Genomic DNA, 53328 nt, shown 5'->3' on the forward strand with positions numbered 1-53328 from the left:
CGGACAAGGACGTTCGCCGCTACTATGTCGACTGGTTCAAGACCTTTGCTGATATCACGGCTGAGCTCGGCGGACATTCCGTCGGCACGCAATTCGCGATCTTCACCTACAAGGACTATGACGATCCTACTCGGCGCGAGGAGCTCATCCAGATCGCGATCGATTGCTGGGGCGAGGTGGCAGAACATGCCCGCGCTGCCGGTCTCTCCTATATCTTTTGGGAGCCGATGAGCATCGGCCGCGAGTTCGGCGAGACGATCGAGGCCTGTCTTTCCCTGCAGAAGCGGTTGACGAAGGCGCCATTTGCCATACCAATGTGGATGATGGCCGACATCGACCACGGAGACGTTACGTCCGCAAACCCGGACGATTTTGATCCCTACGCGTGGGCGCGTGCTGTCCCGAAGGTTTCGCCGATCATTCACATCAAGCAGAGCCTTATGGATAAGGGTGGGCACCGCCCTTTTACTGCGGAATTCAACGCCAAGGGCCGTATCCAGCCTGCGCCGCTTCTCGAGGCCTTCGCTCAAGGTGGCGCCGTAGATAACGAGATCTGCCTTGAACTGTCCTTCAAGGAGCGTGAGCCGAACGATCGGCAGGTTATCTCGCAGATCGCCGAAAGCGTCGCCTTCTGGGCTCCTCATATCGACACGGGCGTCGGTGACTTGCATATCTAACCGCAGAGGTAATCGAGTTCCGATTCTCCAGGCAAATCAGCGATGCGCGATGCCTCAGGAAAGCAATCGGGACCCCAAGAATAAGCAGGCGGAACCATATGCGTGACATGATGAAGAGGAACGGTCGATGACGGATGCTGATGCTTCGCTCGCCGTGCGGGCGGCCTGGCTGCACTATGCCGGCGGGTTGACACAGTCTGAGGTGGCAAAGCGCCTCGGCGTTCCCTCGGTCAAGGCACACCGATTGATCGCGCGTGCCGTCGCCGAGGGTGTCGTGAAAGTGACGATCGACGGCGACATCGTCGAATGCGTTGAGCTGGAAACCGAGCTGTCGGCGCGGTTCGGCCTGCAATATTGCGAGGTCGCTCCAGACCTCGGTGAGGATGGTTTTGAGTTTCGCGCGCTCGGCCAAGCTGGCGCCGGCTTCCTCCGCCGGGAGATCGAGAGCGGCAGCAACAAGGTCATCGGCCTCGGCCATGGCCGCACGCTGTCGTCGGCCGTTCATCATCTGGCACGGGTCAATGCCAAGGATTTGCGCTTCGTGTCGCTGCTCGGTGGTTTGACCAGAAACTATGCCGCCAATCCCTATGACGTTATGCACCGCATCGCTGAAAAGACCGGTATGCAGGCGCATGTGATGCCGGTGCCGTTCTTTGCCAATACGCGCGAGGATCGCGACGTTCTTCTGGCGCAGCGCGGTGTCAGGGAAGTCTTCGATCTTGCCAACGGCGCCGAGCTGAAACTTGTCGGTCTCGGCACCGTCGATACGGAAGCACAGCTCGTCCTGTCCGGCATGGTCGAGCCGCGCGAGATCAAGGAAGTCACCGCAGCCGGCGGCGTCGGCGAAATCCTCGGCCATTTCTTCGACGCGGAAGGCAATATCCTCGAAACGACGCTGACGGCGCGCACGCTTTCAGCATCGCTGCCGCGTTCGAAAGAGGAACGACTGGTTGCGCTCTCCGGTGGTCTGCCGAAGGTCGAGGCCATCCGGGCCGTGCTGAAAAGCCGCTGTCTCTACGGTTTGATTACCGATGAACGAACAGCGCGGGCTTTGTTGAAAGTGTAGTCGACGCAGTTTGTAACGTGATTTCGCATCAATATCACAATTGAAATGTTGAATTGTGATATTGATATGTTATATTTCTCCCAATTCCACTCGGGCAATGGCCGGAGGGTAGGGTGAAGCGAGAAGAGCGCCAGCAATCGATCATCAATCTGCTCGTCGAGCACAAGACCGTCGACCTCGACGATCTGGCCGATCGCTTCGTCGTGTCCAAGATGACCATTCATCGCGATCTGGATGATCTCGAGCAGGCGGGCGTGCTGCGCAAGGTTCGCGGCGGCGCGACGATCGATGCCGGCACGCAGTTCGAGAGCGATTTCCGCTTTCGCGAGCGTCAGGGCCATGAGGAAAAGCTCGCCATGGCGCGCCGTGCGCTGGAGCTGGTCGAGCCGGGCATGACTGTGATGGTCAATGACGGATCGATGGCGGCCGTTCTCGGCGAGATGTTGCTGGAAAAACGACCGCTGACGTTGATCACCAACAATGCTGCCATCATTGACAGGATGAGGAATGAAAGCGGCATAACGCTCATCGCGCTTGGCGGGGTTTATTCCGCCAAGTTCAACGCCTTTCTGGGCGTCGTCACCGAGGAGGCCCTATCGCGATTGCGAGCCGACATCGCCTTCCTGTCGACACCGGCCATCTCCGGTAGGCTTGCCTATCATATGGACGACAATGTCGTGCGCGCGAAACGCGCGATGATCGCATCGGCCGCCAAGAGTTGCCTGCTCGTCAATCACCAGCGCATAGGGCACACGGCCCTGCATGTGATGGCCGATCTCGCCGATTTCGATGCAATCATCACAGATCGTGCGCCGGACGCGGAAACGCTCGAACGGTTCCGCCGTGACGATATCGCCCTTACCATCGCTTCTACTCAGGATATGACATGACAGAGACGCCCCGCTATTGGATCGGCACCAGCTGGAAGATGAACAAGACGCTCGCCGAAGCGCGCGCCTTCGCCGAGGCCCTGCGTGTCGCCGATGGTCTGCGCGATGCCCGCATCCAACGCTTCATCATCCCGCCGTTCACCGCGGTACGCGAAGTCAAATCGATCCTGTCGGAAAGCTCCGTCAAGGTTGGTGCCCAGAATATGCATTGGGCCGATCAGGGAGCATGGACCGGAGAGATCTCTCCACTGATGCTCAGGGATTGCAATCTCGACATCGTCGAGCTCGGCCATTCGGAGCGTCGCGAATTCTTCGGCGAAACCAATGAGACCGTCGGTCTGAAGACCGAGGCGGCCGTTCGTCATGGTCTGATCCCGCTCATCTGCATCGGCGAGACGCTGAGCGATCGTGAAAGCGGCCGCGCGACAGAAATCCTGAGTGAACAGGTAGTCGGCGCGCTCTCGAAGCTTTCTGAACAGCAGAAGCAGGCGGAAATCCTGCTGGCCTATGAGCCGGTATGGGCGATTGGCGAAAAAGGGATTCCGGCCGAACCATCCTATGCCGATGCACGCCAGGCCGAGATCATCGCGGTCGCGCAAAGGGCGCTTGGCCGAAAGATTCCATGCCTCTACGGCGGATCGGTCAATCCGCAAAACTGCGAGGAGCTCATTTCCTGCCCGAACGTCGACGGGCTTTTCATCGGGCGCTCCGCCTGGAACGTCGAGGGCTATCTCGACATCCTCGCCAAGTGCGCCGGCAAACTCTGAAGGAGATCATCATGAAACTTGCTATTGCTGGAGACAGCGCCGGCGAAGGCCTCGCCAAGGTTCTCGCCGATCATCTGAAGGATCGTTTCGAAGTGAGCGAGGTTTCGCGCACCCAGGAAGGTCCGGATGCGTTCTATGCCAATCTCGCCGACCGCGTCGCCTCCGGCGTCATCGATGGCACCTATGACAAGGCCATCCTCGTCTGCGGCACCGGCATCGGCGTCTGCATCTCTGCCAACAAGGTGCCGGGCATCCGTGCGGCCCTGACGCATGACACCTATTCGGCGGAGCGCGCCGCGCTATCGAACAACGCCCAGATCATCACCATGGGCGCTCGCGTCATCGGCACGGAGCTTGCCAAGGCTATCGCCGACGCCTTCCTGGCGCAGACCTTCGACGAGAAGGGCCGTTCGGCCGGCAACGTTAACGCCATCAACGAAGTCGACGCGAAGTACAACGCTCGCTAAGACCAGTCTCCCAAGACGCAGCAAGCCCGGCGATCCACACGATCGACCGGGCTTGTCTGTTTTTAGGGCCAAGAAAAGGGTGGCGGGATTTATGCCGGCTTGCGGCTCGAAAGCCATCGCTTGAACTCGACATTGGTGTCCGTCTGGATGGCGCCGACGCCCGCTTCGATGAGTGCGCCCCAAACGCCCTCGGGATCATTGACGGCCCGGCTGTCGTTGAAATCGAGATTGTGGGAAACGTCGAGGGTATTGATCCAGAGCCGGATGTTCTGGCGCTCTAATTCTTCTCGGCCGGCTGCGAGGTCGGCGATATCGGTGAACTTTACCTCTGCCATCGGTGCGCGCAGCGCCTCGATGAGCCTGAGATCGACGGCAAATTTGCCCGACCTGACAGGGAACATTGGCATGTGCGGAATGGAGCCAAACCAGTCGGCGGCGAGCACGGGAAAGTCACCGCTCTCGGGCACAACATCCGACTTGATGATCACGTGATCTTCCGCACCTAGCCGTCGGACCGCGGCGATTACCAGCGGCAATTCATGCGGAAACTTCGTATCGATATTGACGAACAACCGCCCGCGAGCTTCCTCGAGAGCTTCCTCCAAAGTCGGCACTCGTTCATCAGTGAGTGCGGCTGCCTCTCCGCCTGCGCCGTCGCGAAGGCGGAGATCGCGAACGGCGGAGAAGCTGCTTGCTCCAACTATGCCGCTACCGGACGTCGTCCGGTCGAGGGCCTTGTCATGGATGACGACGAGATGCCCATCGACGGTTGTTTGCGTGTCGATTTCGACGAACTCGACGCCGAGTTCGGCGGCAGCACGGATTGCGGCAAGCGAATTCTCAGGTGCCGCCGACCACACCCCGCGGTGAGCTATGGTGATGATTTCTCGATTGGAGCGCGACAGGAGATCGTAAATTTCGGAGGAACGGGACGAGATGGAGGCGGCGGCAGCGGTCGAGCCGGACATGGGCAGACTTTCTTCGGCGGGAATTTCCTGGTGGGTGAGAGACACAAGAAGCCCTTGTGTCGACCCGTCGACCTCAGGCGGCGACGGTGGTTCGTCTATTAATGCACAGAGGGTGTAATCCTTATGACAAAGGCTTGAAATCTGAGCAGCCAGGCCCCGCTAAAGCGTTGTGAGAAGAGTAAGGCCGGTCGCGGTGGAGGTTACGATTGGCTGTGTGGTGCCCGATCGCCTGCGCGTCATGTCGGTGGCAAGTGTTTCGTCCACAATTGAGTCTCGCAGGCGGCAATTGAGTCCAAAATTTGGGGGGGCAAAGGAGGCTCCCAAGAGCCGTGATGCCTTTAGAATGCCGTCATTATCATGTCAGTTCTGTGGACAAAGCACGCGCGGTTGCTATTGAAATCCCAGCGAGCCTGCGAGGTTTCGGCTGGTGCCACACCGGTTAAAGTTCGTTTACGTTTTGTAACATTGCGGCCTTATTCGCCGCACATTTGGGTGGGCAATGTGGCGCCGACCCCGCTGAAGTGTGAAGGGGCGGACCAGCTACCTCTCAAAACTGCCCCCGTTGGGAGAGGAAACCAGAGCAAGGTTTCGCTTCATCATCAGTTCAGCGCATTGTCAGATGGCGCTGATAACTCAGCACCGGAATTTGCTGGACAACCGTAATTGGCGCGCAAGACTGCTTTTATCGTCGGCAATGGAAGCCTGGAGAACGATCTCTCCGGGGCTATAGACAGCGCTGATTTCGTCATGCGCTTCAACGAGCCCAACCTGGCGGACGACAAGAGCGGCACGCGAACGGACATGCTCATGCTGGCTGCCTCCAGTAAAGCCCTGCATCTGCGGATGGCTGATCCGGCATTTCTGGAAAATGCGGCGCTTAAATCCGCAAAGATCCTGATGCTTGCCTATCACCCGGAGGTGATCCGCAAATATCATCCCCGGCCCAATCTCTTCCAGCGTCTGAGTGGGCGCAGGGCCGATTGGACCACGCAGGCGATCGAACTCATGGGGCATGCCGGCAAAGAGATCCGAATCATGCCGCCGCAATTCTACGCCGACGGTTGCGCCGAACTCGGCATCACGGCAAACCGGATGCGCAAAGTCTTCCCTAGCACCGGCTTCCTCGGCATCTGCTACGCTCTCGCCAACTTCCCGGCCTCCGAGTGGCAGATCAGCCTGTGCGGTTTCGGTTGGCAGGGATGGAAGCGCCACGACTGGCAGAACGAGCGCGTCTGGGTCGAAAGCAAGATCGCAAGCGGTCTCATTGGAATTGCAGCCTGAGACAGGCAATGCCATTCACTCGTGGATGCCGAAATGCAAAGCTCGACTATTTCTGCCCGAGCAGGCCACGCAATTCCGGCAGCCTGTCATTCACCAGCCAGCCATAGTAGTTCTCTTCCGGCAGCTTCTTGCCGCCTGAAGCATCTGCGGCTTGCCGCAGAGCAATCGCGCGCCGCCGCGGCTGCCCGACATTGTAGAGCGTGGCCGTCAGACCCGGATTCTCGCTGATGTCGTAACCCTGGGCGCGATAGACATCCATGGCGTCCCGGACGATGGCAGCGATATAGATCACGCTGCGATCGGGATCCATGATGTCGCGATAGATCGCCTGCGGATCATCGGCCGACAGCTTCGAGAGCCCGCTTGTCGCATGCACCAGGTCGGTGGCCTCAAGAGCTGTGAGCGGGCTGATCTGGCCAAGGCCGAAGGTTTGTCCGGCAAAGAAGGGCTGGAAGAAGGCGCGCTGGAACGTCATGTTCTCATAGGTGACGCCATCGATCACCTTGCCGCGAAAGCTCTTGTCCCAGGTCTCGTCGCGGCATTCCCACAATTCGGCGCTGCCGGTGAAGGCGTCACAATGGGCGAATTCCGGCTTCTTGACGAAGGACTGGACGTTCATGTCCTTGTAGCTGAACTTGAAATCCGCCTGTGAATAGGCCAGTGCCTTGACGTAGTAGGATTTTACCCTGTTGACGATCGTGATGTTGTAGGTGTGTTCGCCGACAAGCGCGCCGACGATATGGATCGGGTCGATCTTATAGGCTTGTGCGGCCTTCTTGATCGAAGCCATCAGATCCTTGTCTTCGCGAAGCACACCGACGATCTTCTGGTATTTTTCGTCGTAGGTCGTGTTGAAGGCTTTCGCCCGCAATGCCGACGTGTTCGGAACCGGCGGCTGCGTGCTATTGCGATTGCCGGGCGGCACGCGCACCAGTTCGTGACCAAAGCTGGCGCTCGTCAAGGTAAGGACGACAAGAAGACTGAGTGCCGGAATTCTCGACAGGCTTGTAAGCATACGCAAGTTGACTTTCAAAAATTTTCCCCGGCACGGGGATGATCTTCATAGTCGATCAACCTGCAAAGGCAAGGGCGGTCGCTTCTTCTGCCCGGCGAATCACAATAAACTTTGCCTCAGGCAGCCTCAGGCAGCCTCAGGCAGCCTCAGGCAGCCTCTGGCTGCAGTCGTGGATGTCAATACTGCCAAGGCGAGTTTCGGACTTGCCACCCTGTTTTTCGAGGGGGCATGGTTTTCGAGGGAATTGCGTTGAAACATCTCGTAATGGCAGGCAGCATCCTGCTTGCAGCGGCGCCAGGTGAAGCCCTGCCGACGATGGCCGACGTTCCGGCACTCGCAAAGGCAGCGGTTGCGCGGCGTCTCGACGTCTCGCCATCAGCCGTTCATATACTGACCGCCAAGCCGAGCGAGCGAATGCCGGGCTTTGTCGTTTGCGGCCGCGTTGAAACATCGTCCGGCGCGGATGACGGCGAACGCTTTTTCGTGATCATACCGGGCAATTTCGCCATCCTCGACCAGGATGGCAAAGGTCTTGTCGATACCTACTGGTCAGCCAATCACTGCGAGTGACCGGCCAACGCCTTGCTGATCATGGCGAGCTGTTCCGGCGTGCGGCCGGATTCAAGACGAACCCAATTGTTCGGATTGTCAGCGGACTGGCGCTTGATGAAGGTGTAGCCCGTCCCTTCCCAGGTTTTGACCGTGTCGGTGAGATTGTCGAGGACGAGGTCGCCATCGTTCGTGCGGGCCATCAACACGAGATGGCCCTCGTTGTTCTTGTCGAGAACGACCGTCAGCAGCAGTGCCGAGCGCGACCATCCGGCTTCCACAAGCAGCTTCTTTTTCAATAGAACATAGTCGTTGCAGTTGCCGGCGCCATCGTCTGGGTAGGTCCACCAGTTGATGATGCCGAGCTTGTAGATGCCGTAATGGTCGTTGTCGCCGACTCCCTGGATCTCATGGTTTACGAGAGTGTTGATTTGCTGCAACTGCGCCCAGCGCTCCTTGCCAAGCGTGATGAACTCATCGGATTTTTCCGCCGCCGTGCATTCCGCAGGCTGTGCCGAACAGAAGCCGGCCCAGCCGACTGGCGCGTTCGCCTCCGTGACCACGCGGGCGAATTGGCGGGTTGGCGCGTCCAAGGCTTTGGTCACCGGCTTTGCGGTGGTTACCGTCGAAAACGATAGGCCGGCAACGAGGATAAAGCTTGCAGCGATGAGGAATGAACGCATACTCGGCTCCATGAATTGCGCTCATGAAATCCAATGCGGTCAAATTTATTCGGAAAAAGATCGTTCGCATTTTAGCGAAGTCGAGCTTTGGCGGCGACCCGCACGGATACCGGTGCCGCATCGACGCTTTCGCCTGGCAAAAATGGGCGCATCCGCACGGGCAATCGCGATAGCGGTGCCGAAAACATATGATATTTCATTGACATATCGCGATTGCTTGACGGCCTTGAACGCGTTTATGATTTGGTTACATCAAATGCGGATCTCCTCGAGATGGGATGCGGGGAGCGAGCCGAAAACATAAAGGGAGGCCCCATGATCGACGATCTTCTCGACAGGATGACGCTTGAGGAGCAGGTTTCGCTGCTGTCCGGCGCCGATTTCTGGACCACGGTGCCAGTCGAGCGTCTCGGCATTCCGAAGATCAAGGTGACGGATGGACCGAACGGCGCGCGGGGCGCGGGCTCGCTGGTAGCTGGTGTCCACTCCGCATGCTTCCCGGTCGCCATTGCCCTTGGCGCGACCTGGAACCCGGCGCTTGTCGAGCGCATGGGGGTGGCCATTGCCGGCCAGGCCAAAAGCAAGGGTGCGTCGGTCTTGCTGGCGCCGACGGTCAACATTCATCGCTCCGGCCTGAACGGGCGCAATTTCGAGTGCTATTCCGAAGACCCGATGCTGACGGCGGAGCTTGCGGTTGCCTATATCCAGGGCGTGCAGGGCCAGGGTATTGCCGCGACGATCAAGCATTTCGTCGGCAATGAATCCGAGATCGAGCGGCAGACCATGTCGTCGGATATCGATGAGCGCGCGCTTCGCGAGATCTATCTGCTGCCATTCGAGAAGGCCGTTAAAAGAGCTGGCGTCATGGCAGTCATGTCTTCCTATAACAGGCTGAACGGCACTTATACGAGCGAGCACCCGTGGCTATTGACCGAAGTCCTGCGTGACGAATGGGGTTTCGACGGGATTGTCATGTCAGATTGGTTCGGCTCGCATTCGACCGCAACATCCGTCAATGCCGGGCTTGATCTTGAGATGCCCGGGCCTGCGCGGGATCGTGGCGAAAAGCTCGTCGCGGCGGTGCGCAACGGTGAGGTCAAGCCCGAGACGGTGCGTGCGGCTGCCGGTCGCATTTTGAAATTGCTGGAGTATGTCGGGGCATTCGAGTCTGCTCCCGACCTTGCAGAGCACGCGCTGGATTTGCCCGAGGATCGTGCGTTGATCCGGCAGCTGGGGGCTGAAGGTGCCGTGCTTTTGAAGAATGACGGCATCCTGCCGCTTAATAAGGCCGGTCTTGGACATGTCGCGGTCCTTGGGCCGAATGCTGCAGAAGCGCGTGTCATGGGGGGCGGTAGCGCCCAGATTGCCGCTCACTATCGGATCAGCCCGCTTGAGGGGATCCGCGAGGCGCTATTGAACGCCAATAGCATCCGCCACGCGGTCGGCTGCCGCAACAACAGGCTGATCAACCTCTTCTCAGGTGACATCAGGGTCGAGTACTTCAAGGCGCGTAGCCTGGCCGGCCTGCCGGTTGTGGCCGAGCCGGCCCATGTCGGCGAGTTTTTCTGGTTCGACTTGCCGTCAACAGAGCTTGATCCGAGTGATTTTTCCGCGCGCATGACAACCTCCTACGTGCCCGCGGAGAGCGGCGAGCATGTGTTCGGCATGACCAACGCCGGTCTCGCCAAGCTTTATGTCGATGGCAGGCTGGTCGTGAACGGCTTTGACGGCTGGACCCGCGGCGACAATTATTTTGGCACCGCCAACGTCGAACAGAGACAGGGTATCCATCTTGAGGCCGGCCGGAGATACCAGGTCGTGGTCGAATATTGCTCTTCGGCAACGATGGAGGAAGGTATCAACATAACGGCTGTGCGCTTTGGCGTTGAGAAGCCGCTGGGCGAACAGGACATGGCGGAGGCGGTCGAGACGGCGCGCAACGCGGATGTGGCGTTGCTGTTCGTTGGCCGCGACGGTCAGTGGGATACGGAAGGGCTTGATCTGCCAGATATGCGGCTGCCCGGACGACAGGAGGAGCTCATAGAGAAGGTGGCAGCGGTGAACGCCAATACCGTCGTTATCCTGCAGACAGGCGGCCCGGTCGAGATGCCGTGGCTCGGCAAGGTAAGGGCGGTCTTGCAGATGTGGTATCCGGGCCAGGAGCTGGGGCATGCGGTTGCCGATGTTCTGTTCGGCGATGCCGAGCCGGGTGGCCGCCTGCCGCAGACTTTTCCCAGGCACTTGTCGGACAATTCCGCAATGATCGGTGACGAGGCCGTCTATCCGGGCAAGGATGGTCATGTTCGTTATGCCGAGGGCGTCTTCGTCGGCTATCGGCATCACGACAACAGCGGCGTGGAGCCGTTGTTTCCCTTCGGTTTCGGTCTCGGTTACACGGATTTTTCCTGGGGCAAGGCGCAGGCATCGGCGGCGCAAATGGCTCTGGACGGCATCACCGTCACTGTCGACGTCACCAATATCGGCGATAGAAGGGGATCGGAGCTCGTGCAGCTCTATGTGCGGCCGCTCGGCTCAGTGGTCGAGAGACCGGACAAGGAACTCCGGGCTTTCGCCAAGCTCAAATTGGCAAAGGGCGAGACGGCCAGGGCTTCGCTCGTCGTCTACCCGCGCGATCTGAGCTATTTCGACGTGGAGGCGAAGGCGTTTCGTGCTGCCGTCGGTCGATACGAACTTCTGGTCGCAGCCAACGCCGCCGATATCCGCTCAATAGTGACGATCGAGCTTGCAAGGGAATGGATTGGGGAGGTTTCCGACCGTCTGGTCTGACGCGCTGACTGCCATCGCAAGCATAGTGGATCAGCATCGGCGGGGCGCTGCGGCTTCGCCGATGCAGTTCAACTTGGTGTTCAGCGGCGGCGCATACGCTGCGGCGGCACCCGGCCCGAGAAGGGAGATGCCAGCTCCTTCTCCACCATCTGTCCCATCTCGAAGATCTGTCCGACAGGCTTAGGGCGTCCGAGGAAAAAGCCCTGTGCCTCGTCGCAGCCTTCCACGCGGAGAATCTCCAGCTGATGGTTGGTCTCGACGCCCTCAGCCAGAACCGGGATATCGAGGCTCTTGCCGAGCGTGAGCACCGCGCGGACGATCGCCTTTGCCTGAATGCTGTTGTCGACCTCGTTCATGAAGGAGCGGTCGAGCTTGATCTTGTCGAAAGGGAAGGAGCGCAGCGTGTCGAGCGATGAATAGCCCGTGCCGAAATCGTCGATGGCGATGGTGACGCCAAGCGCCCGGATCTGCCGCAACACATGCAGCGTGCGGGTCTTGTCCGCGATGATTGTCGACTCGGTGATTTCCAGTTCGAGCCTCGACGGCGAAAGGCCGGTTTCGATAAGGATCGATTGGATGAGCTTGGCAAGATCCGCATGGGCGAATTGCACCGGCGAGAGATTGACGGCAATCTTGTAGGGCTTGCTCCAGGCGGCGGCTTGTTTGCATGCGTTGCGCAAGACCCATTCGCCGATGACGAGGATCGTGCCGCTCTCCTCGGCGATTGGGATGAACTCGGAGGGCGGAACCGCACCTCGTTCGGGGTGGTTCCAGCGCAGCAGGACTTCGTAGCCGCAAATCTCGCCCGTCTGAACCGAGGTTTGCACCTGATAGTGCAGATCGAGCTGATTAAGCTCGACGGCTCGGCGTAGATCCTGCGCCAGCGTATGGCGCGCGCGGGCTGCCTCGTCCATCTTGGATTCATAGAAGCATACGGCGCGGCCGACATCGGCCTTGGCGCGATACATTGCCAGATCCGCATTGCTGATAAGGCGCTCTTGATCGATGCCGTCGTCGGGATAGATTGCAACCCCGATGCTGGCGCCGGTCACCGTTTCGAAATCATCGATGCGAATGGGCTCAAACAGGGTTTTTTCCAGCCGCGCCACGAAATCCAGAAGTTCGCTCTGATGCTCGAAGCGTTTGGCGGCTGCAAATTCGTCGCCGCCGACGCGGGCGACGAACTCGCCGTCCTTGACGACGCGCAGGAGGCGGCGCCCGATTGCCTTCAGCGCCTGATCGCCCGCCTTGTGGCCGCGCAGGTCGTTGATTTCCTTGAAGCGATCGAGGTCTATGCCGATCACGGCAAGCTTCGCACTGTCTTCCTTGGCATGTTCCAGGGCGCTGCTGAGATAGTCGCTAAAGCTGCCGCGATTGGGCATGCCTGTGAGGATGTCGTTCAGCGCCATGTGCTGGAGCTTCTGGATGGATTCGCGCGAGGCGCGCTCATCGATCATGTAGCTCGCGACGCCGGTGCCGATGACGAGCAAGCCGCCGCCCGCGACCGCGACGGCCATGGCCTGTAGCGCGTAGGAATCGACGATGCCGGCGCCTGTTGCCAGCGGCGTAACGGAGACGGCGGTCATTGCCGTGAAATGCAGCGAGACGACCGCAAGCACGAAAAAGCCGAGTGCAGCCAAAGGAGCGAAGCGCCAGGAGCGGCGAATGGCTTGATTAAGCGCCAGGACGGCAAATGTCACCGAAAGCACGACGGAGGCAAAAACATAAGTCCTGTCCCAATCGACGATGCCGTCAACATGATAGGCCATCATGCCGGTATAATGCATGATGGCAATGGCAAGTCCAACGACCGCGCCACCCAGTTCCGGCGCTATGTTCGGCCTGCGTGACAATGTGATCGCAAAACCGCCGGAGCACCCAGCTATGGCCAGCAGAAACGACGCCATGGTGAGGATCGGGTCGAAGGCGACAGGCGCGCCGACCTCGTAGGCCAGCATGGCGATGAAATGGGTGCACCATATCGAGGCGCCCGCAGCCACTCCGGTCAGAAAGATCCATCCGCCGCGCTGAAGGCCATGTGTCTTCTCTGCCCGTCGTAGAAGGTTGAGCGTTATCCATCCGCCGCTGACACAGACGAATGCCGCAAGGAAGACGAGCCACAGATTATGTGCCGTGACGATGCATGAAAGGACGCGCACTCAGAAAATCCCGAATCTGGTCACTGGAGTGACGGAGGTTTGGTATTGCACCCGTCACAGTTGAAGTAGATGAACGACGCTTTCGGGGGTAAACACTAAAAATCGGGTAAATGCGACCTGCGCAAATTACCGGAAAAGGCCGCAATTCACGCGAGTTTCGAATTGCCCAGCGCAGGATTTGGCGGCCAAAATATCAATCGTTAGAATAAATTAGGCCTCATCTGTCGTGCCGGATTTTTTGCTCGAAATATTTTTGACTATACCAAAGTATAATTTTGCCTTTCGGTAAATTTTCTCTAAATTCAAAACATCTAAAATAGATTCTCTTCCATTATCCGAATTTCAATGTTTATCGTCGATACTATTCTTAAGTATATTTGAAAGTACTGTTGCTTTCGACTTATACGGTATTTGTTATTGTAACTTCTACCATAGAGAGTTTGTTCGTGAAGATATTGAAGGTCGGCGCAAAATCCTTCTGCTCTATATATAAGCAATCTCGAAAATTGATCGCCAATAGGTCGGGAAATTTCGGGATGATGACGGCGCTGCTGGCGATCCCACTGATCGGTGCGGCCGGCCTTGCCATCGATGTCACCGATGCGCTTGTGGTAAGGAATGAACTCTACAATGCTGCGGACGCGGCGGCTGTCGGTGCCATCGCGACCTCGTCGCCAGCGGTCGCGGCCGCAATGGCCATGACCAGTGATGGAACAGTCACCATCGGTCAGAACGACGCCAACAAACTCTTTTACGGCCAGGTATCGAGCGATCTGCAGAATGTGCCTGTCAACGTGAATATCGCGGTGACGAGAGCGTCGAACATCATATCCGCCAACGTCAGCTTTTCCGCCACTGTACCGACGACGCTGATGCAGTTGCTGGGCCAAACCACGATTCCGATCAGTGGAGTCGCGTCAGCTCAATATCAGACGGCAAGCTTCATCGATTTCTACATGCTGCTCGACAATACGCCGTCGATGGGTGTCGGGGCGACAGCGAACGATATCAAGACGATGCAGGCCAATACAACCGATACATGTGCATTCGCCTGTCACAACGTCAATACGACAAATAACTACTATAATCTTGCGAAGAGCCTCAAAGTGCAGATGCGTATCGACGTGGTGCGCCAGGCGACGCAATCGCTGACCGACACGGCGACGACGAACCGAACGACCCCCGATCAATATCGCATGGCGGTTTACACCTTTGGAAGCAAGGCCGAGACTGCCGGTCTGACCAACGTTTCTGCGCTCTCGTCTGACATGACGCAGGTCAAGAGCACGACCAGCGCGGTCGACCTGATGACCATTCCATATGCAGGCTACAACAACGACCAGACGACAAGCTTCGATACAATGCTAACCCAGATCAAGCCGATCATCGGTACTGGCGGCGGTGGGACGACCAGTTCCGACCGGGCGAAGGTGTTGTTTTTCGTGACCGATGGCGTCGGTGACAGCTATAAGCCGACAACATGCACGAAGCCGACCACCGGCGGCCGCTGCCAGGAGCCGCTGGATACGTCCTTTTGCCAGCCGCTCAAGAACCAGAACGTCAAGATCGCCATTCTCTACACCACCTATCTACCGCTGCCGCAGAACGCCTGGTACAACACCTGGATTGCCCCATTCCAATCGCAGATCGGCACCGACCTGCAAAACTGCGCATCGCCTGGCCTCTATTTCGAAGTCAGTCCGACGCAGGGCATTACCGACGCGATGAATGCGCTGTTCCTGAAGGTCATTCGCACGCCGCGGCTAATCGGCTGAAGGATAGATGTCGTGCATTCGCCGGATGCGGTAAGCACTATCTCTCTACGGTCAAAGCCAGACAGCCGAGCTGCCTGTTGAATATAGGGTCGTGGAGCGTGGAGTGACGCCAAGGAGGGGTGTGATCTCTACCGAGTATGATCTTTCGAGGTTCGCACATCCGCTCTGTCGCTCGAAATGTGGTTGGAAGCGACACATCTACCGCCGAGCGCCGGCCAAACGGTTGGCGAAGCGCGAAACTCAAATCCGGGCGAGGGCAGCTTTACTCATCCTTCATTGGTATTTGAGCCTCCTTTACCGCCGCAATGAACGCGCGCCGTGCATCTTCGGGCGTGCGCTTTCCGGCGATCACGTCGGCGAATACGAGCAAAGCTCTGTCGAGCGCGGGCGCTTCGTCGAGGGGCCAGTCTTCGATCAACGCCCAGGACGCTGCCTGGGTGGTGTCGATGACCATCCATTCCTCCGGATTTTCAAGGGCGATCGTGACCGCCTTGCTCCATTTTCTTTCCATCATCGGAAACTTTCGAACTTGAGGATGCTAGTCGCCTTTCTCATAGGCCGATTCATCGCGAGTGGCGAGCCGGTTTCGGTCGGGGCCGCCGCTGCTTGTAATCATTCGGGGAGAGTTTTGGCTGAAGCGGCTTCCTCACGACAGCACGGGAACGCCTGCTTCGACCGCCGCAGCTATAAAGGCAAGACGCGCTTCCTCGGCAGGCCGCTCACCGCGTTGAACGTCCATGCAGATCAGGAGTGCGGACATGAAACAGCTGCCTTCGTCCGCCGGCCAGTCGTCCAGAAGCGTCTTCCAGGCGTCGCCGGCGTCCTTGACTATTTTTATTTCGCCCGTGCTGTGGCGAACAACGTGCACAGGAGAGAAGCATGGCATGGTGTTCATGATTGAAGACTCCAACGCGGCAGAGCCTTTCTTGGTCCTTTATCGACGAGCGCGCATTTAACTTTATTAATCCCAGCTCAGGTTTTGGGAGGGACGGGATCAGTCGTAACTCTCGTCTCCGCTGCATTTGTCAAGTGACAAGGCGCGGGTCAATTCCAGAGCCCAGCGGGCCGCAGGGCTGCGCGGTGGCCCCAAGATCAGGGGGTGTAGTGCCGGAATGGGGCGTGTCTTTTCCGCGAGATGCGATCGGTACGTTTACTCTCTATTTGCGGATTCTCGGCCGAGGTGTCGGACCGTGTCGATAAAGGCCCGCAGTTTCGGCGCAAGTTCCGCACGGCGAGGAAAGTAGAGAAAAAGGCCGGCCTCAAGGACCGCGAATTCGCTCAAGACCTGAATCAGTCTGCCGGCATCAATATCTGCGCGCACCAGCGGTTTGAATACATAGGCCAATCCGACGCCTGCCAGCGCCAGCTCGATTGCCGAGTGGGATTCGGTAACGATTGCTGGGCCCTGCACGGCGACAGCGACGTCCCGGCCGTCCTCGACGAACTCCCATTCGTAGAGCCCGCCTGAGCGGATCAGTCGATAGCCGATGCAATTGTGGCTTGAGAGGTCACTGAGTATCATCGGGCGACCAAAGTGGCTGATATAATCGGGTGAGGCGACCACGACCGAACGGAAGGGCGGGGTGAGGCGAACTGCCACCATGTCCTGCGCGATCATTTCGCCGATGCGAATGCCGGCATCGAAGCCTTCGGACACGATATCGGTCAGCCTCTCGTCGGAAAAGATCTCAACTTCCACTTCCGGATAGCGCTCGGCCATGGCCGCAATGACACGCGTGACGGCAAGCGACAAGCACACACGGGCTGCGTTGATCCGCAGCAGGCCGCTTGGCCTTCCTTTTATGGCCCTTATGCGTTCCATTCGCTCGTGAATGTCCTGAAGGGCCGGCGCGATGGTGGTAATCAGGCTCCTGCCCGCTTCCGTCAGCGCGACACTGCGTGTCGTGCGCGCAAAGAGCGGCTGGCCGAGCCGTTCTTCGACCAGCCGAACGGCATGGCTGACGGCGGAAGCACTCATTCCGAGCTCATTGGCGGCGGCCGCGAAGCCACCGCGGCGCGCAACGGCGACGATGATGGGTAGATGTGTCAGCAGATCTCGATCCATTGCTGAGCAATATCGCATAATGCATGCGAATTAAATGATCTTATAAAGGCGATCAAAGTCGGCGAACTTGTGTCCAGCGAACGGCCGGCACCGCCACGATCCCACTACGCCGGCGCCTTCAAAAAGGAGCGCGCTCATGAGCATGAATTTCTACACCCTCGGCAATAGCGGGCTGAAAGTAACCAGGCTTGCTCTCGGCACCATGACCTTCGGCACTGAATGGGGCTGGGGCGCCGACAAGGAAACAGCTCGCGCCATTTTCAATGCCTATGTCGATGCCGGCGGCAATTTCTTCGATACGGCCGATGCCTATACGGGCGGTACGTCGGAAACCTGGCTCGGTGAATTCATTGCCGAAAGGGGATTGCGGGATGATGCAGTCATCGCCACCAAGTTCACCATGAACCTCACCGCCCGAACGCCGAACGCTGCGGGGAACGGCCGCAAGAACATATTGCGGGCCGTCGAGGGGTCGTTGAAGCGCCTCAACACCGATCACATCGATCTTTATCTGCTGCATTGCTGGGATCGGCTAACCCCACCCGAAGAGGTGATGCGGACTTTTGATGATCTCGTCCAGTCGGGAAAAGTGCTGCATGTCGGCTTGTCCGACGTGCCGGCCTGGTACGCCAGCCGCGCTCAGGCGGTTGCGGAATTTCGCGGCTATGAACCGTTATCGGCGCTTCAGCTCGAATATTCGCTTGCCGAACGCAATATCGAAAACGAGTTCGTTTCGTTCGGCACACGATATGGTGCTGGCATCATGGCGTGGAGCCCGCTCGCGAGTGGTCTTCTGAGCGGGAAATATCGGGCAGGCGAGGCGCGGCAAGTGGATGGCCGGCTTGAAACGGTCCGCGGTACGACCAACCCCGGCTTCCAGAAATTCACGGAACGCAACTGGGCGATCGTTGCGGAATTGGAAAAGGTTTCGGCGGAGCTCGGGCGCAGTATGGCGCAAGTGGCCGTCAACTGGGCGATGACGCAGCCTGGCATCGCCTCGATCATCATCGGAGCAACCAGGCTCGAGCAATTGAAGGACAATCTTGGTGCGCTGGAGTTCACGATTCCGGCGGAGCTGCGCCAAAGGCTCAATGAGGTAAGCGCCTTGCAATCGACCTTCCCCTATTCCTTCTTCGGGCCGGAGATCCAGGGTTCGATGACCGGCGGACAGACGGTCGGCGACAAGCCGTCAGGTTACTATCCGGATCTTACCATCTCCGGGAAATTTGCAGGCGTCAGCTGACGCGGCAGATCGGGAACGATCCGGCGTCGGTGTCTTGCCGTATATGCCCGCCTTGGCCAGCTTCATCGCCATGGTGCGGACGGGGAGGCAAAACTTTTAGCGGCCGGTTGCCTCATATGTCGAAGCATGGCCCGCATTGCCTCAGGATTCGCGATGCGCATCGTCCGCAGCCTTTGATGCCAACCGCTCGGCGTCGGGATCGAAAACCTCAGACAGGGTCTGCAGGATGCGCAATACTCCAGGATGATCGCAGGTATAGTACCTGAACTGCGCCTGGCGTCGTACTTTGACTATTCCTGAATGATAAAGCCGCGTCAGATGCTGGCTGAGCGCCGATTGCGAGATTCCGAGCTTCTTGGCTAGGCTATTGACGTCTTCTTCGTGGCTGGAAAGGTAAATACAAACCTCAAGACGCTTTGGGTTTGAAAGTTGGCTGAGGAGATCTGCATGGTAGATGAGGCGCTCATCTTCTGTAGTTTGGTCTGAGTACATGACGCGGGCCGATCGCTGATAAATGTTTAATCTTCGAAGTTCAGGCGTCAGATGACAATAGACACAAAAGTCGCAAAATTATGTTCCGAACTATTGCAAATATATTGCATCCTCCCGGAACGACTGAACCTCCCACGCAGGCTGACCACGGTGGAACACGCCTTCGTTAATCGACAACTAGGGTCGTATTGTGATTTGTGAATATGTCAGAGAGCGGTTTTGCAATTATTCTGTAACAAAATCGAACGAACTGCCTTGTTTTTGTCCGGCTTCTGACATCGCGCTGCAAATAAAGCCGTTTATCTTGTGTGGTATCGAACAGGAGATAAAGATGACACATAGGGACCTGACGATCACCGAAGTTCTTAAAGATCCGCTCATCCGGCAGATTATGCGGGCGGATCATATCTCTGTTAGCGGTATGGCGAACCTGTTGCAGGATGCTGCGCGCCGGCAGAAGCGTGCGAAAGAATTCGCCCTGCCCGCTGATTTGGCCCCGATGGCCAATGCAGCTTCACAGACGCAAATCACTGCCCGGGCGGATTTGCGCTGAAGGCACTACCTCTACTTTCCAGTTGCCATGCGGCAGCTGACTTTGCTTGGCCGGTCAAATGCGTGTGGGATTGTCTGCGACCCTAGAGTATCTTAGAGCGCGCCGTTGCGGTTGAGTGAAATCGCATAGACGCTGGTGGTCGCCGTTATGAAAAGCTTGTGCTTGCCGCGGCCGCCGAAACACAGATTGGATACCGTTTCCGGCACCAGGATCTTGCCCATCAAATGTCCGTCGGGGGCAATGCAATGAACGCCATCGGCCGCCGACGACCAGAGATTGCCATCGCTGTCGAAGCGCATGCCGTCAGCGCAGCCGGGCGAAATCACATGAAACACCTCGCCACCGGATAGTCGCCAGTTATCGCCGACGTTGAAAACGCGGATATGCTGGGGATCGCTGCCATGCATGCGGCCGGTATCGGCGACGACGAGCTTTTTCTCATCCGGGCTGAAGGCGAGGCCGTTCGGGCAATTGAAGTCGGTCAGCACCGCTTGTATCGCACCGGACGGATCGACGCGGTAGACATGGCAAGGCAATTCCTGCTCGCTCCGGTGCCCTTCATAGTCCGTTGCAATACCGTAGTGCGGATCGCTGAACCAGATGGCGCCGTCCGACGTGACGACGACATCATTGGGCGAATTCAGCCGTTTGCCCTGATAGCGATCGGCGATCACCGTGATCGATCCGTCATATTCGGTACGGGTTACGCGTCTTCCGCCATGTTCGCAGCTGACGAGCCGGCCCTGCCGGTCGCGTGTGTGACCATTGGAAAAATTGGATGGCTCGCGAAACACGCTGATGCCGAGACCCGGCACCCACCGCATGATGCGATTGTTGGGGATGTCCGAGAAAAGCAGACAATTCAGGTCTCCGAACCAGACCGGCCCTTCGACCCAATCAAAGCCGGTTGCCAGCTGCTTGAGAGGCGCATTGCCGAGAACGAATGTGCCGAACGTGGGGTCAATGGTCTCGAAGAACGACATCGCGGCAATACCTCCCGTAAAGTTACACGGCCTGTTCGTTGTGTTATCGATACCGCATTCAAACGACTCCGCAAGCGGAGAGCATGGCACTTCAGACATATTCCGCCGTGAATTCGGAGTGTCCATTTCGACCCCTCTCTGGTATCGCAATTTGGCAAACGGAGGAAATGATGTCAGTTGGTCTCTTTGATCTGAAAGGGCGGCGCGCCCTTGTCACGGGCTCATCCCAGGGTATCGGGCTCGCGCTCGCCAAGGGGTTGGCGGATGCTGGCGCAGACGTCATCCTCAACGGTCGCGACGAACAGAAGCTCGCCAGGACTGCGGAAGGCTTCGGGGGCAGGGCGCACGTGTTAGCATTCGACGCGACCGATCATGGCGCTGCGCGGCATGCCATCGACGCCTTCGAGGCAGAAACGGGTGCGATAGATATCCTCGTCAACAATGCCGGCATGCAGTTTCGTGCGCCGCTTGAGGAGTTTCCAGCCGATGCCTTCGAGCAGCTGTTGCGAACCAATATTTCCAGCATCTTCAATGTCGGTCAGGCGGTTGCGCGACATATGATCAAGCGCGGTGCCGGCAAGATCATCAACATAGCGAGCGTGCAGACGGCGCTGGCGCGGCCGTCAATCGCGCCCTACACGGCGACCAAAGGTGCAGTCGGCAATCTCACGAAGGGCATGGCGACGGACTGGGCTCGGTTCGGGCTGCAATGCAATGCCATCGCGCCCGGCTATTTCGACACTCCGTTAAACGCGGCACTGGTTGCCGATGCCGATTTCTCGGCATGGCTCGAAAAGCGCACACCGGCCGGCCGGTGGGGGCGGGTGGAGGAGTTGATCGGCGCGTGTATCTTCCTGGCGTCCGACGCCTCCTCCTTCGTCAACGGTCATGTTCTCTACGTTGATGGTGGGATCACCGCGTCGCTCTGAACGTCATGGACGACCGCCGCTGGTGAAGCGCGGTCCGGCTGTGGCTGGGGAAACATCGGGTCATTGATGCACAATGATGGCAATACGCTCTTACCGCGGACATGATCAGCATTTGATCGTGTGGGGCGCGAAATATTCGAAAATTATAGCCGACCGAGAATGTGGCGCGGCCAATGGGCGGCGCCACATCTCATTGGGTGAAGTCCTGGATAGCGATCCCCAGCAATCGCATCTGGGATCGCTATCAGCGCGCCTCATTCGCCGGCGGCATTTGCAATGCGGCAGAGGTTCTTGGTCATGTTCGGAGCCACTTGTCCCGGCTGGACAATGAAAACGACATCGACGCGGCTGCCCTTGCCGTTTTTGCGGATAACGGCGCGCAGAGTTTGCGGTCGGCCGGAGCCGCTCGTTTCCTGCTGGGCTGTCAATGTGCCAAGGTTTTTCTCTGCTTTCACATCCAGAAAACCATCGGCCAGAATGGCGCGGTGAATTTTGTCAAAGGCGGCGTTCGGGTTGACTGACGGAACGACTACCCATGTCTTATAGGTGATGCCGGTCACCAGCGGAACGCCGCTGCTCTCAAAGTGGCTCGCACAGGCATCAGCCAGAGCCGGGGAGGCCGAAAGAAGCGCAAGCGCGAAAGCAAAACCTATCCTTGTATGCATCAATTGACAGCCTTTTTTGATTGAACCTAGGGGATGGGTACATCAACAAGGTGAGATTGATACTATCATACCGGGAACATGTCTATCTTCGACATCACGCATGAATGGAGGGCTTCAGGCGGGAGATCTGCGTCGGTCAGCGGCCCCGTGGTCGGGGCAATGACCAGATTTCAGGCCCGTGAGGAAAGAATTCCAGCGCGCTCCTCCGCGAACGTATCGCGCATTGCGCGCAAAATTGTCACCGCCGATGCTGCGCCGGGATCGATGTGTCCGAGAGATCTTTGTCCAAGGCGGGCTGCCCGGCCGCGGGCGGCGACCATTGAGCTCGTAGAGTTTGCGCCGTCTTCCGCAGCTTCTAGAATGGCGCTCCACATGCCGGCGGCGTCGAGCGAACGCGTTCTGGCGTCGAGGGCAGCTTCGGCAGCCGGGATCCAAGCATCCAACATGGTCTTGTCGCCGCGCTGGCCCTTTCCGCGCTGCTGAATGCCTGCCCGCATTTCATCAACGATCATTGCCTGGCATGCCGGCGACAGCGATTCGTCGGTCTTCAGCGCCTGTGACGCTCGGCGAAAGGCGGTTGCGTATAGCGGGCCGGTCGATGCTCCGACCGCATCGAGGAACGCTGAAGCCGCGACGGCAAAAATCTCGGAAGGCAGGGCCTGTGCGGGGTCGAGCTTGGCGAGTTCCGCATTCACCGCCATGAAGCCGAGGGACATGGTGATCCCGTGATCGGCGTCTCCGATCGCGCCATCCAATTCCGAGAGACGGTCTTTCTCGGCATTGATTGCGATGGATATGCGCTGAAACATGTTGCCCAGGCATCGAGCGGCATTTTCCGACATCGTCTTCCTCCCGGTCCCAGCAGTTCTTTCGCTGCCGGGCTCATTCTTATACGATCACCCGACCCTCAGAGCGAAAGCGTCGCACGGATGGTGCAACAGCTCGGTCAGCTCCTGGTCGAGATGCATTATGGATATGGATGCGCCGACCATGTCGAGCGACGTGCAGTAGTGTCCCACCCAGTTTGCGTCGATTTTGATATCCTTGGCGCTCAGGCGCTGCTCGACGCGGCGGAACAGGATGAAGAGTTCCATCATTGGCGTGGCCCCGAAGGAGTTGATCAGCACCGCGACCCGGTCCCCGGCGGCCGGCTTCATCTCGGCAAAGATCCGATCCATGACGCGGTCCGTAATCTCGTCGGCGCTCATCATTTTTTCGCGCGTCACGCCGCGCTCGCCATGGATCCCCATGCCGAACTCGATATCGTCGGGGCCAATCTCGAAATTGTGACGGCGGGTCTGCGGCAGCGAGCAGGGTTCGAGCGCCACACCCATAGTAAAGGTCCGGTCATTGGCCTTGCGTGTTGCGGCCTCGCAGGCATCGAGCGGCAAGCCCTTGTCGCACGCAGCTCCGGCAACCTTGAAGATAAAGAAATTGCCGGCGACGCCGCGACGCCCCTCCTTGTCTTCGATGGGAGACGACGCAATGTCGTCGGTCGTCAGCACCGTGCGGACTTCGATCTGCTGCTCCTGCGCCATTTCAGCGGCCATCTCGAAGTTCATGACGTCGCCGGCATAATTGCCGTAAACGAAGAGCACGCCTTGCCCGCCGGAGGCTGCTTTCGCGCATTCGAGGATGGGGGTGGGCGGCGGCGAGGAGAAGATGTTGCCGATGGCAACGGCATCGGCCAAGCCCTTGCCGACATAGCCGAGAAAACCGGGTTCATGACCCGTGCCGCCGCCGATCACGAGGCCGACCTTGCCGGGTCGCGGGCCGTCACGCGCAACCAGCGCTCGGTTCGACCCCTTGATCGGCGCGACATGCGAGCCATGTGCCTTGACGACGCCATCCAGCATCTCGTCGACGACATCGTCGGGATTGTTGAGAAATTTCTTGATATGCGTGCGATAGCTGCTTGGCAGCGAGACGCTATTGTCTGCCCTTGGCCGTTGGTTCGCCTTCTGATCCAGAGCCGTGACGCCATCGGCGTTGAGAATGCCTCGCCCCGTGGCGGCGTCCGTGATCAGCACGTTGATGTAGCCGCCGCGCAACGCCGCGAGGATCGCAGGTACCTTGTCGAAGCCGCCGGCAACAGCGATGCGCAATCCGATCGATTTCAGCATGTCGAGAGATATGCCGATGGTGCGATCATCGAGAGGGCCTGCGACGGGTTGGCCTTTCGCATCGATGAACCGTCCTGCGACAACGCCCACCGCGTTCTTGGCCAGATAGTCCTGCAGCGAGACGGATTCGAAGAAACCACTGCTATGGATCGTCGAATTCGGTCGCAGCGATGACACGCTGAAGACCGCTTTGTTGGCCTTCGAGAGCACAGCGAATTGGTCTTCGATCAGTGGTTCCGCCAAGAGGATGTCGCGCACCTCGGTCGTCGAAACAATGGCAGGAGCGGTGATGTTGACAAGCTTGCCATCGGTGGCGTTGGCAAAGGCGGCGGCACAAAGCTCCGGCGTATAGGCAAAGCGCGCCCGCGTGCCGCCGGTCGCCTGAACGACGGTCACATCCTGAAGGTTCGGGACATTCGATTGTTCACCGACTGCAAGGACCGTGCGCCCCCAAGCAACTGCCAGCGTATCGCCCGATTTCAGCAGCTTGGCGATTGCCTGTGCCCCTGCCGTCCCCAGACGGTCGATCAACGGCCGTGTTCCATCGTCACTCGGGACGACGAGACAGTCATGCAGCCCGAAATGCCGCTTCAGTTCGAGCGCGATGGAAAGGGAACTTAGGCGCGAGGGTTCAAGCGAGATATTGACGATGCCGCGGCTGCGGGCATCGGCCAGGTAACTATTTACGGTCGCCCGCGATATGCCCATGATATCGGCGATCTCGCCCTGGGTTTTGCCGTCTTCATAGTAGAGCCAGCAGGCCCAAACATAGGGGTCGTCGCCATAGCGCAGCGGCATGGCGTCGATTGCGTCCGGAGCGCCCGCCTTTCCTGAGCCAGTTTTGCTGGCCGAACTTGCCTTGCCTGTCATAGCGATTCCCTTTTCCCGCCAGAAGATGGAAGCAATGCTGGGCGTTTGCAAATGCTTCTTGTCGGGATAAGCGGTGTGCGACCCCTCCAGTCTATTGAGGGGTCGCGCGGTCTTGGGAGAGCCCGTTAATGCAGCTGGGTGCGAGCGCCGAGGGAAAGCTCCTTCAGGATGATCGCGCAGGAGGTGGCGCCTGCATCCAGTACACCGAGGGAGCGTTCACCCAGCCGGCTGGCGCGGCCGATCTTGGCGACCAGATTGAGCGTGGAGTCGCGGCCTGCCTCGGCTGCAGCCATCAGGGCATCAAGCGCGTCGGCGAAGGATTTGCCGGCTGCGTTCGCTGCATCGAAGGCCTCGATCGCTGGAACCAGCGTGTCGAGCAACGTCTTGTCGCCGACCTTTGCCGAGCCGATCGATTGAACGCCTTCAAGGCCGGCATGGAGCGCCCGGCTGTAAGCGGCGCTGTCGATTGCATCGATACCTTCGAGCTTTTCGGCAATCTCAGTGAACATGACGCCATAAAGCGGACCCATGGAGCCGCCGATCTCTGTCATCAGCACCGTGCCGAGCGTGTCGAGCGAAGCCGACAGTGACTGGTTCTGGCCCTTCAGCCGTTCTGCAGCCATACCGAAGCCTTTGGCCATGTTGACGCCGTGATCGCCATCACCGATCTTGCCGTCGATCTCGCTGAGATAGGCGCGGTTTTCGACGATGCGGTCGGCCATCGAAAGGACGATGCCGCCGGCTGTTGCATTGTTGAATGTCTGCATGCGTGCGTCCTCCCTCAGAGCAGAGTCGTACATTTGACCTCGACGTCCAGAAGCGCTTTCAGCTCCTCATCGAGTGCCATCACGGTCAGCGTCGCGCCGACCATTTCGAGCGACGTGAAATAGTTGCCGACATAGGTCTTGTGGATCTTCAGGCCCCGTTCGGAGATTTTCGTCTCGATCGTGTCGTTGAGGATATACAGCTCGTTGACCGGCGTTGCGCCGAGACCGGATACGAGCACGGCGACTTCGCTGCCCGCAGGCAGGTTGTGATCGTCAAGAACGATCTGGCACATGGCGTCTGCGATCTCGGCCGCCGTTTTCAACGGCTCGACGCGAACGCCCGGCTCGCCGTGATGACCGATGCCGACTTCCATCGTGCCGGGCTCGATCTGGAAGTTCGGATGACCGACGGAGGGCAGGGTGCAGGGGCCGAGGCCTATGCCGACGGAGCGGCAGCTGTCGATCGCCTTCTGTGCGGTGACGCGGACTTCTTCAAGACTTGCTCCGGTTGCAGCCTTGGCACCGCCAACCTTCCACATGAAGATCTCGCCGGCGACACCGCGGCGCTTTTCGCGTTCCTGTGGCGGTGCAGAGCAAACATCATCGTTGGCGACAACGGTGGCGACTTCGATTCCGTCCTTTGCGGCAAGCTTGATGGCCATCTTCACATTCATGTTGTCGCCGGCATAATTGCCATAGAGGCAAATCACGCCACGGCCGCCATTGGCTTCGCGAATGGCGTCGTGAAAGCTCTTGGCCGTCGGAGAGGAGAAAAGCTCACCGACTGCAACCGCATCCAGCATGTTCTTGCCGGTATAGCCGATGAAGGCTGGCTCATGGCCCGAACCACCGCCGGTGACCACACCGACCTTTCCGGCATGTGGTGCGTCCTTGGCGACTACGACGCGCGGATTGTCAGCCAGACGGACGATATCCGAATGTGCCTTGATGAAGCCTTTCACAGTATCTTCAACGACTTCATCCGGATTGTTGATGAACCGCTGCATGGTACCTCCTGTAGAATTATCGCGCGTTTGCGCTCAAAGAATTGTGTAGCCGCCGTCGATCAGTAGATCGGCGCCATTGATCATGTCCGCACCGGAAGAGGAGAGGAAAACAGCAGCGGCTGCGATCTCCTGTGGGAAAGCGAAGCGACCGTTCGGAATGCGCTTCTTGGCAGCCTCGCCCTTCTCGCCGGCCCAGGCCTTTTTGCCGAGCTCGGTCAGCACGATCGTCGGAGAGATAGTGTTGACGCAGATGCCATGCTTGCCCCATTCGGCGGCAAAGGTCTTGGACATGCCGATGACGCCGAATTTGGAGGCGCAATAAGCGACATGATCTTCGATGGCGACGGTGCCTGCCTGCGAGGCGAGGTTGACGATCTTGCCGCCCTTGCCGGCAGCGATCATGGCGCGACCGACGGCCTGCGTAACCAGGAATGTACCCTTGAGATTGATACTGATCGTCTTGTCCCAATGATCGAGCGACAGATCCTCGGCCGGTGCCAGAAAGACGACGCCGGCGCTGTTGACGGCAATGTCGATGCCGCCAAAATGCGAGACGACGTCGCCGACTGCCTTGTTGACCGAAGCGGGATCGGAGACATTGCAGACAAAGGGTGCCGCTCCGCCGCCGATCTCGGCGGCCTTTGCCTTCGCCATATCAACATTGATATCGAGGACGGCGACCTTTGCGCCCTTCGACGCGAACGCCGTTGCAACGGCTGCGCCGATGCCTGAACCGCCGCCCGTCACGAGGGCGGTCTTGCCCGACAGCGGGAAGTTCAAATCAATGTCTGGAGATGTCTCGGTCATCTTTTTCAAGCCTCTGTCCTTGGGGGAGCGGGGCGAGATGTTCGCCCCGCCGCAATGATCTTACTTGCGGGTCTCGAGCAGCTTGTCCACGTTCCCGGTCGTTACCGGGGTCCACGGAACATTGTAGTTCTTGTCCTTGCCATCGTTGAATGGCATGGCCGGATACTGTTCCCAGATCTTCGATTCCGGTTTGTAGCTGCCCTTCTTGGCGGCGAAGATCGCGAGGTCGAGTGCGCCCTGGGCCTGAGCGCTTGCGTCCTGAAGGATCGAGGTCATCGTTCCCTGCTTGACGGCGTGAAGCGCATCGGTGATGCCATCGATACCGGCAATGGCGAAGTCCTTGACGTTGAGCTTGGCTGCCTTGATCGCTTCGATCGCGCCAAGTGCCATCTCGTCATTCTGGCCGATAACGCCATTGATCTGGCCCGGATGCGAGGTCAGCCAGTTTTCCATCAGCGTCTGGGCTTCGGCACGCGACCAGTTGGCGGTCTGATCTTCGAGGACCTTTACATTCGGGCACTCGGCAAGCGCCTTCTTGTTGCCTTCGAGGCGGGAGATCTGCGCCGACTGGCCGATCGGGCCTTCGAGAATGACGACATTACCCTTGCAGCCGATCTTGTCGAGCACGGTCTTGGCTTCCATGTAGCCGGAGATCGTGTCGTCGGAGCCGACATAGGAGGTCAGGAGATCGGAGTTGACACGAGTGTTCGAGCCGACGACCGGGATGCCGGCGTCGTGCGCGGCCTGAACGGCGGTCGCTGCGGCTTCGATATCGATCGGCACGAAGATGATCGCGTCGAACTTCTGCGTGATCATGGTGTTGACCTGTTCCTGTTGAACGAGCGCGTCGTAGCGGCCGTCGAAGATGGTCAGGTCGACGTTACCGTTCTTGACGGCGGGATGTTCTTTCAGCGCTGCCGACCAGATCTGCATGAACTCGGCGTTGAGGCCGTAAGGTGCCGCGCCGATCTTCAGCTTCTTTTCCTGCGCCAAAGTTGGCGACGCCAGGAGTGCGGTCGCTGCAGCAAGAGCAATAAGCAATTTCTTCATTACAATTCTCCTCCGTTGGAAGTTCGGCGGCCGACGTGACACGCCGTTTGGTTTGCAAGTGCGAACACTGCGAATTTTTCGGGTTCAGCCGCCCAGATTTCTCTTTTGGTCGAGCATGACGGCGCCGACGATCAGCGCGCCCTTGAGGACCTGCTGGTAGTAGGATTGGATCCCCATCAGATCGAGGCCGTTGTTCATGACGCCGATGATCAGGGCGCCGATCAGCGTGCCGGTGATGCGGCCGACGCCGCCGGAAAGACTGGTTCCGCCAATCACCACGGCTGCGATCGCATCAAGCTCGTAGGCGATGCCGGCCTGCGGCAGAGCGGAACCGGTGCGGGCCGCAAGGATCATGCCTGCTAGGCCGGAAAGACCGCCGGAAATGACATAAACGAGGAAGCGCAGCTTGCTGACATTGATGCCCGAGGTGATGGCAGCATGCGGGTTGCCGCCGACGGCATAGATGTAGCGGCCGAAGCGGGTGCGGTTGAGGACCCACCAGGCGACAATGAACACGATGGCAAGCAGGATGACAGGCATCGGAATGGAGAGGACGCTGCCGGTGCCGATCCAGCGGAAATCGGGGGTGAGAGCCGGAACCGGCTTGCCGCCGCCATAGATGAGTGTGAGGCCGCGGGCGGCAGACAGCATGCCGAGCGTCGCAACGAAGGCAGGCACGGCAAAGCGCGAAACGATGAGGCCGACGACGGCGCCGCAGGCGACGCCTACGAGCAGGCCGACTGCTAGCGCGACATAGGGCGGATAGGGCGCGCCGACGATGCCAGCCGTCGCCGAAGTCGTTGCGAAGCTCGCGCTCACAATACCGGTGAGTGCGACGACCGAGCCGACGGACAAATCGATGCCGCGGGTCAGGATCACGAATGTCATGCCGATTGCCAGCACGCCGTTGATCGAGGTCTGCAGCAACACGTTGGAGATATTGCCGGCCGTCAGGAAGTACTGGTTCGAGAAGGAAAGGACGACCGCGAGCAGCAGGAAGGCGAGAAAGATCCCGTATTCCTGAATGATCAATCTGCGGCGGTCCGAGCTGAACCAGGAATTGGATTGATTATTGTCGGTGGCGGACATTGCAAATACCTCTTGTTGCCGGGCGCTTCATTCTGGGCTTCGTGGTCTGTCGTCGTCAGGTCGACAGATGCACGAGCGATTGCGCGTCGGCCTCCTCCCTCTTGAGAATTCCTGCAGCGCGCCCTTGGCGCATCACCAGGATGCGGTCAGACATGCCGAGAACCTCGTCTATTTCGGATGAGATCATGATGACTGTGCCGCCCTCGGCGGCGAACTCGCAGATGATGCGATAGATTTCGCGCTTGGCGCCGACATCGACGCCGCGGGTCGGCTCATCGAGCAGCAGCACTTTCGGCTTGCGCAGGAACCACTTGCCAAGCACGACTTTCTGCTGATTGCCGCCTGAAAGGCCGGAGACGGGCATGCTGTCGCGCGCCGTCTTGATGCCAAATCGCTGGATCATGTCCTGGCTGGCGCTGGCTTCGGCCCGGCGATCCATCGAGAAATGCGGGCTCATTTCGGGAAGGCTTGCCAAGCAGATGTTGTTGCGCACGCTGTCGATCAGATTGAGACCCGTGAGTTTGCGGTCTTCCGTCACGAACGCGATGCCGTGCCGCATGGCTTCGGCGGGCTTGCGAACGACGATGGGGTCGCCGGCAAGCTTGACCTGGCCGCTGCTGACTGCGTCGACGCCGAAGATACAGTTGAAGATTTCGGTTCGACCCGATCCCATCAGGCCGTAAATGCCGAAGATTTCGCCCTGGTGAGCGGTAAACGAGATGTCGTTGACCTTACCTGCGGCCGTCAGGCCAGCGACTTCCAGCCCTGGTGTTGCTGTCGGCACGTTCGTCTTGATGTATTCCTCGCCGAGCTCGCGGCCGACGATCATGCGGATGAGGCCGGGCCGATCGATATCGGCAAGAGCGCCGCTGCCGACATGGGCGCCATCGCGGAAGGCCGTGTAGGAATCGGCGATCTGGAAGATTTCTGACAGGCGGTGCGAGACATAGACAACCCCTTTGCCTTCCGCTTTCAGCCTCTCGATGGTCGCAAAGAGCTGCTGCGCTTCTTTCTCACCGATCGCCGAGGTGGGCTCGTCCATGAAGATCACTTCAGCATCGTGGCTGAGCGCCTTGGCGATCTCGACCAACTGAACCTGGGCAACCGAAAGGTTCATCATGAATTGGGTGGCGCGAATGTTGAACTGCAGCCGATCGAGCAGCGCCTGCGCGTTGCGGTTCATCGTCTTGAAATCGATGCCGCCGAAGCGGGCAGACGGCTCACGACCGAGATAGATATTTTCCGCAACCGTCATATGCGGAATGGGGCTGAGTTCCTGCTCGATGATGGCAATGCCAGCGGCAAGCGCGTCGGCGGGGCTCGCATATTCCACTTCTTTGCCGCGTCGGCGAATGGAGCCGGCATCGCGCTTGTGAATGCCCATCAGGATCTTGAGGAATGTCGATTTGCCCGCGCCATTACCGCCGCACAGGGCGTGAACCGAGCCGGAGCGCAACTGAAAGCGGCCATCGCGCAATGCGGCAACGCCGCCAAAGGACTTCTTCAGCCCCTCTACTTCAAGCAGGAATTCCACGTTCCCCTCCGCACTCTGGATGCCGGGCCAAAAGATCGATCGGAACCGAGCTTTGTCGTCGAGCACTGATATTTACAATATTCGAGTTGCTTTCGACAAATGTCAATATAGCAATTTCGGAATCGGCTTTGCGATGCCGCAGTGCGCCCCTGGGCGTCGTCGGTATTCCTGATAAATGACTTCCGGAAACGGAAGTATCATTTTGAATTAAAACAGATAAATCATCGCAAGCATTGAATTTCGCGAGGCAATTTCGTAACGATTGACTGACGGGTCAGATCGTAGCGGTTGGTCGACGCGCCCGTTGTCGACGTACCCGATCATGGTCCGGGCTGCGCCGGTGGTGGCAGATGGGGAGCTACCCCAAGGGGTATGCCGTTGGCGCGGGAGCATCGGTCATGCGGAGAGCTCGTCGTGACCCGTCGATTGCGGGAGAGGCCGACTTTATGTCATATTATGATTAGGCAAGTGAGCATACGACGAAGGTCTATCAGGATCGGTATGTCGCTGTGCGGAGAGGAAGAGAATGACGACATCAGGCCGGGGACGGCAGAGATTGGCTCAGCAGGTCATCGACCAACTGCGTCAGCAGATCGAAGCCGGTAGACTTCAGGCGGGCGACCAGCTCCCGACCGAGCCACAGTTGGAGGCGACATTCGGCGTCAGTCGCACGGTCGTGCGCGAAGCGATCGCCGATCTGAGAGCCGCCGGCTTTGTCAAACCCATCCAGGGCAAAGGAGTATTCGTTTCCGAGGCGACCGCAAGATCCGGTCAGCTATTGACGCCCATCGAGGTCAAAAGCATCCCCGAGACGCTGGAGTTGCTTGAGTTCCGCATGGCGGCCGAAGGTGAGGCGGCCGCAATAGCAGCTTATCGCAGAACTGCCGAGCAGGAGGCGGCGATCGCCGCCGCCAATCGAAAGATGGCTGCGCTCATAGAGCAAGGGCTTTCGACGATCGAGGCGGACTATGAGTTTCATCTCGCCGTTGCGAATGCCACCAACAACCGCTTTTACGTCGACGTGCTCAGGCATTTCGGTCTGCGAACCATCCCGCGCGGGCAATTTCCGACCCTGCCGGAAGCCAATGATCGTGCCTATCTAATGAGGGTTCATGCCGAACATGCCGCGATCCTCGAAGCAATTGCCGATCAGGATCCAGAGCGTGCGCGTCAGGCAATGCGTGCGCATATGACAGCAAGCCAGCGGCGCTACCGGCAATTAGCGGAACAGCGGCCGCAATAGGGCTCGACTCTCTTTTTGAGTCATATTATGTCATATGATATGAGTCCCACGGGAGGTGCGGTGAGTGTACTTGGGAACGCAGGTCGAGGCGCGCGACGACGATGACTATCGGGTTTTCGCGCAACTGGGGGTAAAGCATATCTGTGCCGACCCTCCGGGAAAGCCGGCTAGCTGGACGTTGTCTGATCTCGAGCGGCATCGCGACAAGATCGAGAGTTTCGGATTGATTCTGGATATGATCCAGCTTCCTTTGCCATCCCAATCGATCGAGAACGCGTCCTATCCCGACATTCTGCTCGCTGGGCCGGATCGCGATCGTCAGATCGATGCGGTCTGCAAGTTGATCGAAGATGTCGCAGCGGCCGGCATCCCCTCGGCAAAATACAATCTCAACCTCATCGGGATTCCACGCACCCCGGACGAACCCGGTCGGGGAGGCTCGATGAATGCGAGTTTTCGCTGGGACAAGACCGACCAGCAGGCAGCACCCGGCCTTGCCGGCGTCTTGTCGGAGGACGAGAATTGGGAGCGGATCGACTATTTTCTGGAACGCGTCGTTCCGGTGGCGACAAGCAATCGTGTCCGTCTGGCATGTCATCCGCATGATCCGTACACCCCGCCCGGATATCGTGGCGTAACGCGCGTGCTGGGCTCCGTTGAAGGGTTGAAGAAATTCGTTCTCATGCGGGAAAGCCCGTATCACGGACTGAACTTCTGTCAGGGCTCGGTCGGCGAGATGCTCGATAATCCAGGCGAGGAGATCAACGACATCATTCGCTGGTTCGGCACGCGCAACAAGATCTTCAACGTCCACTTCCGCAACATCCGTGGCGGCAAGCTGTCTTTCATGGAAACCTTCCCCGAGGAAGGCGACATGGATATGGCCCGTTCCGTCCGGGTCTATCGGGAGGTCGGCTATGAATACATGTTGATGCCGGATCATGTCCCGGCCATCAGCGGCCGCGACCCCACAGGCGTCGCCTTTGCCTTTTGCTACGGCTATATCGCCGCACTTTTGCAGACGCTCGGTCAGGGCTGAGACTGGATTTGTCCGTTGAACAAAAGAGGATTTCGCCATGAACCCGAATGAACTGAAGCAGGCCGTCGGCAGTGGACTGCTGTCCTTTCCAGTCACGCATTTCAATCAGGATCTCTCATTCGACGAGGCCCAATATCGCAATCACGTCGAATGGCTGGCAGGTTACGATGCTGCGGCACTGTTTGCTGCCGGCGGTACCGGCGAGTTTTTCTCCCTCAATCCCGCGGAAGTTCCGCAGGTGGTTCGTGCAGCCAAGGCTGCAGCCGGCAGCACGCCGATCGTTTCTGGAACCGGCTATGGTACGTCGCTTGCCGTAGACATCGCAAGGTCGGCGGAGAAGGCCGGTGCCGACGGTTTGCTATTGCTGCCGCCCTATTTGATGTTTGCCGAGCAGGTCGGTTTGATCGCCCATGTAAAAGCGGTCTGTAAGGCCGTCGGTATCGGCGTCATCGTCTACAATCGCGACAACGCCGTACTCACAGCCGAAAGCTTGGCGCGATTGGCCGACGAGTGCCCCAATCTCATTGGTTACAAGGACGGCGTCGGTGATGTCGACAAGGTGATCGAGATTACGACGACGCTCAAAGATCGGCTGGTCTATGTCGGCGGTATGCCAACCCATGAGGTCTATGCGCAGGCCTATTTCGCCGCTGGCGTGACGACCTATTCGTCCGCGGTTTTCAATTTCGTACCCGCGCTGGCCCAGCGGTTCTACGCCGCTTTGCGTGTGGGAGATCAGTCGACGGTGGACGCGATCCTCAAGGGTTTCTTTTTCCCATTGGTCAGCTTGCGCAATCGCAGAAAAGGTTATGCCGTGTCGATCATCAAAGCGGGGCTGCGTGTTCTCGGCCGGGATCCTGGCCCCGTCCGGCCTCCGTTGATCGATCTGACCGCAGAGGAAATGGTGATGCTGGAGAAGATTGTCACCACCGCCGGATGATCTTCGTTAGAAAAGTAGCTCGAGAGGCAGCGAGGCTGGCTACCCGAGCTTGAGGAAAGCGACAATGCTTCAATCTTCGCCCAACGGCTCCGGCCGGACCTTCGTCTATGTTTCCGCGGCAGTCGCGGGGACGGTCGACATATACGAAATGGACAGGATGAACGGCGCTCTCTCTTGGATATCCTCCTTCGATGCCGGCGGAATGGCCATGCCGATGGCCGTTGGCGCGGATAAGGGACATCTCTATGTCGCCATCCGTTCGCAGCCCTATCGCCTGTTGACGTTGGCAATAGATCCGGAGACCGGCAGGCTGGAGCAGAGGGCCACAGCCCCTTTGTCCGACAGTATGGCTTACATTGCCACCGAGCCATCGGGCCGATTGCTTCTCGCGGCATCCTATGGTGGCGACAAAGTTGCGGCACTCGCGATCACCAAGGACGGGCTTGTTACAGAGGGAGAGCGGCAGACAATCCCCACGGGACGCAACGCCCATTCGATCCTCAGCGATCGGAGCGGCAGATATGTCTTTGCGACAAATCTCGGTTCCGACGCCATTTTGCAATTCGTCGTCGATCCGGAAAGCGGCGTGTTGGCAGCCAATGAGCCGGCGAGAATCTCGACGGGGCAGGGTTTCGGCCCACGGCACATTGCGCTCTCGCCGGACAACAAATTTCTCTATGTCCTGACGGAGCTGACGGGACATGTGATCCATTATGTGCTGGATCCGTCCGATGGAACGCTGACTGAGGTCGAGAGCGTTGCATCCGCCCCCTGTGACGCTGGACTGTCTCCCGGTGTCGCGCCATCGGTTAAGGCTCCGGTGGATGACGGCAAGCCGAAAGTATGGGCTGCCGACATCGGCATCACGCCCAATGGCAAGTTTCTCTATACGACCGAACGAACCACAAGCACGATCGCACTCTTTCGCGCGCATGAGGAAAGCGGCAGACTGACTTACGTCACCAGCTATCCGACGGAGCAGCAGCCGCGCGGCATACGCATCGACCCATCCGGTTGCTTTCTGGTGGCATCAGGCGAAAAGTCAGACCGGCTCTCGGTCTATGCCATCGACAGGGATGGTGGCGAACTTGATATCGTCGGTCGATACCCGGTCAGCGCCGGCGCGAACTGGATCGAAATCGTGACGTTTGCCTGATGCTGCCGGCTGGCATTGCCGATGATTATGGTCAATCGCCATCCCTCTGTGTCGTCATCTGCAGAATGAGGTCTTCAACCTCGGAAGGAGGCAGGGGTCTGGCAAGCAGGTAGCCTTGGAACATTTCGCATCCGGCGCCTGCGAGAAAATGCGCCTGTTCTTCGGTTTCAACGCCTTCGGCGACAACTTCGAGTTCCAGCGTCCTGCCAAGCGATACGATGGCGGCGGTAATTGCCATGTCGCCGGCCTTGTGCGGGATATCCGCGATAAAGGATCTGTCGATCTTCAAGCGCGACAACGGAAACCGTCTGAGGGTGCTAAGGCTCGAATATCCGGTGCCGAAATCGTCGATCGCAAGGCTGACGCCAAGTTGCTTCAGCTCGCGCATGCGCTCTATGGCGCCCTCAAGATCGCGCATGATCAGACTCTCCGTCAGCTCAAGCTCTAGCCAACGGGGATCGAGCCCGGCGGATTGAAGCGCTGATGACACCTGATCCGTCAGCGAGCGTTCGAGAAATTGCCGTGCCGATACGTTCACGGCCACTCGCAGCATGGCAAGGCCACGGTCCTGCCAGTTTCGGTTCTGCTGGCAAGCCTTGCGCAAAACGATATCGCCGATCGCGACGATGAGCCCCGTCTCTTCGGCCAGGGGGATGAACGCGCCCGGAAGCAGCAGGCCTTCAGCCGGGTGTTGCCATCGCACCAGCGCTTCAACGCCGATTATCCTGCCGGTGCGGATGTCCTTTTGAGGTTGATAATGGAGTACGAACTCGTCTCGTTCCACGGCGCGCCGGAGCTCTTCGATGCGGACGAGCTTGTTGCGCGCTTCTTCTCCCATGGCATGCGTGAACAGCTGAATGCGGTCGCGGCCGGATTCCTTGGCGCGATAGAGCGCCATGTCGGCACTGGCAAACAATTCGGATGCCGTGTCTCCGTGTTCGCCGGAACATGCAACACCAATGCTGCAGGTAACACGAATTTCGACGCCGTCTATCGTTAAAGGTGCGGAAATCGCCTCAAGAATGGCGCGCAAGCGTTCGGACATCGGAACGGAGGTTTCCTCCAGAACGATGATGAACTCATCGCCGCCGATCCGTGAGACGATGCCGTCGTTTCGGATCTGTGTCGATATTCGCCGCGCGACGACCTTCAGTAATTCGTCACCGGCCGCATGGCCGAGACTGTCGTTGACGAACTTGAAATTATCGAGGTCGACGAAAGCGACAGCGACGCATTTCTGCTGGCGGGAGGATTTTTCCAGAAGCTCTCCGAGCTTGCGGTCGAGCAGCGTGCGGTTCGGCAGGCCTGTAAGAGCGTCGTGCTCCGCCAGATAGGCTATGTGGGTGATGTCCTGGTGGCGATCGATGGCAATTCCCGCCGTCTGCGCCACGCCTGCGAGGAATTCCATGAGGCCGGCGTCATCATTGTCCCAGGCCTTGGCGACCATCAAGACACCATGCCGGCCCCCGTCGCGCGACAGGATGGGAAATTCGACGGCCTCCTCCGTGAAAACCTCGGCTTGCCTGTCATCGACTTGGAAATGGACGCGCCTTCCATCGAGCAATCTCTCGAGAAGCGCTTGGGCGTCTCTGAGAAATGATCCGAGATCGACGCCTCTTGCCACATCCTGCAAGAGTCTTGTCTGCGTGCTCATCAACTCCTCTGCGCGCTTGCGAGCGGAGATATCCCTGGAAGCACCCACCACGCCGATAATGTTACCGCTCCGGTCCCGCAGCGGCACGCGCGACATCATCAGCCATCCTTCGCCTCGGATGCGCCTCTCTTCGACGCCGAGATCGGGCTCGCCCGTTTCCATGACGCGCCGCTCGACCTCGTCGATCTTCTCGGCGTCGGCTGCCGAGTGGATTTCTGCGTCGGTGAGGCCGATCAGCTCTTCGACATTGTTGAAATCATTATTGATGACAATGGCTCGATTGGCGAAAAGAAAACGGCCATCTCTGTCCTTGGCATAGATGAAGTCCGGAACATAGTTGATCATCGTCTCGAGCCATTCATATCGCTCGGTGAGCGACAGATGCTGCTCCTGCAGCGCATCGAACCGTTGGAGGAGGCACTCATCGCCTCCGTTCGAACCAGCGTTCATCGATTTCGACGGTCTACCCGGCTGTCGCGTCATCTGCGGCTCTCTCATTTGTCGATGGACAATAGCGAGAACCAGTTATTCAACCGTGAAAAAGCCGCATCCATTCCGACTGTCATAAATATTGAGTTAAAGCGGAGGTGCGAGAACTGGGGGGAGGCGTTGAGGTTTGCCCCGCCGATTGTAGCGGATCGAAAAATTATGCGCCGGGCGTTTTTGACCGTCAGGATGCGATGGCGGTCTGCACTCTTGATCGGATTAGATAGCCAAGATTGCGCACGGCCCTTATTTCGACGGCAGCTCCGGCAAGCACAAGCTTCTTTCGAATACGGGAGATGTGCGCGTCGAGCGCATTCGACTCGATTTCGTCTTCCAGCGTATAGACCGCGTCGATCAGATTGGGCCTCGTGACGATACGGTTCGGGCGGCGCAACAGGGCTTCAAGCACCAGATACTCACGCCGTGAAAATTCGATCACCGATCCGGCGATGCAGATTTCATTGCTCCGAGGGTCGATGGTCAGATTGCCGAAGTCCAGATTCCGATCAGAAACCAACGGACCTCGCCTGCGCAGTGCCCGCAGCCGGGCAAGCAATTCTTCGAGCGCGAACGGTCTGGCAAGATAGTCGTCGGCGCCGCAATCCAGACCATCCACACGATGATCGACACTGCCGAGGGCGGTCAGTATGAGGATCGGCACGGGATGCCTGCGTTGGCGAAGTGTTGCGACGAAATCCAGACCCTCGCCATCCGGCAGACGGCGATCCAGCACGAGGGCATCATAAGTACCGGTACAGATCATGGCATCGGCGTCGGCGATGGTGCGAACGTGGTCAGCCAGCACATCACGACGTCGCAGTGCATCAAGCAAGGCTCGGGTCATTTTGGGTTCGTCTTCAAGCAGCAGAATTTTCAAGGGCGTCTCACGGGGTAGGTGAAAGCTGTTCATCGTCATTCAAGGCCGACCGGTTGAAGAGAGTTACCGCTCGTGCCGATACCGACCGGGTGCCTTCCGGAAGACGGGCGCTGGGACGAGTAGCCAGCCGGCAAGCTTTGGCTCGCCGGTGTCTCTTCCTTGGCCGCGGTGGCTAGGTCGTCAGCGCAACCAAAAAACTGCAATGGAAGTGTCCACATGCCGTCTCTCCCGGAGATCCGAATGCCGGCATTATGGCTTGCCATTGTCAAGAAACGGAGGAGGTCTCGTGAAGACCGGTCTGGTCGTTACTGCACCGCCGGTATCGGAATCGGAGCCGGTTTCAAAGGATGCAGCGTGGACCATTGACGATTGGGAGTCACATTTCGAATGGCTGTCGCGGCGAACGCTTTCCAACGAAGGCGAGACAGGGATCCGTCGGTTTTGAGACCTGACGGCATCGCTTCCGTCAGCGTGACAACCGTCGGGAGTTCGTTCAACCAAAACGGGTGCGAGTGTGCCTTGCGGGACCGGAGCAAAACCGGCTAAAGCCCGTCTAGCGAAGTCTAGATTCTGCAGAGGACACATTATGAATTCCAGCAAAGCGGGCGCGAATAGCAATCTCGTGCTTGTCGGCGTGCTTCTGATGGTTCTCGGCGACTTCATGTTCTCGCTAAATGACGCCATGGGTAAGTGGCTGGTCGCGAGCTTTTCCGTCGGCCAGATTCTGGTGATACGCTCCTTTGGCGCCTTTACCATCCTTGCCCCCATGATCGCGCGGCAAGGAAGCGATGCGCTCTTCCGGATAGAGCATCCACGGTTGCAGGTCTTGCGCGTCGTCATGACGACCGCCGATGTCGCTCTATTCTATGCTGCGGTTGCCTATCTGCCGCTCGCCGATGTCATGACCTTCTACATGGCCGGCCCGATTTATGTTGCGGCGCTCTCGCATTTCTTCCTTGGCGAGAGGATCGGCTGGCGGCGTTGGCTGGCCGTTTTGCTGGGTTTCGTCGGCGTGGTGATCGCGCTGCGGCCCTCAGCGGCTATGCTGTCCTGGCCGTCGATTTTCGGCCTGGGCGGCAGCCTCGCCTTCTCGATGACGCTGATCCTCAGCCGAAAGCTGCGTAATACCAGCGATGCCACGCTCGTCGCCTGGCAGACCGTCGCTGCGCTCGCGACGGGGCTCGTGCTGAGCATCGGCAACTGGCGCTCGGCATCGACGCTGGATTGGGGAGCCATGCTCGCGCTTGGCGTTGTCGCCGGTAGCGCCCACATGCTGATCACTCGCTCCTTGAAACTCGCACCGGCATCCCTGCTCGCGCCGCTGCAATACAGCCTGTTGATCTGGGCGATCGCACTCGGTTTCCTATTCTTCGGAGATATCCCCGATGCGCAGATCATCGTCGGATCGGTCATTATCGTGCTCGCCGGTCTTTTCATTTTCCATCGCAAGAACCTGACCGGGAGCATCCCGCAGGATGCCGTTGCCCGCGACGGGCATTGAAATAGCCCCGCGATGCCGTTCCGCGGTGTGACATGTCGACACCAAAAGAGATTGGACACGGCACCAGAACGATGGCTGCCGAAAGGCTTTCGGGCGGAAAAGCTCCTGCGATCCTTAGGCTGACGATGGGCTGTCCGAGCTGAAGCGCCACGATCAAGGCTGGCCCACCTTTATCCCGCGTCCAAAATCAGGCGGCAAGTCTAGTAAGTCGAAGCGACCACCGGAGGGAGCCTTAGCCAAGGCGGAGAGGTTTGGTGCGTCTACTTGTTCTGTCCGACGCGGTAGCGTTCTATCGGGCAGGCTGGACCAGATTTGCGAGAAGACGAAAGGCGCCGGGCACGAGCCGGTCCAGCTGATGATGCAGGACAAGACTTGTATGCGTATGCCGGCCCTGGCCGATTTCGGCCGAAACCAGCGCGCCGAAAAGGGGTTGTTCGCCATCGTCGTGCATGGACAGGAGAGGCCGGTAGGCATCATTCCAGCTGGAGACGAAATAGAGCCCCCGTTCCTTGTGCCATCCGTTCCAGTCGCTCTCGCTGATGGCGTTCGGTCCGGTGAGCAGAGGGTGTTCCGGCATCAGCATGGTGACGGACGCCTTGGGATTGGTCACGCGCCAACGTAATGAAGGCGAGCCTATCGTAAGCCTTCGTGGCGGCGTGCGATCCGGATGCCATCCATCCGTCGGGCGATGATAGAGCGTGACGAGGTGGCCGCCTTGCTCGACGAAATCATGCAGCCGATCCGTCGCTGCCGCCAGATCGCGCCGCAGGCCGAAGGCGAATATGCCGACCACAATCGTGGAAAATTGCGAGAGATCGCCTGCCAGATGATGCTCTTCGAGTTCGGTGACGTCGAAGCCCATCCGCTTCAGCCAGATGCCGGTATTGTCGGCACCGCCGCCGATGTAGCCGATGCGTGCATCGGGTAGGCGCAGGTCGACCGCGAGTATCTGCAATGCGGTGGGTTCGCGCCAAAGCGTGTTGCCGAGGTGCCGGTAGCTCATCGTGCTCGTCTGCCACGCAGGCCTTCCGTTGACTGTGGGCAGCAGACGAACAAGACCGGGTTTTAATTCCTCCGGTGCTCGTAACTCCACTGTTGCTCCCTCAACCTCAGCGCTCCATCCCTTCTGTGGGCTGAACGCGATCTTGTCCGCCTGACCCTCGGCGACAAGCCCGATCCGCCACCCTGCTATCTGTTGCTGGTGTGTGGATACGACCAAAGCCGGCGGATCCAGCCGAAGTGATGTCGAGGGGACCACGCGGAGTGGCTCTTCCAGATCAAAGCAGGCGACACCATCATGACCGTCAAACGATGCCTTGAGCCGGATGAAGGCTTGACCGCTGCCGCCAAGCGCGCGCCAGGCGGGTTCGAACAGAGGCGAAAGCGGCGCTTGTTGCAAGATGGAGATGGCAAACTTCTCGCGGCCATCCTTCCGGTTGCCGGGAGTAGCGACGCAGCCTCTTGGCAGAACAACTTCGGCCGTCACATCAATATCGCGGACGCCGCTTCCATATTCGACAATGAGGCTGGATTCACCGCCTGAAGCCAGCATGGGTTCATCAAGGCCGGCGCGCTCGAACAGCGAAGATGCCTCCATCAAGGCGGCGTCTACCTCGCGAAGCTTTTGCTCCAACCGATGTCCGTGTCGCCGCAGAAAATCGGCAGGCGAGGCGGTCAGCGCCGCTTTCAGGCTTTTTGCCGCATCGATCAGGCGCTCGATGATAACAGCGCGCTTCGGATAGGCGGCAATGGTATCTTCGATAGCGGCCTGGGCATGGATCAGCATCTGCCCGACCTTTTCGGGCAACCCGTCTGTCGCGGCGAGCGCGGTCAATGATTGAGGAAGGCCAGCGAAGATCGTCTCTTCCGGATAGCTTTCCGGTAATTTCAGATGCAAGGGCCAATTGGACTTTGGCACGTCCGGCCAGCGGCCCATGCCTTGGGTCGCGTGACAGGCGCGGGACCATTCGCCGATCCGGTCATAATCCGCCCCGGTCGCCTCGTCGCGGCCGTACGCATGGACTTCCAGCGTCGCGTCCGGAGGCGGCAGTTCGTCGTCATAGGTATCCCCGCCGCCGGACCATGCCGGCAGATAGAATTTTGCCACCCGCCATGGCCTCAACCCTTCGGCGATGTGTTCTGGATAGGCATTTTCATCTGCCGCAAGCCGTACGGCCTTCTCGGCCGCACGTGTCATTGCGCGGTGATGGCCATGCTGGCCGGGAACATCGAGAAAGGTCGGCAGGACGATGTCCGGGCGTTCGGTGCGATAGGCGCGCACCAGACGCTCAACGATTTTTTCCTCGCCCCAATGCGCGAAGGTGCCGTCGCCATCCTTGGAGAAGCCGAAGTCGTGCACGGTGTCGTCCGGACCATGACCGAGCCAATGGATATCGCAATCAAGAACGCGTGCGGCCTCTTCCATTTCCCGGCTGCGGATCACGCCGAGCGCGCCGCCGCGTTCCGGGCCGAGCGCATTTTGCCCGCCTTCGCCGCGCGTCGAGCAGGCGACAACGACCCTTATGCCGAGTGCGAAGCGGAAATAGGCAATCAGCCCGCTTTGTTCGTCGTCAGGATGCGCGCCCGTGTGCATCAGCGTCACCGTCGATCGCAGTCTGTTCAGTGCCCGATGCAGGCGAACAAGGGCAGGGGACGATTTTTGGCGCTCGATGCGCTGCAGGGCAGTGAGCATGGTTCCTCGCGGACCTCTTACAATTCTGAGTTCATATCCAGCTTCGGCGTCATTGCCTCGAACATCGGCAGGGATGCTGCGCCGAGCGCGGCGGTGAACTGGCCGGTCTGTCCGAGTAGCACGCGCGGCAAGGCACGAGCACGGCGGCTTGCGACGGAAATGGGCAATTCGCCCATGTGTCGGATCAAGTCGTCAATGATGGCATCCGGTAACATGCCGCCGAGAATTACGGTTTCGGGATCAAGGATGTTCTCGATCATGGCGATCATCGGTGCGAGATGATCGGCCGCCTCTTGCAGCCAATTCATCAGCACCGGGTTGCGCTCAGCATGCAGCGTTTCGAGCGCGTCGAAATCCGTGTTTTCAATGCCTGAGGCGTGAAGCTTCTCGCGCAGAGCATGGAGGGAGGCATAGGTCTCGAGGCAGCCCTTCTGGCCACAGGCGCATTGGCGTCCGTTCGGGGTGATGACCACATGGCCGATTTCGCCGGCATTGCCGAACGCGCCGCGATACGGCGCGCCATCCTGAATGAGGCCGAGGCCGATGCCGGCGCCGAAATAGATCATGGCGAAATTGGAGATCGCGTGGCCGGCGCCGAACAGGCGCTCGCCGACAGCCGCGGCGTTCGCGTCGTTTTCGACAATGACCGGCTCGCCACAGGCATTGCTCAGAACTTCCGCAGCATCGATCCCTGACCAGCCCGGCAGGGTCGTAGGCCCGACCGAACTCATGCCTTCGATATCGAAGGGGCCGGGCATGACGACGCCGATACCGAGAAGACGAGCAGGAAAGGCCGCCTTGACGGCATCGACTTCGGCCCGCAACTGCGCCGAAAGCTTTCCGGCGCTGACATCGAGAACGGGACGGACATGCTGCCGGCGCGGCGTGCCGGAAAGATCAAGCACCGTCGTGACCATCTGGGTCGAGCCCATCTCGACGCCGATGGTCATCGCACCCTCGGGATTGACAGCGAACTGGATCGGCGGCTGGCCGCGACCGGTCTTGAGGCGGCCAAGCTGCATCAGGAGATTATCCGCCACCAGCTCGTCGACGATATTGGCAATGGCCTGCGCGGTCAGATGGGTGAGGCGGGCGATGTGCATGCGGCCCAAAGGCCCATGACGGCGCACCACGTCGAGTACGACACGGCGATTATGATCGCGGATCCGTTCCGGGTTTTTACCGAGAGTAACGGCCAGCGGCATCTTTGCCGGTTGCTGTGTCATGGGTCCTCCTGCCTTCCTGAAGGAATAGCGCGCGGCGTTCTTAACAGCAATATATTAATTCAACTAAATTATCTTATTGACAAAACGCGCTTAAAGTTGAAGCGTAAAGGACAGGGTGGCGAGAGCCGCCCGGCTTCATTGCGAAAACATGGTTCTCGCATCGAGCAAGGAGTTGGTGTCGTGCATTCGCTGTGCGGCATATGGTGGAACATGCGGATGGGAGGTGCCTATCCGCAGCCAAGCCTGGCAACCGCATTTTGGAAACCGGCGGATGGGGGCACAAGGGAGGATTTATGCGTAAGCTATTATTGGCAGGTCTGGTTGCAGGGTTCAGTGCCCTTGCGGCCAACGCCGCTCAGGCTGTCGAAATCGAATACTGGCAGTACGTCTTCGAGACGCGCGTCAAGGCGATGGACAAGCTGATCGCAAATTTCGAGAAGGCCAATCCGGACATCAAGGTCAAGCAGGTCACGTTCCCTTACGATGACTATCAGACCCGCGTGATCGCCGCGAAAATGGCGGGCAAAAGCCCTGACGTCATGCAGCTCTTCTACGGCTGGCTCGACAAGTTCGTAGCTGGCGGCATTCTTCAGCCGCTGCCGAAAGACGCCTTCCCGCACGACAAGATCGAAGGCGAATTCTTCCCGATCGTTTCCGCCATGAAGCGCGGTGACGAGTATTACGGGTTGCCGACGGCCGTCCGTTCGCTGGCCCTGTTCTACAACAAGAAGGCGTTCACCGACGCAGGCCTCGATTCGAGCAAGCCGCCGAAGACTCTCGACGAGTTGGTCGAAGCTGCCAAGAAGACGACGAAGCGGGACGCCTCGGGTAATCTCCTGGCTGAAGGCATCACGCTCGACATGCCGGGGCAGGATCAACATTGGTGGCGCGAAGTTTTGGTGCGCCAGTTCGGTGGCCAGCCGTACACCCAGCATGACCGCAAGGTCGCCTATAACGATGCCGCCGGTGAAAAGGCGCTCGGTTTCTATACGAGCCTCCAGACCGAGCATAAGGTCGGCGAAGTCAAGTTCATGGACGAAGGCCAGGCGGCCTTCCGCGCCGGCAAGGCGGCCATGACTATCGACGGCACTTTCCGCCTCGGCTCCTTCCGCAGCATCAAGGATTTCGAATGGGGTGTGACGGAACTCCCGGCCAATGCCGAGGGTGTTCGTTCCAACTATGCCAGCTACTTTGCCAACGGCATCAGCGCCAAGGCAAGTGGTGAGAAGCTGAAGGCCGCCGAGAAGTTCCTGAACTACATCTCCTCGCCGGAAGCGATGGATATCTGGCTGCAGGATGTGGGTGAACTGCCGGCGCGGCGCTCCGCTGCCATGACCGAGAAAAACCTGGCCGATCCGATCTATGGCCCGTTCCTCAAGGGTCTCGAATATGCGCATACCACAATGTTCGCTGATGAACAGAAGCAGCGCCAGATTGCGATCGATATGGCCAACCGCGTGATCCTTGAAAAGCAACCGGTCAAGGATTCCGTCGATCAGGCCGCCAAGGCCGAGCAGACGATACTCGACGCGGCCAAGTAAAGGCCACGGCAAACCGACGAAGCGGCGGATGCCGCTTCGTCTTCTCCTGCCTGTCCACGGCACTGCATTTTCCGCTGCCGAAGGGTTTTGAAACATGACAATGACGGCTGAAACAGGCGGTATGGCGAACCGGCCCTCGGGCAATCGCCTTACGGATCGCCTTTCCATGCGCACACGACGGCTGATCTGGGTATGGAGCTTTCTCGCCCTGCCGATCCTGTTCTATTCGGTGATCCGCTTCTACCCGACGCTGGAAGCCTTTTGGCTTTCTCTCACCGATTGGGATCTTATGAATCCGCCGAAATTTATCGGCATCGCCAATTACCAGAAGCTGTTCTCCGATCCGGAATTCTGGAAGGTGTTCAAGAACACCTTTACATACCTGTTGATCGGCACGCCGATCAGCCTCCTGGTCTCGTTCACCATCGCCTACTTTCTCGACCGTGTGCACTTCATGCACGGGCTCATCCGTGCGCTCTATTTCCTGCCCTATCTGACGACGGCAGCCGCCATGGCGTGGGTCTGGCGTTGGTTCTATCAGCCTGCGCCCATCGGCTTCATCAATAACATTCTCAATGCCGTCGGTCTGCCACAGCAGGGGTTCCTGCGCTCGGTCGATCAAGGGCTCTATGCCATCATGGCAACCTCCATTTGGGCAGGCCTTGGCTTCCAGATCATCATTTTCATGGCCGGTCTGCGCGCGATCCCCAATACGTTCTACGAGGCGGCGCGCATCGACGGTCTCGGCGAATGGGCGATCCTGCGCAAGATCACCATCCCGCTTCTGAAGCCGACCACGGTTTTCCTTGTCGTCTTCTCCTCGATCGGCTTCCTGCGCATCTTCGATCAGGTCTACAACATGACCACAAACGATCCCGGCGGACCGCTCGGTTCGACAAAGCCGCTGGTGCTGATGATCTACCAGACTGCATTTTCCTCCTATGCGATGGGCTATGCGGCTGCGCAGACCGTCGTTCTCTTCACCATCCTGCTTTGTGTCTCGCTGCTGCAGCTCTGGATTCTGAGGGAAAAGAAATGACAATGCCGGCTCAAGCCAAACCTTTGCCGTTCGAGCACCTGCGCCCCGGCCGTATCCTGACATGGACGCTGCTGTTCATCGGCGGCCTCATTATGATCACGCCGCTGGCCTTCATGTTCTCCACCTCGTTGAAGACGGCGGGGCAGGTCTACGATCTGCGCCTGATCCCGGCCGAACCGACGCTGCAAAATTACGTGAGTATTCTCGCTGACGGGCGCTTCCTGCGCTGGTTCATGAATTCCATGATCGTCGCGGTCGTCGTCACGCTGTCGAACGTCTTTTTCGACAGCCTCGTCGGTTACACTCTGGCGAAGTTCCAGTTCCGCGGCCGCTATTTCATCTTCCTTGCCATTCTTTCTACCCTGATGATCCCGACGGAAATGCTTGTCATTCCGTGGTATCTGATGTCGAGCAAGCTCGGCTGGCTGGACAGCTACTGGGGCATCATGTTCCCAGGGATGATGACGGCCTTCGGCACTTTCCTCATGAAGCAGTTCTTCGAAGGCGTTCCGAACGACTTTCTTGAAGCCGCTCGCGTCGACGGCCTCAACGAATTCCAGATCTGGTGGAAAGTGGCGATGCCGCTGGTGACGCCTGCGCTCTCAGCGCTTGCGATCTTCACCTTCCTCGGCAACTGGACCGCATTCTTCTGGCCGTTGATCGTATCCACGAGCCCGGAGCTCTATACCTTGCCGGTCGGGCTTTCGAGCTTTGCCGTCGAGCAGTCCATCCAGTGGGAAATGATCATGACGGGCGCTGCCATCGCTACGCTTCCCACACTCGTCGTCTTCCTTCTTCTACAGCGTTACATCGTCCGCGGTGTCATGCTCGCAGGCCTCAAGGGTTGAACCATGTCCGATCTTGATCCCCGGCTCTCCGATAAAAGCGTTTTCCCCGATCCGGTTTACAAGGAAACCGTTCTTCGTCCGCTTTTCGATGGCGCCAAGACCCACCATGTCGACGGCTTCCGCTGTATCGACCGCGCACATCTGGTGATGCTGACCGAAACAGGCATTCTGGACCGCGAGCAGGCTGCTGCAATCGCGGGCGCATTGGAGGCTATCGATCGGGAGATCGATCCCTCCAAGCTCACTTACACAGGCGAGGTCGAAGACTTCTTCTTCCTCATCGAGAAAGAGCTGAAGGCTCGCATCGGTGCTGACATCGCAGGACGCCTGCACACGGCACGCTCGCGCAACGATATAGATCACACGCTGTTCAAGCTTGGTCTGAAGGAGCGTATCGACACGCTGACATCAAAGGTTCGCAACCTTCTGGATGCGATGATCGCTGCTGCCGAACGTGAGAAGGAGACCCTGATCGTCGCCTATACGCACGGCCAGCCGGCGCAGCCATCGACATTCGGTCATTATCTTTCGGCGGCGATAGAGGTTCTCATTCGCGATCTCGAGCGGTTTGAAGCTGCGCGCGCTATCGTCGATCTGTCCCCCATGGGCGCAGCGGCGATCACGACCTCGGGTTTCCCGATCGATCGCGCGCGCGTCGCCGAGCTGCTGGGCTTTAAGGCTCCCCTGTCCAATTCCTACAGCTGCATCGCCGCTGTAGACTATATCACCTCGACCTATTCGGCGCTGGAATTGATGTTCCTGCACCTCGGCCGCCTCATCCAGGACTTCCAATTCTGGACAAGCTTCGAAGTCGGCCAGATCTACGTGCCACATGCTTTCGTGCAGATCTCCTCGATCATGCCGCAGAAGCGCAATCCGGTACCGGTCGAGCACATGCGCCATCTGGCGAGCCAGACCATGGGCCGGGCGCGCACGGTTCTCGACGTGATGCACAACACGCCATTCACCGACATGAACGATAGCGAAGGCGAGACGCAGCAGATGGGTTACGAGGCATTTGCCTCAGCTGGCCGCGTCCTCGACCTGCTGGCCGCTTTCATCGGCGCGATCCGCATCGACCCGTCGCGCGTTGCCGAAAATATCCGTCGCTCCTGCATCACCATCACGGAACTGGCGGACTCGCTTGTGCGTATCGAGGGTCTTTCGTTCCGGCAGGCTCATGAGATCGCGGCGAAGGTAGCGCGCGCCGTCGTCGCGCTCGGTGGTGGGTTGGAAAAGGATGGCTTCGAGCCGTTCCTTGAGGCATTTCGCGAGGCTACCTCCCGCGAGCCGTCTTTCGATCGTGAGAAGTTCGAGGAGCTGGTCTCGCCGCAGCATTTCGTCGCCGTGCGCGACCGGCTCGGCGGACCGTCACCAAAGGCGATGAACGCGGCGCTTGCGCGGCACAGGGCAGAGGCCGATCGTTTTAAGGCCCTGGCGTCCGGACATGCAGCAAGTGAAGCATCAGCTGCGCGCGAACTTGAAGAGAAATTCAGTGCACTTGTGGAGGCACGCTGATGGCGACCATCGAACTCGAAAAGCTGGTCAAGCGCTATGGCAAGGTCGAAGCCGTTCGGGCTATCGATCTGCAAATCAAGGACGGCGAATTCGTCGTTTTCGTCGGGCCTTCGGGTTGCGGCAAATCGACGACCCTGCGCATGATTGCCGGCCTTGAGGATATTTCCGGCGGTCATCTGAAGATCGGCGGCGCTATCGTCAACGAGCGCGACCCCAAGCAGCGCAACATCGCCATGGTGTTCCAGAACTATGCGATCTATCCGCATATGACCGTGCGTCAGAATATCGGTTTTGGTCTTTATACGTCTAAACTGTCCAAGGCGGAAAAGGACAAGCGGATTGAGGAGACCGGCAAGGCACTCGGCCTGGAGCCTTATCTCGATCGTCGCCCGGCGGCTCTCTCCGGCGGTCAGCGCCAGCGCGTCGCCATCGGCCGCGCCATGGTGCGCAACCCATCTGCCTTCCTCTTTGACGAGCCGCTGTCCAACCTCGATGCGCAGCTGCGTGCGCAGATGCGTATCGAGATCAAGCGACTGCATCAACGCCTGAAGACGACCACCGTTTATGTGACGCACGATCAGGTCGAAGCCATGACCATGGCTGACCGCATCGTCGTCATGCGCGACGGTCGCATTCTGCAGACCGGCACGCCGACCGAGCTCTACGAGAATCCGACCGATGTGTTCACGGCACGCTTCATCGGCAGCCCGTCGATGAACCTGACGGCAGGCCGGCGCAACGGAAGCGGGATCGAGCTTATACCGGATGGCGACGTGCTCGTCGGTGTTCGTCCGCATGATCTGAGGGTCGAGGAGGGCAAACCAGGCGGCCTGTCGCTGCGCGGAACCGTCACGGCCGTGGAGCCGCTTGGCGCGGAAACGCTGGTTCATCTCGATGTCAACGGGGCATCGGTGATCGCAACGGCACCTGGCAAGCTTATCCCCGAGGCCGGCAGCACGCTTTCGGTCTCCGCTCCTGCGGGCAGCCTCTATCTCTTCGATGCCAAGACCGAAAAGAGCCTGGGCCGCTTATGACATCACAACAATTGAACCGTCCGGCGGTCCTCAGCATAGGACGGATTTACTGTGACCTCATTTTCACCGGCCTGCAGTCACTGCCGCAGCCGGGGCGCGAGGTCTTTGCCGAAAATATGAAGTTGGCAGCCGGCGGCGGCGCGTTCATTTCCGCCGCGCATCTCGCTCATGCGGGCAGGGCGGTGGCGCTCGTCGCCCGTCTCGGCCTTGACGGCCTGTCGCGCGGCATCGAGCCGGATCTTGCGATCGATGGCCTGGATCTGCGTTTTCTGGAGCGCGCCGAAGATGCCGGCCCGCAGGTGACGGTGGCAAGCGTGATCGGCAATGATCGCGCATTCCTGTCGCGCCGGGCGGGTGCGGCGCTGCCCGCAACGCTTTCTGATGCACTGCAGTGGAAAGCTGCGGGGCATCTCCATATCGCCGAATTCGCCACACTGCATGAAATCCCGGATTTGGTGCGGCAGGCAAAGTCTACCGGGCTTACCGTTTCGCTCGATCCGAGCTGGGACGAGACGCTGATTTTCGATCCTGGCCTGCTGAAGGCTTGCGAGGGCGTCGATATATTCCTGCCCAATCGCGAAGAGGCGCAGGCTATTACAGGTCACGACGAGCCGGCTAAGGCGCTTGATGTTCTCGCAACGCACTTTCCGATCGTCGCATTGAAGGCGGGAGGCGAGGGCGCTTGGCTTCGCTCAGCCGACACGCAGGCCCATCTGGCTGCGAAAGATGTCCCGGTGGTCGATACGACGGGAGCGGGCGATGCCTTCAATGCCGGGTTTATCGATGCCTGGCTCGAAGGTCACGATGTAAACAGCGCCTTGGCCGCGGGCATCGAATACGGAAGTCTCGCGGTGCAGGCGGCAGGAGGCGCTGCAATCTTGCGTTCTCCGGACCGGATGGCGGGCTGAGGCGGTGCAGGCACGCATTGACGGCTGACTTCAGATTGAAAAGTCAGCCGTCATGGACCTTGCCCGGAGATGGGGCGAGATAGGCCTCTCGTATGGTGGAAATGGTCTCGATCTCCGCCGGACGACCCCAAAAGGCCTGCATGTTTAGTCCTTAGCCGCGCCGTTCTGGAACCATACGTCCAGATCTCTGCGTGCACTGCTGTCCGGCGCGAAATACTTGTCCTGCCAGCTCGCGTCACGACTTAGACCCGAAAAGGCATGGGTGCCGCCCTTCTGGATCATGTAGCGGAAGCGATAGTGATCATAGACATCCAGAACATGAACGGCGTAGGCCTTCGAAAGTTCGTCATGGCCCGAGACGAGCAGCATGTTCTCGTCATTGTTCATGGATGCGCGGTAGCCGAGATTGTGGCTGCCGGTGATTACGACCGAGCCCGGTTGCCCCGGATCGATCACGACAATCTTGTCGTGGATGATGGCATGGGCGCTTGGTCCTGCTTTGAGCAGCTCTCTTTGCCAATAGCCGAACTGATCGTCGATCGCCGACGCCGGCACGACGTCGACCGGCTGCTCGCCGGAGCGATGGATCAGCGTCGTGTTGAACGTCTGGGCCGCGTTGGGGTCAGTCACTGCGCCGCGAATGAAGAGGTCAGGCCTTGCATTTCCGAGGCGGGCAAGCTCGTCGACGATGCTCGGGCTACCGGGTTGGAAGGCAAGGAACACGACAGCCGTCTTGGCTTGCTGCATGAGCTGGTAAACGACTGACAAATCGGGCGGCGGCGGCGCATCCGCAGACAGATGGCTTGGGCGTGCATGCGGAGTGTTCGGCGAGAACCAGACCGTGGCCGCCGCTTGGTCCAAGGCGATGTCAGTCGCACCGGCCTCAGCGTCCGAGCTGCGCAGATCGCGCCCTTGCTTTGCATCGTCATTCTCGGTGTCGGCAAGCAGCCTGTCCCAATAATCCTTGTAGGCTTTTGCCAGCGTTGCATCCTCGACGACCAATGCATTGTTGGATTGGGCACAGACAGCCGTGTCGGTCCAGTTTGTACTGCCCAGCAACACGGCCTGGGGTTCGCCTTGCGCGTCCGCATAGATTATGAACTTGTTGTGGCCGATATGGCCGCCGGGAACAAAGCGATCGAAGATCTGCAGGTTGGGATTGCTGGCGGCTTTCTCGTGTAGCGCTTGCCGCGCCGGATGATTTTCCTGGTCGTCGGGACCAGTGTTCGAAAGGATGATGGACAGTCGTGAAGCCTGAAGCAGTGCTCCTTCCAGCTCGACGTCGTTAAGCTCATACAAGGCGGCATAGCATGTGCCGCCCTCGGTTTCGGCCCGGCGCAGGAGCGAAAGCAGTCCATCGATGAGTTGGCCGGCGAGGTTCTCGCGCAGCGGATCCCCCGGTTGATCGATGCGGCCTTTCAGCGTGACATAATTAGGTGCGCCGCTTGGCCCCGCGGGGATCTGATGAGCCAGGTACTGGGTAGAGAGAATGCCTCTGTTGAAATAGGCGCTGCAATGCCCGTGTTTCTCTGTGAGGGTTACAGGCTGGCTCTCAAGTGGGACGATGCCGGCAATCGCCGCCAGACGCTGTCCATCGACGATCTCGCCGCCGACCGGTGTCACGCGGTAGCGATAGGTTTTGCCGCGTGTCGCGGTAAGATCCTTCCAGCTGAACTTTTGTATCGGCCAGATCCAGGTGTCCTTCATTTGCCAGGCGGGGTTGGTCTCGCCGGTGAAGCCGACCCAGGCGGGAAGTGCTTCCCAGTCGCGAGCGCCTCCTGTGGGCAAGACCTCCGCGCGATCGATCGCGAAGCCTAGACAAGTCTCGATCGGCTTATCGGACCGCCACGCTATCTGAACGACGTCGTTATTGGCCCAGACTGTAATATCGGACATGAAATCGCCCTCCGTGCGATTGTGCGACGAACCTCCACTTTCATCGCTTCAAGAAACAGTCTCACCCCTGCGTGACCGGCCGATGACGGGACATGCCAGCCATGGTCGGCGTATCCCACCCCTTCGGTGGATCTATTCCAGGGTAATCGTCAGGTGGATGCAAAGGGGAGGGAGAGGGGGTGCCGCACGCGTTCAGTCGACATCTTCAATGCGTGATCTCAGGCAGAACGGTTATGATAAGCCGCCGAGCCGCTCCTAAACGCGAGTTTTGGGCGGCACTTGTAGCGAAGATTTGAAATCGTAATGAAATCACTATCTTGTAAGATTTTCGCAATTTCTCTCAGAACTCCTATTGACGGCGGCGCGGTGCATTCTCTATAAGCCCGATCACTGACGAGGGCGGCGGCGCTGCTGGCGACGAAGACCTTCGCTCTAGTGTTTCCTTGATTGGCTGCGATGCTGATTGACG

47 protein-coding genes (1 of these 47 running past the window's edge) are annotated in these 53328 nt (G+C 59.0%); 23 read left to right on the forward strand and 24 right to left on the reverse strand.

Annotated elements, in window-relative coordinates:
• The 5 genes from GGD46_RS19720 to GGD46_RS19740 form a co-directional block, all read left to right on the forward strand.
• Positions 1–677, forward strand: the 3' portion of a protein-coding gene (locus GGD46_RS19720) for a sugar phosphate isomerase/epimerase (protein WP_184706990.1). The gene continues 256 nt to the left of window position 1, outside the view; only the last 677 of its 933 coding nucleotides appear in the window; its start codon lies beyond the left edge, outside the window; its stop codon occupies positions 675–677.
• A 127-nt stretch (positions 678–804) separates the two neighbouring features.
• Positions 805–1743 (forward strand): sugar-binding transcriptional regulator, encoded by a 939-nt coding sequence (locus GGD46_RS19725; RefSeq protein ID WP_184706992.1) that lies wholly within the window; start codon positions 805–807, stop codon positions 1741–1743.
• A 113-nt stretch (positions 1744–1856) separates the two neighbouring features.
• The gene (locus tag GGD46_RS19730; protein WP_184706994.1) at positions 1857–2633 is read left to right on the forward strand and encodes a DeoR/GlpR family DNA-binding transcription regulator; all 777 of its coding nucleotides are present in this window, start codon (positions 1857–1859) and stop codon (positions 2631–2633) included.
• On the forward strand, positions 2630–3400 hold the full coding sequence (locus GGD46_RS19735) for a triose-phosphate isomerase (protein WP_184706996.1): 771 nt from the start codon (positions 2630–2632) through the stop codon (positions 3398–3400). The genes GGD46_RS19730 and GGD46_RS19735 overlap by 4 nt, the downstream gene beginning before the upstream one ends.
• An 11-nt stretch (positions 3401–3411) precedes the next feature.
• Positions 3412–3867 carry an RpiB/LacA/LacB family sugar-phosphate isomerase gene (locus GGD46_RS19740; RefSeq protein ID WP_184706998.1) on the forward strand — a complete coding sequence of 152 codons (456 nt, stop codon included), beginning with the start codon at positions 3412–3414 and terminating at the stop codon, positions 3865–3867.
• Positions 3868–3956: 89 nt separating this feature from the next.
• On the opposite strand, the gene GGD46_RS19745 is transcribed toward GGD46_RS19740, so the two are convergent.
• A complete protein-coding gene (locus tag GGD46_RS19745; RefSeq protein WP_184707000.1) occupies positions 3957–4835 on the reverse strand; it encodes a glycerophosphodiester phosphodiesterase family protein in 879 nt (292 codons plus the stop codon).
• 663 nt (positions 4836–5498) lie between these two features.
• Here GGD46_RS19745 and GGD46_RS19750 point away from each other — a divergent pair.
• Entirely contained in the window at positions 5499–6116 is a 618-nt protein-coding gene (locus GGD46_RS19750; protein WP_184707002.1) for a glycosyltransferase family 29 protein, read from the forward strand.
• Between the two features lie 46 nt (positions 6117–6162).
• Here GGD46_RS19750 and GGD46_RS19755 read toward each other — a convergent pair whose 3' ends face one another.
• Entirely contained in the window at positions 6163–7131 is a 969-nt protein-coding gene (locus GGD46_RS19755; RefSeq protein ID WP_184707080.1) for a DUF1402 family protein, read from the reverse strand.
• 249 nt (positions 7132–7380) lie between these two features.
• Between GGD46_RS19755 and GGD46_RS19760 the strand changes: the two genes are divergently transcribed.
• Positions 7381–7701, forward strand: coding sequence for a hypothetical protein (locus GGD46_RS19760; protein ID WP_246806390.1), 321 nt, complete (start codon positions 7381–7383; stop codon positions 7699–7701).
• On the opposite strand, the gene GGD46_RS19765 is transcribed toward GGD46_RS19760, so the two are convergent.
• Positions 7689–8363 (reverse strand): transglutaminase-like cysteine peptidase, encoded by a 675-nt coding sequence (locus GGD46_RS19765; protein ID WP_246806391.1) that lies wholly within the window; start codon positions 8361–8363, stop codon positions 7689–7691. The genes GGD46_RS19760 and GGD46_RS19765 overlap by 13 nt on opposite strands.
• 315 nt (positions 8364–8678) lie before the next feature.
• On the opposite strand from GGD46_RS19765, the gene GGD46_RS19770 reads away from it, so the two are divergent.
• Positions 8679–11150, forward strand: a complete 2472-nt coding sequence (locus GGD46_RS19770) for a glycoside hydrolase family 3 C-terminal domain-containing protein (RefSeq protein WP_184707007.1) — start codon at positions 8679–8681, stop codon at positions 11148–11150.
• A gap of 80 nt (positions 11151–11230) precedes the next feature.
• Here the strand turns inward: GGD46_RS19770 and GGD46_RS19775 are convergent, their stop codons facing one another.
• Positions 11231–13309 (reverse strand): bifunctional diguanylate cyclase/phosphodiesterase, encoded by a 2079-nt coding sequence (locus tag GGD46_RS19775; protein ID WP_184707009.1) that lies wholly within the window; start codon positions 13307–13309, stop codon positions 11231–11233.
• Between the two features lie 536 nt (positions 13310–13845).
• Between GGD46_RS19775 and GGD46_RS19780 the strand changes: the two genes are divergently transcribed.
• Entirely contained in the window at positions 13846–15084 is a 1239-nt protein-coding gene (locus GGD46_RS19780; RefSeq protein ID WP_184707011.1) for a pilus assembly protein TadG-related protein, read from the forward strand.
• A gap of 262 nt (positions 15085–15346) precedes the next feature.
• Here the strand turns inward: GGD46_RS19780 and GGD46_RS19785 are convergent, their stop codons facing one another.
• The 3 genes from GGD46_RS19785 to GGD46_RS19795 form a co-directional block, all read right to left on the reverse strand.
• A complete protein-coding gene (locus GGD46_RS19785; RefSeq protein WP_184707082.1) occupies positions 15347–15595 on the reverse strand; it encodes a DUF982 domain-containing protein in 249 nt (82 codons plus the stop codon).
• 135 nt (positions 15596–15730) lie between these two features.
• Positions 15731–15979: a DUF982 domain-containing protein gene (locus GGD46_RS19790; protein WP_184707013.1), complete on the reverse strand. Its 249-nt coding sequence runs from the start codon at positions 15977–15979 to the stop codon at positions 15731–15733.
• A gap of 255 nt (positions 15980–16234) precedes the next feature.
• On the reverse strand, positions 16235–17149 hold the full coding sequence (locus GGD46_RS19795) for a LysR family transcriptional regulator (RefSeq protein WP_184707015.1): 915 nt from the start codon (positions 17147–17149) through the stop codon (positions 16235–16237).
• A 136-nt stretch (positions 17150–17285) separates the two neighbouring features.
• On the opposite strand from GGD46_RS19795, the gene GGD46_RS19800 reads away from it, so the two are divergent.
• Positions 17286–18392, forward strand: a complete 1107-nt coding sequence (locus GGD46_RS19800; RefSeq protein ID WP_184707017.1) for an aldo/keto reductase — start codon at positions 17286–17288, stop codon at positions 18390–18392.
• 141 nt (positions 18393–18533) lie between these two features.
• On the opposite strand, the gene GGD46_RS19805 is transcribed toward GGD46_RS19800, so the two are convergent.
• Positions 18534–18884, reverse strand: coding sequence for a helix-turn-helix transcriptional regulator (locus GGD46_RS19805; protein WP_184707019.1), 351 nt, complete (start codon positions 18882–18884; stop codon positions 18534–18536).
• Positions 18885–19215: 331 nt separating this feature from the next.
• On the opposite strand from GGD46_RS19805, the gene GGD46_RS19810 reads away from it, so the two are divergent.
• Entirely contained in the window at positions 19216–19437 is a 222-nt protein-coding gene (locus tag GGD46_RS19810) for a hypothetical protein (protein ID WP_184707021.1), read from the forward strand.
• Between the two features lie 92 nt (positions 19438–19529).
• Here GGD46_RS19810 and GGD46_RS19815 read toward each other — a convergent pair whose 3' ends face one another.
• A complete protein-coding gene (locus GGD46_RS19815; RefSeq protein ID WP_184707023.1) occupies positions 19530–20420 on the reverse strand; it encodes an SMP-30/gluconolactonase/LRE family protein in 891 nt (296 codons plus the stop codon).
• Positions 20421–20590: 170 nt separating this feature from the next.
• Between GGD46_RS19815 and GGD46_RS19820 the strand changes: the two genes are divergently transcribed.
• Positions 20591–21349 carry an SDR family oxidoreductase gene (locus GGD46_RS19820; protein WP_184707025.1) on the forward strand — a complete coding sequence of 253 codons (759 nt, stop codon included), beginning with the start codon at positions 20591–20593 and terminating at the stop codon, positions 21347–21349.
• A 254-nt stretch (positions 21350–21603) separates the two neighbouring features.
• Here GGD46_RS19820 and GGD46_RS19825 read toward each other — a convergent pair whose 3' ends face one another.
• The 9 genes from GGD46_RS19825 to GGD46_RS19865 form a co-directional block, all read right to left on the reverse strand.
• Positions 21604–22014 (reverse strand): hypothetical protein, encoded by a 411-nt coding sequence (locus GGD46_RS19825; protein ID WP_184707027.1) that lies wholly within the window; start codon positions 22012–22014, stop codon positions 21604–21606.
• Positions 22015–22184: 170 nt separating this feature from the next.
• Complete coding sequence (gene dhaL / locus GGD46_RS19830) at positions 22185–22856, reverse strand: dihydroxyacetone kinase subunit DhaL (RefSeq protein WP_184707029.1); 672 nt, start codon at positions 22854–22856, stop codon at positions 22185–22187.
• A gap of 54 nt (positions 22857–22910) precedes the next feature.
• Positions 22911–25007, reverse strand: a complete 2097-nt coding sequence (locus tag GGD46_RS19835; protein WP_184707031.1) for a bifunctional sugar-binding transcriptional regulator/dihydroxyacetone kinase subunit DhaK — start codon at positions 25005–25007, stop codon at positions 22911–22913.
• 125 nt (positions 25008–25132) lie between these two features.
• The gene (gene dhaL / locus GGD46_RS19840; RefSeq protein WP_184707033.1) at positions 25133–25774 is read right to left on the reverse strand and encodes a dihydroxyacetone kinase subunit DhaL; all 642 of its coding nucleotides are present in this window, start codon (positions 25772–25774) and stop codon (positions 25133–25135) included.
• 14 nt (positions 25775–25788) lie between these two features.
• Positions 25789–26781: a dihydroxyacetone kinase subunit DhaK gene (locus GGD46_RS19845; protein WP_184707035.1), complete on the reverse strand. Its 993-nt coding sequence runs from the start codon at positions 26779–26781 to the stop codon at positions 25789–25791.
• 33 nt (positions 26782–26814) lie between these two features.
• Entirely contained in the window at positions 26815–27588 is a 774-nt protein-coding gene (locus GGD46_RS19850; RefSeq protein ID WP_184707084.1) for an SDR family oxidoreductase, read from the reverse strand.
• A 60-nt stretch (positions 27589–27648) separates the two neighbouring features.
• Positions 27649–28638 carry a substrate-binding domain-containing protein gene (locus GGD46_RS19855; protein WP_184707037.1) on the reverse strand — a complete coding sequence of 330 codons (990 nt, stop codon included), beginning with the start codon at positions 28636–28638 and terminating at the stop codon, positions 27649–27651.
• Positions 28639–28722: 84 nt separating this feature from the next.
• Positions 28723–29727 carry an ABC transporter permease gene (locus GGD46_RS19860; RefSeq protein WP_184707039.1) on the reverse strand — a complete coding sequence of 335 codons (1005 nt, stop codon included), beginning with the start codon at positions 29725–29727 and terminating at the stop codon, positions 28723–28725.
• Between the two features lie 55 nt (positions 29728–29782).
• A complete protein-coding gene (locus GGD46_RS19865) occupies positions 29783–31261 on the reverse strand; it encodes a sugar ABC transporter ATP-binding protein (protein WP_184707041.1) in 1479 nt (492 codons plus the stop codon).
• Between the two features lie 526 nt (positions 31262–31787).
• On the opposite strand from GGD46_RS19865, the gene GGD46_RS19870 reads away from it, so the two are divergent.
• The 4 genes from GGD46_RS19870 (at position 31788) to GGD46_RS19885 (ending at position 35639) form a co-directional block, all read left to right on the forward strand.
• Positions 31788–32504: a FadR/GntR family transcriptional regulator gene (locus tag GGD46_RS19870; protein ID WP_184707043.1), complete on the forward strand. Its 717-nt coding sequence runs from the start codon at positions 31788–31790 to the stop codon at positions 32502–32504.
• A 64-nt stretch (positions 32505–32568) separates the two neighbouring features.
• Entirely contained in the window at positions 32569–33543 is a 975-nt protein-coding gene (locus GGD46_RS19875; RefSeq protein WP_184707046.1) for a mannonate dehydratase, read from the forward strand.
• Between the two features lie 37 nt (positions 33544–33580).
• A complete protein-coding gene (kdgD, locus tag GGD46_RS19880; protein ID WP_184707048.1) occupies positions 33581–34483 on the forward strand; it encodes a 5-dehydro-4-deoxyglucarate dehydratase in 903 nt (300 codons plus the stop codon).
• A gap of 64 nt (positions 34484–34547) precedes the next feature.
• Positions 34548–35639, forward strand: coding sequence for a beta-propeller fold lactonase family protein (locus tag GGD46_RS19885; RefSeq protein WP_184707050.1), 1092 nt, complete (start codon positions 34548–34550; stop codon positions 35637–35639).
• Between the two features lie 31 nt (positions 35640–35670).
• On the opposite strand, the gene GGD46_RS19890 is transcribed toward GGD46_RS19885, so the two are convergent.
• Together GGD46_RS19890 and GGD46_RS19895 are read right to left on the reverse strand one after the other, a co-directional pair.
• Positions 35671–37776, reverse strand: a complete 2106-nt coding sequence (locus tag GGD46_RS19890) for a bifunctional diguanylate cyclase/phosphodiesterase (RefSeq protein ID WP_246806392.1) — start codon at positions 37774–37776, stop codon at positions 35671–35673.
• 187 nt (positions 37777–37963) lie between these two features.
• Positions 37964–38656 carry a response regulator transcription factor gene (locus GGD46_RS19895; protein WP_184707088.1) on the reverse strand — a complete coding sequence of 231 codons (693 nt, stop codon included), beginning with the start codon at positions 38654–38656 and terminating at the stop codon, positions 37964–37966.
• A gap of 586 nt (positions 38657–39242) precedes the next feature.
• On the opposite strand from GGD46_RS19895, the gene GGD46_RS19900 reads away from it, so the two are divergent.
• The gene (locus tag GGD46_RS19900; RefSeq protein ID WP_184707053.1) at positions 39243–40157 is read left to right on the forward strand and encodes a DMT family transporter; all 915 of its coding nucleotides are present in this window, start codon (positions 39243–39245) and stop codon (positions 40155–40157) included.
• A 289-nt stretch (positions 40158–40446) separates the two neighbouring features.
• Here GGD46_RS19900 and GGD46_RS19905 read toward each other — a convergent pair whose 3' ends face one another.
• Positions 40447–42849, reverse strand: coding sequence for a PIG-L family deacetylase (locus GGD46_RS19905; protein WP_184707054.1), 2403 nt, complete (start codon positions 42847–42849; stop codon positions 40447–40449).
• A 17-nt stretch (positions 42850–42866) separates the two neighbouring features.
• A complete protein-coding gene (locus tag GGD46_RS19910) occupies positions 42867–44075 on the reverse strand; it encodes an ROK family protein (protein ID WP_184707056.1) in 1209 nt (402 codons plus the stop codon).
• A 293-nt stretch (positions 44076–44368) separates the two neighbouring features.
• Between GGD46_RS19910 and GGD46_RS19915 the strand changes: the two genes are divergently transcribed.
• From GGD46_RS19915 to GGD46_RS19940, 6 genes are all read left to right on the forward strand, one after another.
• Positions 44369–45616 (forward strand): extracellular solute-binding protein, encoded by a 1248-nt coding sequence (locus tag GGD46_RS19915; protein ID WP_184707058.1) that lies wholly within the window; start codon positions 44369–44371, stop codon positions 45614–45616.
• Positions 45617–45710: 94 nt separating this feature from the next.
• Positions 45711–46655, forward strand: coding sequence for a carbohydrate ABC transporter permease (locus GGD46_RS19920; RefSeq protein WP_246806393.1), 945 nt, complete (start codon positions 45711–45713; stop codon positions 46653–46655).
• Positions 46652–47503 (forward strand): carbohydrate ABC transporter permease, encoded by an 852-nt coding sequence (locus GGD46_RS19925; RefSeq protein ID WP_184707060.1) that lies wholly within the window; start codon positions 46652–46654, stop codon positions 47501–47503. The genes GGD46_RS19920 and GGD46_RS19925 overlap by 4 nt, the downstream gene beginning before the upstream one ends.
• Positions 47504–47506: 3 nt before the next feature.
• Positions 47507–49021, forward strand: a complete 1515-nt coding sequence (gene argH / locus GGD46_RS19930) for an argininosuccinate lyase (protein WP_184707062.1) — start codon at positions 47507–47509, stop codon at positions 49019–49021.
• Positions 49021–50055, forward strand: coding sequence for an ABC transporter ATP-binding protein (locus GGD46_RS19935; RefSeq protein WP_184707064.1), 1035 nt, complete (start codon positions 49021–49023; stop codon positions 50053–50055). Before argH ends, GGD46_RS19935 begins: the two co-directional genes overlap by 1 nt.
• A complete protein-coding gene (locus GGD46_RS19940; RefSeq protein ID WP_184707066.1) occupies positions 50052–50963 on the forward strand; it encodes a carbohydrate kinase family protein in 912 nt (303 codons plus the stop codon). Before GGD46_RS19935 ends, GGD46_RS19940 begins: the two co-directional genes overlap by 4 nt.
• Positions 50964–51107: 144 nt before the next feature.
• Here the strand turns inward: GGD46_RS19940 and GGD46_RS19945 are convergent, their stop codons facing one another.
• Both GGD46_RS19945 and GGD46_RS33645 read right to left on the reverse strand, forming a co-directional pair.
• Positions 51108–52859, reverse strand: a complete 1752-nt coding sequence (locus tag GGD46_RS19945; protein WP_184707068.1) for a phospholipase D-like domain-containing protein — start codon at positions 52857–52859, stop codon at positions 51108–51110.
• A gap of 218 nt (positions 52860–53077) precedes the next feature.
• A partial coding sequence (locus GGD46_RS33645) for a hypothetical protein (protein WP_210325641.1) occupies positions 53078–53328 on the reverse strand: 251 nt, incomplete at its 5' end.

The sequence above is a fragment of the Martinezella lusitana genome, from assembly GCF_014207095.1.
GTDB lineage: Bacteria > Pseudomonadota > Alphaproteobacteria > Rhizobiales > Rhizobiaceae > Rhizobium > Rhizobium lusitanum_B.

Coding starts and splice junctions, on each gene's coding strand:
- GGD46_RS19845 (WP_184707035.1), bottom strand. CDS start 26,781: ATGCAGCGGTTCATCAACAATCCGGATGAAGTCGTTGAAGATACTGTG.
- GGD46_RS19925 (WP_184707060.1), top strand. CDS start 46,652: ATGACAATGCCGGCTCAAGCCAAACCTTTGCCGTTCGAGCACCTGCGC.
- GGD46_RS19935 (WP_184707064.1), top strand. CDS start 49,021: ATGGCGACCATCGAACTCGAAAAGCTGGTCAAGCGCTATGGCAAGGTC.
- GGD46_RS19755 (WP_184707080.1), bottom strand. CDS start 7,131: ATGCTTACAAGCCTGTCGAGAATTCCGGCACTCAGTCTTCTTGTCGTC.
- GGD46_RS19800 (WP_184707017.1), top strand. CDS start 17,286: ATGAGCATGAATTTCTACACCCTCGGCAATAGCGGGCTGAAAGTAACC.
- kdgD (WP_184707048.1), top strand. CDS start 33,581: ATGAACCCGAATGAACTGAAGCAGGCCGTCGGCAGTGGACTGCTGTCC.
- GGD46_RS19780 (WP_184707011.1), top strand. CDS start 13,846: ATGATGACGGCGCTGCTGGCGATCCCACTGATCGGTGCGGCCGGCCTT.
- GGD46_RS19850 (WP_184707084.1), bottom strand. CDS start 27,588: ATGACCGAGACATCTCCAGACATTGATTTGAACTTCCCGCTGTCGGGC.
- GGD46_RS19785 (WP_184707082.1), bottom strand. CDS start 15,595: ATGGAAAGAAAATGGAGCAAGGCGGTCACGATCGCCCTTGAAAATCCG.
- GGD46_RS19855 (WP_184707037.1), bottom strand. CDS start 28,638: ATGAAGAAATTGCTTATTGCTCTTGCTGCAGCGACCGCACTCCTGGCG.
- GGD46_RS19765 (WP_246806391.1), bottom strand. CDS start 8,363: ATGCGTTCATTCCTCATCGCTGCAAGCTTTATCCTCGTTGCCGGCCTA.
- GGD46_RS19825 (WP_184707027.1), bottom strand. CDS start 22,014: ATGCATACAAGGATAGGTTTTGCTTTCGCGCTTGCGCTTCTTTCGGCC.
- GGD46_RS19860 (WP_184707039.1), bottom strand. CDS start 29,727: ATGTCCGCCACCGACAATAATCAATCCAATTCCTGGTTCAGCTCGGAC.
- GGD46_RS19735 (WP_184706996.1), top strand. CDS start 2,630: ATGACAGAGACGCCCCGCTATTGGATCGGCACCAGCTGGAAGATGAAC.
- GGD46_RS19820 (WP_184707025.1), top strand. CDS start 20,591: ATGTCAGTTGGTCTCTTTGATCTGAAAGGGCGGCGCGCCCTTGTCACG.
- GGD46_RS19795 (WP_184707015.1), bottom strand. CDS start 17,149: ATGGATCGAGATCTGCTGACACATCTACCCATCATCGTCGCCGTTGCG.
- GGD46_RS19910 (WP_184707056.1), bottom strand. CDS start 44,075: ATGACACAGCAACCGGCAAAGATGCCGCTGGCCGTTACTCTCGGTAAA.
- GGD46_RS19725 (WP_184706992.1), top strand. CDS start 805: ATGACGGATGCTGATGCTTCGCTCGCCGTGCGGGCGGCCTGGCTGCAC.
- GGD46_RS19770 (WP_184707007.1), top strand. CDS start 8,679: ATGATCGACGATCTTCTCGACAGGATGACGCTTGAGGAGCAGGTTTCG.
- GGD46_RS19905 (WP_184707054.1), bottom strand. CDS start 42,849: ATGCTCACTGCCCTGCAGCGCATCGAGCGCCAAAAATCGTCCCCTGCC.
- dhaL (WP_184707033.1), bottom strand. CDS start 25,774: ATGCAGACATTCAACAATGCAACAGCCGGCGGCATCGTCCTTTCGATG.
- GGD46_RS19915 (WP_184707058.1), top strand. CDS start 44,369: ATGCGTAAGCTATTATTGGCAGGTCTGGTTGCAGGGTTCAGTGCCCTT.
- GGD46_RS19870 (WP_184707043.1), top strand. CDS start 31,788: ATGACGACATCAGGCCGGGGACGGCAGAGATTGGCTCAGCAGGTCATC.
- GGD46_RS19805 (WP_184707019.1), bottom strand. CDS start 18,884: ATGTACTCAGACCAAACTACAGAAGATGAGCGCCTCATCTACCATGCA.
- GGD46_RS19890 (WP_246806392.1), bottom strand. CDS start 37,776: ATGACGCGACAGCCGGGTAGACCGTCGAAATCGATGAACGCTGGTTCG.
- argH (WP_184707062.1), top strand. CDS start 47,507: ATGTCCGATCTTGATCCCCGGCTCTCCGATAAAAGCGTTTTCCCCGAT.
- GGD46_RS19810 (WP_184707021.1), top strand. CDS start 19,216: ATGACACATAGGGACCTGACGATCACCGAAGTTCTTAAAGATCCGCTC.
- GGD46_RS19745 (WP_184707000.1), bottom strand. CDS start 4,835: ATGTCCGGCTCGACCGCTGCCGCCGCCTCCATCTCGTCCCGTTCCTCC.
- GGD46_RS19945 (WP_184707068.1), bottom strand. CDS start 52,859: ATGTCCGATATTACAGTCTGGGCCAATAACGACGTCGTTCAGATAGCG.
- GGD46_RS19920 (WP_246806393.1), top strand. CDS start 45,711: ATGACAATGACGGCTGAAACAGGCGGTATGGCGAACCGGCCCTCGGGC.
- GGD46_RS19900 (WP_184707053.1), top strand. CDS start 39,243: ATGAATTCCAGCAAAGCGGGCGCGAATAGCAATCTCGTGCTTGTCGGC.
- GGD46_RS19835 (WP_184707031.1), bottom strand. CDS start 25,007: ATGACAGGCAAGGCAAGTTCGGCCAGCAAAACTGGCTCAGGAAAGGCG.
- GGD46_RS19885 (WP_184707050.1), top strand. CDS start 34,548: ATGCTTCAATCTTCGCCCAACGGCTCCGGCCGGACCTTCGTCTATGTT.
- dhaL (WP_184707029.1), bottom strand. CDS start 22,856: ATGTCGGAAAATGCCGCTCGATGCCTGGGCAACATGTTTCAGCGCATA.
- GGD46_RS19940 (WP_184707066.1), top strand. CDS start 50,052: ATGACATCACAACAATTGAACCGTCCGGCGGTCCTCAGCATAGGACGG.
- GGD46_RS19790 (WP_184707013.1), bottom strand. CDS start 15,979: ATGAACACCATGCCATGCTTCTCTCCTGTGCACGTTGTTCGCCACAGC.
- GGD46_RS19815 (WP_184707023.1), bottom strand. CDS start 20,420: ATGTCGTTCTTCGAGACCATTGACCCCACGTTCGGCACATTCGTTCTC.
- GGD46_RS19740 (WP_184706998.1), top strand. CDS start 3,412: ATGAAACTTGCTATTGCTGGAGACAGCGCCGGCGAAGGCCTCGCCAAG.